The organism is Cobetia sp. MMG027, from assembly GCF_027947415.1.
GTDB classification, from domain to species: domain Bacteria; phylum Pseudomonadota; class Gammaproteobacteria; order Pseudomonadales; family Halomonadaceae; genus Cobetia; species Cobetia marina.
Genome location: NZ_JAQJIO010000001.1, coordinates 403,701 through 461,371, shown reverse-complemented (window position 1 = coordinate 461,371; position 57,671 = coordinate 403,701). Strand labels below are relative to the sequence as shown.

At 56.8% G+C, this 57,671-nt stretch carries 43 protein-coding genes and 1 pseudogene (2 of these 44 cut by a window edge); 19 read left to right on the top strand and 25 right to left on the bottom strand.

Annotated elements, in window-relative coordinates; genetic code table 11:
- From PJK54_RS01935 to PJK54_RS01905, 8 genes and pseudogenes are all read right to left on the bottom strand, one after another.
- Positions 1–433, bottom strand: the 5' portion of a protein-coding gene (locus tag PJK54_RS01935; RefSeq protein WP_271302109.1) for a tetratricopeptide repeat protein. The gene continues 446 nt to the left of window position 1, outside the view; only the first 433 of its 879 coding nucleotides appear in the window; it begins with the start codon at positions 431–433; the stop codon falls past the left edge of the window.
- A gap of 581 nt (positions 434–1,014) precedes the next feature.
- The gene (locus tag PJK54_RS01930; protein WP_271302108.1) at positions 1,015–1,878 is read right to left on the bottom strand and encodes a tetratricopeptide repeat protein; all 864 of its coding nucleotides are present in this window, start codon (positions 1,876–1,878) and stop codon (positions 1,015–1,017) included.
- A gap of 146 nt (positions 1,879–2,024) precedes the next feature.
- Positions 2,025–2,153, bottom strand: a complete 129-nt coding sequence (locus tag PJK54_RS01925) for a hypothetical protein (RefSeq protein ID WP_271302107.1) — start codon at positions 2,151–2,153, stop codon at positions 2,025–2,027.
- A gap of 30 nt (positions 2,154–2,183) precedes the next feature.
- A pseudogene (locus PJK54_RS17845) lies at positions 2,184–2,498 on the bottom strand (tetratricopeptide repeat protein); the annotation flags it as partial.
- A 1,072-nt stretch (positions 2,499–3,570) separates the two neighbouring features.
- A complete protein-coding gene (locus PJK54_RS01920; RefSeq protein ID WP_271302106.1) occupies positions 3,571–4,440 on the bottom strand; it encodes a tetratricopeptide repeat protein in 870 nt (289 codons plus the stop codon).
- Positions 4,441–4,452: 12 nt separating this feature from the next.
- Entirely contained in the window at positions 4,453–7,683 is a 3,231-nt protein-coding gene (locus tag PJK54_RS01915) for a T6SS effector BTH_I2691 family protein (RefSeq protein WP_271302105.1), read from the bottom strand.
- Between the two features lie 4 nt (positions 7,684–7,687).
- A complete protein-coding gene (locus PJK54_RS01910) occupies positions 7,688–8,608 on the bottom strand; it encodes a DUF4123 domain-containing protein (RefSeq protein WP_271302104.1) in 921 nt (306 codons plus the stop codon).
- Positions 8,583–11,189 carry a type VI secretion system Vgr family protein gene (locus PJK54_RS01905; RefSeq protein WP_271302103.1) on the bottom strand — a complete coding sequence of 869 codons (2,607 nt, stop codon included), beginning with the start codon at positions 11,187–11,189 and terminating at the stop codon, positions 8,583–8,585. Before PJK54_RS01905 ends, PJK54_RS01910 begins: the two co-directional genes overlap by 26 nt.
- 381 nt (positions 11,190–11,570) lie before the next feature.
- Here PJK54_RS01905 and PJK54_RS01900 point away from each other — a divergent pair, with 381 nt between their 5' ends.
- The 3 genes from PJK54_RS01900 (at position 11,571) to PJK54_RS01890 (ending at position 14,979) form a co-directional block, all read left to right on the top strand.
- On the top strand, positions 11,571–12,290 hold the full coding sequence (locus PJK54_RS01900; RefSeq protein ID WP_271302134.1) for a BCCT family transporter: 720 nt from the start codon (positions 11,571–11,573) through the stop codon (positions 12,288–12,290).
- Positions 12,291–13,106: 816 nt separating this feature from the next.
- On the top strand, positions 13,107–14,810 hold the full coding sequence (locus PJK54_RS01895; RefSeq protein WP_271302102.1) for a sodium:solute symporter family protein: 1,704 nt from the start codon (positions 13,107–13,109) through the stop codon (positions 14,808–14,810).
- Between the two features lie 40 nt (positions 14,811–14,850).
- Entirely contained in the window at positions 14,851–14,979 is a 129-nt protein-coding gene (locus tag PJK54_RS01890; protein WP_215824257.1) for a putative transporter small subunit, read from the top strand.
- A gap of 98 nt (positions 14,980–15,077) precedes the next feature.
- On the opposite strand, the gene iolB is transcribed toward PJK54_RS01890, so the two are convergent.
- The 3 genes from iolB to PJK54_RS01875 form a co-directional block, all read right to left on the bottom strand.
- The gene (gene iolB, locus PJK54_RS01885) at positions 15,078–15,881 is read right to left on the bottom strand and encodes a 5-deoxy-glucuronate isomerase (RefSeq protein WP_271302101.1); all 804 of its coding nucleotides are present in this window, start codon (positions 15,879–15,881) and stop codon (positions 15,078–15,080) included.
- Positions 15,882–15,916: 35 nt separating this feature from the next.
- Positions 15,917–16,912 (bottom strand): inositol 2-dehydrogenase, encoded by a 996-nt coding sequence (gene iolG / locus PJK54_RS01880; protein ID WP_271302100.1) that lies wholly within the window; start codon positions 16,910–16,912, stop codon positions 15,917–15,919.
- A gap of 107 nt (positions 16,913–17,019) precedes the next feature.
- Positions 17,020–17,940, bottom strand: a complete 921-nt coding sequence (locus PJK54_RS01875) for a MurR/RpiR family transcriptional regulator (protein ID WP_271302099.1) — start codon at positions 17,938–17,940, stop codon at positions 17,020–17,022.
- 285 nt (positions 17,941–18,225) lie between these two features.
- Here PJK54_RS01875 and PJK54_RS01870 point away from each other — a divergent pair, with 285 nt between their 5' ends.
- From PJK54_RS01870 to PJK54_RS01830, 9 genes are all read left to right on the top strand, one after another.
- A complete protein-coding gene (locus PJK54_RS01870; RefSeq protein WP_271302098.1) occupies positions 18,226–19,218 on the top strand; it encodes a sugar ABC transporter substrate-binding protein in 993 nt (330 codons plus the stop codon).
- A gap of 77 nt (positions 19,219–19,295) precedes the next feature.
- Positions 19,296–20,414, top strand: coding sequence for an ABC transporter permease (locus tag PJK54_RS01865; protein ID WP_271302097.1), 1,119 nt, complete (start codon positions 19,296–19,298; stop codon positions 20,412–20,414).
- A gap of 110 nt (positions 20,415–20,524) precedes the next feature.
- Positions 20,525–21,307 (top strand): ATP-binding cassette domain-containing protein, encoded by a 783-nt coding sequence (locus PJK54_RS01860; protein ID WP_271302133.1) that lies wholly within the window; start codon positions 20,525–20,527, stop codon positions 21,305–21,307.
- Positions 21,308–21,422: 115 nt separating this feature from the next.
- Positions 21,423–23,414, top strand: a complete 1,992-nt coding sequence (locus PJK54_RS01855) for a bifunctional 5-dehydro-2-deoxygluconokinase/5-dehydro-2-deoxyphosphogluconate aldolase (RefSeq protein WP_271302096.1) — start codon at positions 21,423–21,425, stop codon at positions 23,412–23,414.
- Positions 23,411–25,288, top strand: coding sequence for a 3D-(3,5/4)-trihydroxycyclohexane-1,2-dione acylhydrolase (decyclizing) (gene iolD, locus PJK54_RS01850; protein ID WP_271302095.1), 1,878 nt, complete (start codon positions 23,411–23,413; stop codon positions 25,286–25,288). Before PJK54_RS01855 ends, iolD (PJK54_RS01850) begins: the two co-directional genes overlap by 4 nt.
- A 120-nt stretch (positions 25,289–25,408) precedes the next feature.
- Positions 25,409–26,314, top strand: a complete 906-nt coding sequence (iolE, locus tag PJK54_RS01845) for a myo-inosose-2 dehydratase (protein ID WP_271302094.1) — start codon at positions 25,409–25,411, stop codon at positions 26,312–26,314.
- A gap of 89 nt (positions 26,315–26,403) precedes the next feature.
- Positions 26,404–27,906: a CoA-acylating methylmalonate-semialdehyde dehydrogenase gene (locus tag PJK54_RS01840; RefSeq protein ID WP_216061561.1), complete on the top strand. Its 1,503-nt coding sequence runs from the start codon at positions 26,404–26,406 to the stop codon at positions 27,904–27,906.
- A gap of 100 nt (positions 27,907–28,006) precedes the next feature.
- A complete protein-coding gene (locus tag PJK54_RS01835; protein WP_271302093.1) occupies positions 28,007–28,849 on the top strand; it encodes a sugar phosphate isomerase/epimerase family protein in 843 nt (280 codons plus the stop codon).
- Positions 28,850–28,997: 148 nt separating this feature from the next.
- Positions 28,998–30,452, top strand: a complete 1,455-nt coding sequence (locus tag PJK54_RS01830) for a sugar porter family MFS transporter (RefSeq protein WP_271302092.1) — start codon at positions 28,998–29,000, stop codon at positions 30,450–30,452.
- Positions 30,453–30,646: 194 nt separating this feature from the next.
- On the opposite strand, the gene PJK54_RS01825 is transcribed toward PJK54_RS01830, so the two are convergent.
- The 13 genes from PJK54_RS01825 to PJK54_RS01765 form a co-directional block, all read right to left on the bottom strand.
- Positions 30,647–31,042: a VOC family protein gene (locus tag PJK54_RS01825; RefSeq protein WP_271302091.1), complete on the bottom strand. Its 396-nt coding sequence runs from the start codon at positions 31,040–31,042 to the stop codon at positions 30,647–30,649.
- Between the two features lie 160 nt (positions 31,043–31,202).
- Positions 31,203–32,702: a sugar porter family MFS transporter gene (locus PJK54_RS01820; RefSeq protein WP_271302090.1), complete on the bottom strand. Its 1,500-nt coding sequence runs from the start codon at positions 32,700–32,702 to the stop codon at positions 31,203–31,205.
- 164 nt (positions 32,703–32,866) lie between these two features.
- Positions 32,867–33,823, bottom strand: coding sequence for a sugar phosphate isomerase/epimerase (locus tag PJK54_RS01815; RefSeq protein ID WP_258038180.1), 957 nt, complete (start codon positions 33,821–33,823; stop codon positions 32,867–32,869).
- Between the two features lie 92 nt (positions 33,824–33,915).
- Positions 33,916–35,118 carry a Gfo/Idh/MocA family protein gene (locus PJK54_RS01810; RefSeq protein ID WP_271302089.1) on the bottom strand — a complete coding sequence of 401 codons (1,203 nt, stop codon included), beginning with the start codon at positions 35,116–35,118 and terminating at the stop codon, positions 33,916–33,918.
- A gap of 124 nt (positions 35,119–35,242) precedes the next feature.
- Complete coding sequence (gene iolD, locus PJK54_RS01805) at positions 35,243–37,093, bottom strand: 3D-(3,5/4)-trihydroxycyclohexane-1,2-dione acylhydrolase (decyclizing) (protein WP_271302088.1); 1,851 nt, start codon at positions 37,091–37,093, stop codon at positions 35,243–35,245.
- 338 nt (positions 37,094–37,431) lie between these two features.
- On the bottom strand, positions 37,432–38,196 hold the full coding sequence (locus tag PJK54_RS01800; RefSeq protein WP_084208925.1) for an SDR family NAD(P)-dependent oxidoreductase: 765 nt from the start codon (positions 38,194–38,196) through the stop codon (positions 37,432–37,434).
- A gap of 55 nt (positions 38,197–38,251) precedes the next feature.
- Positions 38,252–39,034, bottom strand: coding sequence for an HpcH/HpaI aldolase family protein (locus PJK54_RS01795; RefSeq protein ID WP_271302087.1), 783 nt, complete (start codon positions 39,032–39,034; stop codon positions 38,252–38,254).
- A 48-nt stretch (positions 39,035–39,082) separates the two neighbouring features.
- Entirely contained in the window at positions 39,083–40,039 is a 957-nt protein-coding gene (locus tag PJK54_RS01790; protein ID WP_271302086.1) for an SMP-30/gluconolactonase/LRE family protein, read from the bottom strand.
- A 107-nt stretch (positions 40,040–40,146) separates the two neighbouring features.
- Positions 40,147–41,874: an L-arabinonate dehydratase gene (araD, locus tag PJK54_RS01785; protein WP_271302085.1), complete on the bottom strand. Its 1,728-nt coding sequence runs from the start codon at positions 41,872–41,874 to the stop codon at positions 40,147–40,149.
- A 130-nt stretch (positions 41,875–42,004) separates the two neighbouring features.
- Positions 42,005–43,231: a Gfo/Idh/MocA family protein gene (locus PJK54_RS01780; RefSeq protein WP_271302084.1), complete on the bottom strand. Its 1,227-nt coding sequence runs from the start codon at positions 43,229–43,231 to the stop codon at positions 42,005–42,007.
- A gap of 315 nt (positions 43,232–43,546) precedes the next feature.
- Positions 43,547–44,578, bottom strand: coding sequence for a LacI family DNA-binding transcriptional regulator (locus PJK54_RS01775; RefSeq protein ID WP_271302083.1), 1,032 nt, complete (start codon positions 44,576–44,578; stop codon positions 43,547–43,549).
- Positions 44,579–45,252: 674 nt separating this feature from the next.
- The gene (locus tag PJK54_RS01770; RefSeq protein ID WP_043334054.1) at positions 45,253–45,447 is read right to left on the bottom strand and encodes a CsbD family protein; all 195 of its coding nucleotides are present in this window, start codon (positions 45,445–45,447) and stop codon (positions 45,253–45,255) included.
- A 639-nt stretch (positions 45,448–46,086) separates the two neighbouring features.
- Positions 46,087–47,628 (bottom strand): carbohydrate porin, encoded by a 1,542-nt coding sequence (locus PJK54_RS01765; RefSeq protein ID WP_271302082.1) that lies wholly within the window; start codon positions 47,626–47,628, stop codon positions 46,087–46,089.
- Between the two features lie 373 nt (positions 47,629–48,001).
- Here PJK54_RS01765 and PJK54_RS01760 point away from each other — a divergent pair, with 373 nt between their 5' ends.
- The 7 genes from PJK54_RS01760 (at position 48,002) to PJK54_RS01730 (ending at position 56,766) form a co-directional block, all read left to right on the top strand.
- Complete coding sequence (locus PJK54_RS01760; RefSeq protein ID WP_271302081.1) at positions 48,002–49,270, top strand: ABC transporter substrate-binding protein; 1,269 nt, start codon at positions 48,002–48,004, stop codon at positions 49,268–49,270.
- A 15-nt stretch (positions 49,271–49,285) separates the two neighbouring features.
- The gene (locus tag PJK54_RS01755; protein WP_271302080.1) at positions 49,286–50,260 is read left to right on the top strand and encodes a carbohydrate ABC transporter permease; all 975 of its coding nucleotides are present in this window, start codon (positions 49,286–49,288) and stop codon (positions 50,258–50,260) included.
- Positions 50,257–51,114, top strand: coding sequence for a carbohydrate ABC transporter permease (locus PJK54_RS01750; RefSeq protein WP_442870663.1), 858 nt, complete (start codon positions 50,257–50,259; stop codon positions 51,112–51,114). Before PJK54_RS01755 ends, PJK54_RS01750 begins: the two co-directional genes overlap by 4 nt.
- Positions 51,115–51,119: 5 nt before the next feature.
- Complete coding sequence (locus PJK54_RS01745) at positions 51,120–52,781, top strand: alpha-glucosidase family protein (protein ID WP_271302079.1); 1,662 nt, start codon at positions 51,120–51,122, stop codon at positions 52,779–52,781.
- A 45-nt stretch (positions 52,782–52,826) separates the two neighbouring features.
- Positions 52,827–53,933 carry an ABC transporter ATP-binding protein gene (locus tag PJK54_RS01740; protein WP_271302078.1) on the top strand — a complete coding sequence of 369 codons (1,107 nt, stop codon included), beginning with the start codon at positions 52,827–52,829 and terminating at the stop codon, positions 53,931–53,933.
- Between the two features lie 306 nt (positions 53,934–54,239).
- Positions 54,240–55,295 carry a LacI family DNA-binding transcriptional regulator gene (locus tag PJK54_RS01735; protein ID WP_271302077.1) on the top strand — a complete coding sequence of 352 codons (1,056 nt, stop codon included), beginning with the start codon at positions 54,240–54,242 and terminating at the stop codon, positions 55,293–55,295.
- A 763-nt stretch (positions 55,296–56,058) separates the two neighbouring features.
- Positions 56,059–56,766 carry a FadR/GntR family transcriptional regulator gene (locus tag PJK54_RS01730; protein WP_271302076.1) on the top strand — a complete coding sequence of 236 codons (708 nt, stop codon included), beginning with the start codon at positions 56,059–56,061 and terminating at the stop codon, positions 56,764–56,766.
- Between the two features lie 76 nt (positions 56,767–56,842).
- Here the strand turns inward: PJK54_RS01730 and PJK54_RS01725 are convergent, their stop codons facing one another.
- A protein-coding gene (locus PJK54_RS01725) for an IlvD/Edd family dehydratase (protein ID WP_271302075.1) crosses the window boundary here: on the bottom strand, positions 56,843–57,671 show its final stretch. It continues 971 nt past the right edge of the window; only the last 829 of its 1,800 coding nucleotides appear in the window; its start codon lies beyond the right edge, outside the window — the gene reads right to left on this strand; its stop codon occupies positions 56,843–56,845.

Genomic DNA, 57,671 nt, shown 5'->3' with positions numbered 1-57,671 from the left:
GTATTTCTTGACGCCAATAAGACTTTCCAAGCAGTTTTTGTGCGGGAACATATCCATTCTCAGCTGTTTTGAACAAAAGGTCTTCTGATTTTGATAAGTTTACTTCCCCACACACACCTTCATAATACATTCTGGACAAGTTGTAGCCAGCATCGTTCAGCCCTGCTTCCCACATTTTCTTTAATCTATTGACTGAGTCATTACAATTCTCCTTTATATTTAATCTTTCATTACCACCCGAAAGACTCAATACTGCTATTATATATTTCTTCTCATAATTATCTACATTGCAGTCAGGTAAACACAAAATATCTTCTGGTTTGTAAGAACTTATCTTATCATAAAACTCCTCACCAGTAGGATCTTGAAATAATGATTCTGCATTTGCTATTGTTGGTAAAACACATAAGGTCAATAAAACCAAAATAAACATTCAGTTACCTTCGTTGCTATCGGGGCCAGCCTGATTGACTACAGCCTGAATAAATATTTCCAATCACTCGGTATACCATTCTTTCATTACTACTATAGCAGTCTTGTGTTCTAACGTCTTCTAAATAATAAGGTGGGTGTATGGCTAGCAATAACTCACAAAATTCTGAGATCTGCCTAGCTTAAACTATCTATGCTCGAGGCCATGCCATTCACATTCCAATTTAAAATGTCGCGGGTTGATAATTCCTCGGTTATTAGCCCGCGAGGTCCCTTCCTTTCACGAACGCCACTTCCTGACCTCTCAGTCATGCAGGCGACCATTGCGCAACCATGCAGTCTCTTCACGCTCACTCATGACGACCAGCGCCAGCAGAACTGCAGCCAGCCTCTCTCGCCCATGCGCTAGCGAGTCACAGGCCATCCTGATCACATTGCCCTGCTACAGACTCATAACACCCCCTCCCCTTGGTCGAAACTGACTCACGATCATCAGCAAGCATTGAAAGCCCCAAGCACGAAAAAGCCCGAGACCTGGAGAGGCTCGAGCTATCTGCACAACACCAGGGTCAGCTACGTCGACTAACGATAGCTACCATCGGATTGATGCTCAAGCCCATAATAACTCGGCACGAAGGTATTGTGCTCTTCTTGCCAAGCGTGTGACTGCTTGATGGCTTCTTGGATCTCACCTTCAGTCATATCTTTGGATATTCTATTTTTTCCCTCTATACCAGCAGTTCCTGAAAGATCGTAAAATTTATAGGATAATATTAAATCTTTCTCGGTGCCGTAGCCATTCTCGTAAAAATCTGCAAGGTCTAAAGTATAAGCTCCTAAGCCACTACCATATTTAGAATCGAATGCTTTGTTAATCCAGTAAAATGATTTAACTGGATCTTTTTCAAAATAAATACCTTTGCGATAAAAGGCAGATATCATAGCAGCAGACTCAGCGTCTCCCGATGCTGCCGATTTTGAAAGCCAAAAAGCTGCTTTCTCATTATCTTCACTATATAACTTCCCCAAAGTTTCTTCTCTCCAGTACGATTTACCCAACAACTTTTGCGCAGGGACATAACCATTATTGGCAGAAGTGAGGAGCAGCTGTCTTGTTTTTGTTAAATCTACATTTACGCAAACACCATAATAATACATTCTAGCGAGATCGTAACCAGCGTCATTGATACCTTCCCTCCACATTCCTTTAAGATTGCGCACCGATTTATCACAGTCTTTACTTATGCCAAAATTATTTTTTTTATCCGACAAGGCTAGAATCGAAACAATATAGTTTTTCCTATCACCATCTGCGCTACAACCAGGGGTGCATGCTAGATCCTTTTTATCATATGAGTTAAGTAAAGCATTTAAATCTTCTCGGCTTGGATCTTGAAAAAGCGACGTAGCAGAAGCCAATGATGGGATAAACAATAATACAAACATTAACACTCTACACATCTAGATAACCTCTATTTTATTATGCATTGAAAAACAACCATTCTAGTATATTAAGCCTATATTGCCATACGGCCAAGCTTAAGTGCAAACAAATTCAAGACCGCTACTTACGTAATGTCCAGTTTATATAACTAGCGATAACTGGCATCAGCCTGATTCTGAAAATAATAGTAACTAGGCACAAAAGTTTTATTTTTCCCTTGCCATTCACGAGAAGCAATGATTGCATTTTTAATGTCGTCGTCTGTTAACTTTTTCATCAGTCTTGCTTTTCCTTCAGAGCCCGCAGACCCACTGAGGTCATAATATGTGTAAGCTTTTACTAAATTTACTTCTGTGCCATATCCAGATTCATAGTATTCAGCTAATTTGAGAAAACCGATCCCTTTAACTCTAGAATATTTAGCGAATGCAGATCGCTTTTGCCAGAAAAAAGATTTTTGTGGATCAACCTGGACTCCTACACCTTCTCGATAGAAATATGAGACATTACCAGCTGATTCTTCATCGCCATAAGCCCCCGCTTTTTCGAGCCAATATAGAGCTTTTTTATCATTTACTTCGACAAGACCATCTAGGATCTTACCCCAATATGCTTGCCCTAATTTTTTCTGGGCTAATCCATAACCTGACTCTGCACCTCTTTAAAATATCGTAACGCGAGATCCTAGTCTTTCGCCACACAATCACCTCGATAATACTGAACTGCCAAAGCATGAGTGGCATCATAAACGCTATTAAGCGATAAGTTCTTGAGTATACTTATTGATTCTTTACAATTTCTCTCTAACCCTAGATCACTTCTGCCATTCAATAATGCTACAGCATAAACGTACCTATCTTTTTCGTCAGAGCTATTTCTAAATCCAACAACATCTTAATTTGTTAACTCATGATATATGCTATTAAGTTCGTCGCCAGTGGTATCCGGAAAAATGATTTTAGCTACCGCAATATTTGGTAAAAACATCAACAACATAACAAAAACACTACGTTTCATTAATTACACTCTTGAAAAGTTAGCTAAATATTATGATACAGCCAGCTTGTTATCCGGTGCTCCTAATTAACTACAGGCCGATTAAATAAATCCAGCTGCTCAGATTACCATTTCTTCATCGCTACGACTAGCTCCTTTAGCTATAAAACTTTTCGAGGGGACATGGTGATTGTGTAACCAGCAATAGTGCTCAAGCGTCGACCCCAAGTCCTCACCTGAGTCGTAGAACCGAATTGCCAGCACATCATTGTCATTCCCTTAGAATGCTCCCCATTCCATTCGCCTGAGGTCTGCCTAGCTTGATCAATCGAGACTCAATTCCTCTTCTGATCGAAAGGAGGCGGATTGATAATTCCCCTATTATTGACCAGCGATGTCTCCTTTTTTCGTGTGCCGCACTTCCTGACCTCTCAGTCATGCAGGCGACCATTGCGCAGCCATGCAGTCTCTTCACGCTCACTCATGACGACCAGCGCCAGCAGAACCGCTCTCGCCTATACGCTAACGAGTCACAGGCCACCCTGATCGCATTGCCCTGCTACAGACTCATTCCACCCCCTCCCCTTGGTCGGAACTGACTCACGATCATCAGCCAGCATTGAAAGCCCCAAGCACGAAAAAGCCCGAGACCTGGAAGGGCTCGGGCTGTCTGCATACGTCGCGTTCAAGAGAGTCGACTAGCGGTAGCTGCCATCAGATTGGCGTTGAAGGCCGTTATAGCCAGGATTGAAGTGGCGATGCTCTTCTTGCCACTGCCTAGACTGCTGTCTGGCTTCAGCGATCTGTTCATTAGTCATTTTTTTAGAGAGTCGTGAACGTCCTGCACCACCGATACTACCGCTTAAATCATAATACTTATAGGCTTGGATCAAATCGACTTCAGTGCCGTAACCCTTTTCATAATACCTACCAAGCGGTTGAAAATATCCCAAACTGAATTCACCGTAAGGCAAACTACTAGCTTTTAACCTCCACTTGAAAGCTAACTCTGGGTTTTCATCTCCGCCTAAGCCATGCTCATAAAAATAAGCTAAACCTATTGCAGATGGGGCATCGCCATTTTCAGCAGCCTTTTTCAACCACTTCTTTGCCTCAGCAAGATCAGTAACAAATAGATCTCGAGTATTCTCCCCCCAGTACGCTCTTGCTAATAAAGCCTGGGCTTGTACATAACCTTTACTACCGGCTTCGATAAACAACTTACCGGCCTTATCTACATCCCTCTCTACGCAAGCACCATTATAATACATTGTTCCAAGCACAAAGATCGCATCTGCAATATCATTATCGGCTGCAAATTCAAAATTCTCAAATGCTTTGCAATTATTTGTTGCCTCCAAGACATGATCATAGTTTCTGAGGTAAGCAATCCCAAGATAATAACTTTCTACAGGCGTCCTATTTTCTTTCGTAGACAGAGAAATATAATCAAAAGAACTATAGTCTTCATCAAAGCTGTTAGTATCATTATCTTGATGAAGCACTGCCGCCTGCGCAGGAATATTGATTACACTTATCAACCACAAAATCAACAATAATTTTTTCATATATCCCTCCACTTATTTCAAGTAAATAACATCTTCCTTTCGCCCACCACCATCTACCAACTCAATACTCAATGACAAATTTTCTGCGATTTCATCTTCATAAAAGCCCTTATGATGCAATACAACTCTGCCGCTATCTTTTTTAGAATCAAACTTAAAACTTTTAGCCATAGCACCAAGCTGATTTTCATTCCTAGTAATCTCACCGGTAGCAACTTCGTTCTTGGTACTATTATTTACAACTACCAACTCACCTTCTACATACCTGAAGTTAGCCTTTCTATAAGTAGTTGCCTTATCCACAGACATTAACTTTAAGATCAAAACCGCATCGTCCATTACCGGAGACTTGACAGTAATTTCCAAACAGTAATACTCAGTCCCACCAGTGATTTCAGCAATTTGCTTCGAATTTTCGCTACTACTATCCACTCTTGTTATATTCTCTAAAGATAATGTAGTTTCTATGCCACTAAAGACCATCCCTAAACTATTAAACTCGGAAGCAGCATCATTGAATTTTTCTATCCCACCAGAACCATAACCAACAAGGCACCTACTAATCCATGACTCTACAGCAGCTGGAACGTATGTTTTATACCAATTAATACCAATAGCAATCACAACAAATGCTATCAGCGCCCCAGCGAGAATGCTTGCAATGGCTCCAGCGATGAGGTAGCCAGCTATCAAACCAACAGCTGTAGCGCCCGCAGTTACTGACGCCATCATACTATTATTCTCCTCACTTATAGCTCTGCCATTATACTTATCAGAGCTAGCTTGATTATACTTATCAACAATATCATAAAGAGCTATCAGACCAGAGGCTCGTCCTAAAAATTTCCCAAGAACAGTCCACCCTGGACTAACTGAGAAATGGAATAAAGAACTAGGAGAGACATGAGCGGCGATACCCTCTGCCATCTTTATTGAAGCTGCACCAATAGATGCAATACTTGATACTATTGCATGCCATTTTACTTCTTCCCCCTCTATTTTGTTCTTGCTTATAGAAAGTGCTACACCGGCCATGGTGAGGACCGCTGGTATTATTTTCCCATAACTACTTGATGTTATTTTCTCTTCTGAAATATCCTTTAATATAGAAGTCGCAGCTCCTGCAATCTCGACCACATTACCCATATCGTTTGCAATACTGTAAACTTGGTTTATCTTGTCTTTATTCATGAGAGTATGCTTAGGGATTATAACATCTATACACTGCATTGAGCTGGACATACATCCCAAGAGAGTTATATTAGAATCTCCTTCATTTGATGCTGATTTAGCCTTAAATACTTCGGGCTCCTTACTCTGGCTATTCATGATTCTATTTTGATAATTATACAGCCATTCTCCATAGCTGGATAATGTGACAGTTTCACGCTCAAGAAGAATAAACGAAACTTCTTTCGAAGAGGCATTTCCTCCAGCCATACATGACATTTGTACCAATTTCATGAATTTATCAAGTGCTTTTTCTTCTACTAAATGATTAGCATTTGAATTATAGAGGTTAACGTTAACAGAATGTTGCAAAAAATATACAAACGAGTATCCAATAGATTGGATATTTAAAGCTTGAGAATTGATAATAGTCTCGTATAATTCTTCTTTATTTCTTATCTGATATGAACAACTTTCAAAGATAGCATCGAAGACTGCAAGCCATTTCAGGAGCTTGCTTTCATCTAGGTAAGAACCGTCACTCAGCTGCGAAATATCCAAAGAGGCATCAGAGATCAAATCCTTATCGAACATGAAAAGGACAGATATAACAAACGAATCATCTTTCAGTACATCTTCCGTTAGCTCTTTCCAACAGGATGCACTGGCAGGTGACAATACCCCACCCTTGATTAGCCGAGAGACTATATCTGTGTATAACCCTCCAACCTCCAAGTTATTGAAAAAACATCCGGGAACTAAGGATTGTGAATACTTGTACAACCACTGCGCATAATCATCATCATGCACACGCATCAAAAAATCACATTTCCGAGTATGATCTTTATATTTTCCATCAAATTTTATCAGCGCTTTAGAGTCATATATTTTATCAATCTGCTCGTTAAATTTCTCATGGGCACTCTCCTGTCTAGACTTCAGTATGTCATAATCTATTTGTTTTGCTACAGAAGCAGGACCAGTCACCTTAGGACGATTTTCATCCACAAGTTTATATGATGTAGCAAAACTATCCTTGAATTCCTTAATAGCATTGCTACACAACTTCATCCTACGACGCTCTTCATTTCCTTTCTCAGGATCAAAATATTCATCAATTGCAGCAAGCGCCTGGTGACGATAAGCGTTGAGCTCCTGGATAATGCCTATTTCGTCATTGACCGCGAGGATCAAGCCTCTGCCCTCGTAATCCGTCGAGGCATATCTGAGACGCTCGCTCATCGTCTGCTTCATTTCTTCTGGGCTATAGAGGTCACGCTTTGGTCCACTGGACCAGAATTGCTCATCCAGCCCTGCTGCGCCGGGACTATATTCAGCGACCTGATCCAGCTCTTCCAAGCTGAAAGCATGATCTTGTGCCACCCCTGCTTTCCAGTCAGGAACATTGAACTTTTGCAGATACTTGTCACACCAGGGATCACCACTGAGAATCTTGGATTTCACTTCATCCAGAAACCCTTCAGGCCATGCATGTTCCGTATAGGCATAATACACATCACCGCTCTTGTCAGGAGTCGTGATAGTGACCAGAGAGGCTTGTAACGATTCATTCTTGACGCGTGTGACTTTTTCTTCATCACTCTCGCCATCCCTATTGCCTGACTCGAGCGTACACGGCATCGCCATCTTGTCCAGAGACGGGGGCTGCTTGACGGGGAACTGGTAATATTTTCCATCGGCGGTAATCGCAAATGCGGACCAATACATGCCATCGGGGTTGTCTTTATCGAACAAGTAAAGATAGCCGCTGCGCAATTGGCGAAGGATATATTTATTGACCTGACTGGAGGTGCTATGAGCTATCTCTTCCTTGACCTCAGAGGGAACCACACGCGTGGTGCGCTTACCGTTTTCAAGTGTCTGATCAAGCTTTATGTCAGTAAAAGCCTTCACCCTATCTTCTGACAATTCAGGGATTTGCTGATTGGCATCATTACGTTGGCAGACAGCATATCGAACAGGCAGGATCGGAAAGCCAGTACGCTTGCAGAAACGACATTCGCCATTCACGACACTCAAAGCGACATGCTGATTTACTATTTGACCTGACATGAGGTTATACCTTTTCCCTGCTTTCCATGATCTTGTCCCAATCGGCGCTCTCAAGCTTGCTGGTCAAGCTGATATAGCTGTGAGTGCTGCGTGAATCAGGTGTCGCTCTGGCGCTCAGTAACTGGCGCATGATCGGATGCTGATAGAACATCGGGGTTGTGACCAGCCCGTGGAGCACGAAGACCGAGATATCCTGTCGCTCTTCCAGACCACACTCCTTAGCGGCGACCAGTAACGCATCGACGGTTGCGGCATCCGCATAACCGGCCTTGCTCTCTTCCGGCAGCGTGCGATAGAGCTCCAGGCAATGATTCAGCATCCCTATCCGTCTAATGGCAGACCACTGCGGCAATGTCAGGTTCAATCTCCCGAGGTGACGCTGCTCACTGTGTGGTGCGATGCTCTGCAGTGCATGGGCGTTATCCAGGTAGATCCACTGATCGACAGGCCCCAGCAATGCCGATAGCTGCTCACGATCAAGAATGGCCTCGAGGCGCTCCAATACCCGTGGGTCATGAAAGCGCAAGAGCGCCTTCTTGCCTTCCGGGGTCGTCTGCTCAAGTTGGCGCTGGAAATATGACACCACGCTGGAGAGCGGCTGGGCTGTGATGAGCCAGCCACTGAACGCGACCGGAGTCGTTAGGCTTGCAGAACGTTGCTGCCTCTCCTTCTCCAGCTCTTTGCCCAGGTGCGTTTCTGGCGACACCGGTTGTAGATAGAGTTTCTGCGACGGCGTCTGGGCATAGAATCCGTTGCGTACCAGGCCCACGGATTTCTGGTCCTTCGCACTCAATGCGCGCTGCGGCGCATTGCTGGGGTCCACCAGGCGATAGAGGCGCCCCTCCAGAGCAGCCTGACGCGCCTCCGCGAGGAATTCGGCTTCTGTCACAACCGCCATATCAGGACTCCACCACACCGTCGCCATTGGCGGCAGCGCTTTGTCCTTTACTCGGACACAGCAAGTCTTCGCCTTCCGGCAATTCCGTCATCGCGGCATTCAGACTCGTCGGCCCACCGAAGCTGTGCTGCGCACCTTTGACATCTATCTTGCCCGGCGCGTGCAGTTCGATATTGCCGTCCTTGAGGCGGACGTAGGCACCACCACAGGTGAGCAGAATTTCCTTGGCGGCGTTGATGTCGATGTCGTTCTCGGTGGAGGTGATGGTGACGTCCTTTTCCGCTGTCAGGTCCATCGCATCGCTTTGCGCCTGAACTTCGACCTTGCCCTTGCCGGCAAACAGCTTGATGCCGGAGCGCTGCACAAACAGCGAGAACTTCTCGACCACGGCGCCTACCAGACTGCGCCCGGTGGCCAGGTTGATGTCTTCGCCACTGGTGACGCTGAGCGAGCGGCCCTGTGCCAGGTGCGTCGATTCCGGCGTACTGGTGGCGATGCCGGCGGGCGATGTGAGATGCAGCCAGGGCGCATCCAGGCGCGCTGCCTGCCCTCGCCCGCCATTGGTGGCGCTCTGGGCTGAGCTACCGTCGAAGCGGCTACCGCTGTCATCGGCGCCATAGGTGCCTTGGGTATCGTCGCTGGCCTGCTTGATCTGCGTGCGCGCCGCAAGCGCCTCGGCGTTGTGGCTGGTGGCGCTGTCGCTGAGCGTATTGGCAAGCTGATAGGCGCTGGCGAGCTGCTGATGCGCAGGAGAGAGATCCAGCTGTTCGCCACTGGCCGCGATTTGCCCCCAGCTACTGAGCATCAGGCCGCTGTTGGCACGAATCGCCCCATAGGCGTCCGAGCGCAGCTCGAAGCCGGTACCGCGGAAGCTGCCGCGTGTGTTGCCTTGCTGGTGGATCAAGTAGCCGAGGTTGAGCTGGGACTTCTCGTGCTCCGAGTTCAGGCGCACACGCTCCTGATCGGTGGCGTCATCGAACACCAGCTCGTTGTACTTGTTGCCGCGGTAGGTCTTGCTCTTGAGGCCGGAGAGCAGGCCATTGGAGTGCCATTGCGGGGTCTGATCACCGTTGTAGACCCGTCCGGTGATCAGCGGCCGATCGGCATCGCCTTCGAGGAAGTCGACGATGACCTCCTGACCAATGCGCGGCACGAACACACTGCCCCAGCCAGCACCCGCGTTGGGTTGTGCAACACGCAGCCAGCAGCTGGCATCGGCGGCGCCCTTCTCGCTGCGGTCCCAGTGGAACTGCACGCGCACGCGGTTGAGCGAGTCGGTGTGGATCTCTTCATTCGCGGGCCCGACGACAATCGCGGTCTGCGGGCCACCCAGATTCGGCCGCGGGTGATCGAGAGACGGCCGATACGGCTGACTGAGGCGCTGAGATTCGAAGTCGATCAGATATTGACCGGTGCCGACATCGGCATAGTCTTCGTGGGCACTTTCATTGAGACCATGTGCCTTGCGTGCCTCGGCCATACGCGCCTGCAGGCTGCCCGGCAGCGCCTTGAGGTGCGCGGAGACCGGCAGTGCATTCTCGGCACAGACGGTCAGGCCCAGCACGAGGAATTCGCGCTCACTTGAGTCGCCGTCTTCATGGCGGGCGTGCTGACTGAGTTCGAACCAGCGGCCGACCTTCAACTGGCGGGTACCCCCGGCGCCGTAGAAGCGCTTGGCGCGGGATTCATGCGCCTCGAGGCGATTGACGGTCAGGCGTTCGCCGCGCGAGTGGTCATCAAAGTAGTACTCGCCGGGGTAGTCGTAGACTTCCTGCTCGCTGAGGTTGCCCTGATCGCTGCGCGTGTCCTGGCCGGAACGTTTTTCCAGGCCCGGCTGCTTGTAATCAAACGTCCCGAGACTGACACGCGTTGGCTGCTGCTGACGACGGCCGCTCCACTGGGTGATGGAGTCCTCGAGTTCGGTGGCATCCTGGCGATGGAAGCGAATCACCTGCGGCTCGACGGGTGCGCAGGTCGCGACATCATCGGTGATGACGAGGCGGTGGCCATTGAAGTCGCTGTCGTCAGAGGCGTGTTCGAAGTAGTAGAACAGCCCTTCCTGCTCCATCAGGCGATTGACGAACTGGAAGTCGCTTTCGCGATACTGCACGCAGTAGCTGCGCGCCGGATACTCGCGGCGCAGGTCCAGCCGCCAGCCGCCCTGGGCTTCACCCTGCGCGATGGCATGATTCGAGAACACCGACTCGATGACCTCGACGGCGGTGAGGTCCTGGAAGATGCGGCTGTCGCGGCCGAGCTTGAGCATCGCCATCCACGGCACCAGCGTCAGCTGGTAATAGAAGACGCCGCCGTCCTCGCCGAGCAGTGCGGCCGACTCGACCAGCCCCGAGAGCTTGCGGTAATTGCCATCGGCCTGACGCACCGAGAGCGCCGCCGGCTGCGCCATCAGGGTCTTGAGTTCGATATCACCGTTCTGGGAGATGCAGTCGAGGGTATAGGCGAAGGGACGCGACATTCGCTCTTCCCCCACCAGGCGATGCGGGATGAAGTCCGCACCACTCATCTCAAGCGTGAGCAGGCGCTCGTTCTGGCTCAGTGAGACATCAAACGACGACAGCAAGGCGTCGAGTACCCATGAATCTGACATGTTCTGCATCCCTGGCAATTGACGTAGACGATGGCCTGAGGTCACTGGCCCGTCCCTGGCTCTCGATCAGGTGGCACAGCATATAGGAATGCTCTCATTTAGTTAATGACTGAACAGAGTGAACACTTACGCTGAAAGCTCGTTAACGACTACGTGAGGCGCGGCATGACTGGCGAGAAAGGAGGATATGTCATGACGGAGTCGACACCAGAAATCAGTACAAGACTTGCCATCATTTCAGATCAGTCGCGTGGTCTGCTCTCTCTATCTTCCCTCCTCCCTTTGCCCTCTTTCGCCTACCCTCTTCCCTCGCATCGGGGCAGCCTGCGTCATAGCGCCCGGCCCACGGTGTCATCTCGCGAATGACGGGCCTACCAGCCACTGCGGGCCTTCGATGACGCCCCGTGGCCGAAAAGCTGGAGTATCTTCTACTGGGCCAACTTGATGGCATGGGCACCGATTTCCGCCCTGCTCCTGGGCAAGATTTCCCGTGGCTATACCGTGCGCCAGTTCATGCTGATCAACCTGGTCGCACCAGCACTGTTCTCGATCACCTACGTGAGTGTCTTCGCAAGCTCCACCATTCAGTTCGACATGCAAAGTGGTGGTGCGCTTTACCAACTGCTGAATGAGACCGGTGCGGGCTCAGTCATCTATGCCCTGTTTGATGAACTGCCGATGAGCACTCTGGTCAGTGCCGTCTTCCTGATCATCGCGTTCCTTTCCTTCGTGACGGCAGCCGACTCCAACACCGAAGCGATCAGTCAGCTGTGCAGCACCGACAGCCAGGCCGCCATGGCCGGCGACAGTGATGAAAATACCAATGACCGCCTGCTCATGAAGATCATCTGGAGGTGCACCATCAGCGCCGTCGCCTGGATCATGACGGCCTTCGTGGGGATTGATGGCATCAAGATGCTCTCCAACCTCGGCGGTGTTCCGGCGCTGTTCATCGTGATTGCGGCCACGGCTTCCCTGCTTCGCCTGGTGTCGATCGGTACCGCCAAGATCGGTCTCGAGCACACGCCGTCACGTAGCTACTCTCCAGAGGCGCACCTGCGCTGGGAAAGCACTCGCAAGACGGTAGATAGCTCTCGGTAAGCCAAGCCCTGCGCTGAGCATGCCCACTACGTCCTGTCTTCGGACAGGGCGTTTTACTGTGGGTAGGCCGCTTTGAAAACGCGCTCTCCCATGGGTCATCGTCCTCTTCCACGCCGAGTCAGCCGTTGCCTGGGCCATCGAGGGAGTCTTTTCCTCAAGTATTGGACAAGTAATACGCATGACGTAATGACAACGATTTATTCCATTTCCTGGCACCATTCAGAAAACTCAGCAAATAAGTACAAGTCGTGCCGAGTAATATTATTTATATAATAAGTCATGTCTTCCATCCTGCTCTGGCACGTGTCACGCAACTGAACATCGTCGCACCAGCTCGTCCAACCACCGTTGACGTGAATGAGAGGCAAGCTTTCCCCGCCAGGGTGTGGACATTGACATGCGCATAATTTATCGTTGCCAGCGAATTTGATAACAAGAGAAAATAAAAACACCGTTTCGCCAAGCTTGGGGCTGACCAACAACTCGCATCAGCGCCCTTGCAAGGCTTGACCGATAACAAGGACGCGTATGCGATATCATTATTCCGATGAAGGCAGATGCATGCCACGCCGCCCTCCCCCAAGTTCCCGCCTGACCGGGAAGTGCCACTTACTCCGTCTTTATTAAAAAGACCGAGATTGCCGATTATTGATGACGTGGCCATGTGCTGCGCTGGATGCTATTTGCCCAAGCAAATGACGCTGTAATTCGTCCACGGCTGAGAACCTTCCCCTCCTTACTCGTCGCTACCGACAACCGACCGCCCTGTGGCGGCTGCGTTGTGTAGTGCCCTGTTTCCCTACCGAGGGCCAGTTCTTGAACAACGAATCGCTATATCAATTCTCCACCCTGACGGTGGTCTTGTTGCTGGTCGCCTTCTATGGCGGCACCTACCTGTTGACGCTGAGCATACGCAAGAAGAATGAAGACGCCGACGCCTTCATGGTTTCCAACCATCGGGTCGGCTTCGGCATGGGTGCTGCCAGCATGACGGCCACCTGGATCTGGGCGGCCTCCTTCTATGCCGCTGCCACCTCCGGCTATACCTATGGTGTGTCAGGTCCGATCCACTACGGACTGTGGGGCGCCCTGATGATCCTGTTCATCTATCCCTTCGGCCGCCGCTTCCGCAAGCTCGCACCCAATGCGCATACGCTTGGCGAGCTGATCCACGCGCGTCATGGCTCCTCCAGCCAGCTGATTCTGGCTCTCTCGAACCTGCTGGGTAGCGTGATCAGCCTGATGGTCAACTTCACTGCTGCCGGGGCACTCGTCTCAGTGCTCTCGCCGCTCTCCTTCCAGGCGGGCGTGATCATGGCAGGCGTCGGGGTGCTGCTCTATACCCTGTGGTCCGGCTTCCGCGCCTCGGTACTGACTGACTTCGCGCAACTGGTTGCCCTGATGGCAATCGCTATCGTGATCATCCCGGCAGTGTTCTTCGCGATGGGCGGACCGACGGAGCTGGTCGCTGGCCTGGATAATCTCACGCCAGAGCAAGCCAACTTCTTCTCGACGGATGCCATTTTGAACCAGGGCGCACCCTTCTTCGTCGCGGTGCTGGCCTATGCCATCGGTAACCAGACCATTTCCCAGCGCCTGTTCGCCGTCAACGAAGATCACATCAAGCCGACCTTCCTCACCGCGACGCTGGGCTACGGCGCCATCGTCATCGGCCTGGGCATGATTGGCTTGATGGCACTGACACTCGGGGTGGAACCGCTCAACGGCGACATGAACAACCTCATCCCGCAGATGGTGTCCGAGTATCTGCCGCCGTTCTTCATCGCGCTGTTCTTCATTCTGGTGATAGGTTCGCTGTCCTCCACCGCCGATTCTGACCTTTCCGCGCTGTCCGCCATCATCATGGCCGATGTGTATGGCAAGAATATCGCCCGCGGCAAGCCAGACCCGAAGCGCATGCTCTTCATCGGCCGCTTGACCATGATCATCGCCACGGTGCTGGGTATCGTCTTCGCCAGCTTCTCACTGGATATCCTGGTGATGCTGGTCTTCGTCGGGGCTCTGTGGGGCGCGATCGTCTTCCCGGTCATCGCCAGCTGCTTCTGGAACCGAGTGACCAACACCGCCTTCACCACGTCTGTCATCGTCGCGATGGTGATGTTCTGCCTGGCACGCTTTGAACTGGTGCCGCTGACGGGCATGAGCGGTCTGTTCTTCGAGCTGCTCGCCAGCATCGGCGGCGGCGTGATCATCGGCCTGATGGTATTCGGCTTCCTGGGGCGCATTCTCGGCATCCTTGCTGGAATCGCGGCCATGATCGCCATGCTGATCTTCGCGACTGACTTCCTGCGCGACTACACCGTCCTGCTGGCATCGCTGACCGCTTACGGCACCAGCACTCTGGTGTGTGTGGTCATGAGCCTCGCCAGCCGCCAGGAACGCTTCGACTTCGACACCATCACCGCACGTGTCGGCAACTATGACGAAGCACTCGACTCAGGTGGTTGTGATACGACAACACCGATCCAGTCGCAGCCTGCTGCCTCCACCGGCGCATGATTCTGGATAACGTCCGAGACAGAACAAGGAGACAACACACATGACATTGCTATTTGCCACCTACGTACTGGTATGGCCAGTGCTCACCCTGGCGGTATTGATCGTCATCTGCCGCGCGGTCGCACGTGATCGCCGCATCGCACGTGAAGAAAAGCGCGAGCTGGTATAAAACTCTCTGGCGTAATATGACGCCAGGAAACCAAAAGCCCGCCTCTGGAATGTCCAGAGGCGGGCTTTTTCACAATTTATCGACGAATATCTTGTCTATCACGCCTGCTCGACGATCCACTCATGCGCGGGATCATTCTTGAATTTCCAGACCCGCTTGGGGCCAGCCATGACATTGAGATAATAAAGCTCATAGCCGTGTGGAGCGGCGGCGGGATGATACCCCTCCGGTACCATCACACAACAGCCATCTTCCACCGCCATGGTTTCATCCAGGGATCGGTCATCGGTATAGACGCGCTGGAACGCAAAACCTTGTGACGGATTGAGCTTGTGGTAGTACGTCTCCTCCAGGAAAGACTCTTCCGGCAGATTGTCGGCACAGTGCTTGTGTGGCGGGTAGCTGGACCAGTTGCCAGGGGGCGTATAGACCTCCACCACCAACAGACTATCGGCGGGCTCCGTCTGGGGAAGAATGTCCTGCACGTGACGTGTGTTGGTCCCCTCGCCACGTGTCGAACAGGCCACCTGCTCGGGGCGAATCAGGCGAGCGGCATGATTGCCATGCCCCGGAGCACTGCAGACCGCTATCTCCAGCTCCGTCAGTGCTTCCACTGAATAGGCTATCCCGTCCGGTAGATACACCGAGTACGGCGGCAGGTGCTCAAACACGCTCATGCGTTCACCGATGTTCTCGAACGTCTGGTCACCGGTACGTACGGTTGCGCGCCCCGAGAGCAGCACGAGGCACTGTTCGCGACTCTCGGTGTGGCGCTCGAAACGCTCACCTTGTTTCAGGCAATGTACGCGAAAGCCCACGTGTGTCCAGCCTGCAGATTCCGGGGTTACCTCGAGCAAGGTACCATCTTCGCTCGGGGCATGCGGTCTCACGAGAAGTGTCATGTTCTTGTCCTTTTCAGCAGCAGGGAGAAGTGGGCTCAACGAATCTCACTGAGCAGTACCCGGCGCCCTTCGCGATAGGAAATCAACGCCGCTTCGGCCAGTTCAAGCGCGGCGAGTCCGTCCTGCGCGCCGGCCAGCGGGGCACGACCTTCTTGCCAGGCAGTGACGAAATCTCCCACTTCACGCACATAGGCCTGCGCGTAACGCTCGAGGAAGAACCACTGTGGACGCTCTTCCACCACACCTTCCACGCCGGTGAAGCGCAGGCGCGTATCCGTCTCGTTGCGCGCCTCCAACATGCCCTGGCTGCCAAAGACCTCGATCCGCTGGTCATAGCCGTAACAGGCACGACGCGAGTTGCTGATGGAGACCAGCTTGCCGGAAGCACTCTTCAGATTGATGAGTGCACTATCCAGATCTCCCGCTTCACCGATGGCTGGATCCACGAGGCAGCTGCCACTGACCGTCACCTCCGTGACCGGCTCGCCCAGCAGCCAGACCGCCATGTCCAGATCATGAATGCTCATGTCACGGAAGAGTCCTCCCGAGGCTGCCACATATTCTGCGGGCGGCGGCTCCGGATCACGGCTGGTGATGGTGATCATCTCGAGTTCGCCGATTCGTCCCGCTTCCAGCGCCTGCTTGAGCGCCGAGAACTGAGGGTCATGGCGACGATTGAACCCCAGAGCACAGGTCACGGGGTGCTCCGCCAGCACCCCAAGACAGTGACGCGTTCGCGCAAGATCCAGATCGATCGGCTTCTCGCAAAGTGCCGCCTTGCCCGCACGGGCCGCACGCTCAAGGAAGTCACAGTGTGTCGGAGTGGAGGAGGCGATCAGAACGCCATCAATCTCCGCTGACGCGAAGATGTCCTCCGCCGTCATCACCGGCACACCATATTCCGCAGCGAGCGAATTGGCAGCCTCCGGGAAGGCATCACTGACACATGCCAGTTGCGCCAGGGGGTGATCAGAGATGGCGCGAGCGTGAACACGGCCGATGCGACCGGCGCCCAGCAGAGCGATTTTCATGTGAAGCGTCCTCCATATCTATGGCGTTTGTTGTTGTGGCGTCTCGAACGAATTGAGAGAGATTGTCGGCGGGCACTACCTCCTGTAGTGCTCGCCTTTGCCGTACTTCAGCCTCGAAGGTTGGCAGCGCCCTCTTCCTGCAATGAGATGTCGTGCGGTGTGGTGCCCTGCACTTCCCCGCTGCCCTGCTGGCGAACGCCCAGTCCAATGGCAAGTGCCTGGGCCAGGCATAGCGTGGACGTCAGGCCTCGGAAGCCTTGCACTTCCGCTTCGTTCACCACCAACACGACATCTGCATGGTGAGTCAGCGGGCTCAGGGAAGAGTCGGTAATGAGTATCGTGGGGGTACCGCGCTCACGCGCCACATGGACGGCAGATTGCACCTCTTCTGCGTAGGGCGCGAAGCTGGTGACCAGCAGACAGTCCTGGCGGGAGATCGCTTCTGCCTGCTCGCGATACATCGCTCCCATGCCATCCATCAGGAAGGCGCGTTTGGCGATATGCCGTAATGAGTAGGCCAGGTAGCTTGAGACGACGAAACTTCGCCGTGCTCCCAGAAGATGAACAGCCTCTGCGACTTCCAGTAGGTCGAGAGCTCGCTCGATATCCTTGGGCGCGATACGTCCAGGCAGTTCGCCAAGCGCTTGCTGATTGGCAGCCGAGAAACTTCTCAACAGCTCGTGTGCGCCAGGACTCTCACCCGTCACTTCTCGGGCGACCCTGATGCGCTCGCTGTAGCTGGGCTCAGCTTCTACTAGGCGTGCACGAAAAAGTTTCTGCATCTCCGAAAAGCCCGAAAACCCCACAGCATTGGCGAAGCGGATGAGCGTGGAGGGCGTGACATCGGCTTTCTCGGCGAGACCTGCCACGGTACCAAAAGCCACTTCTTGAGGATGATCCAACAGGAAGCGGGCACTTTGTTGCAGGCGACGCGACAGCGATGGGTATTGCTGGCTGATATGTGCCTCGAGGGATTCGAAAGATTCAATCTGCCGAGCTGTCATTTGTAGAGGGGTGATATCTGCCATGGTAACTCCTGTCACTTGTCACCTGCCGGTGCGGCGTAGATGTCGCCGTAACGCGGGAGTGAACGATGTCTGGCAGTCTAGGCAAATAGAATGAAAATTCCAACATAAAAATAAATTGAATGTTCCGGTTGCATTCCAAGCTGGTGGAATCTACATTCCATCTACCGGTCACAATGGAATACGCCATATTCCAGATCACCGGGAACTCGAATACTGGAAGAGAGCAACGCCAGTCGCTCTTCCTCACTGACAAAGACAATAACCAAAGAACGTCAGGAGCCAACCATGTACACAGTCGAGCCTCTCGCCACCTCTGCGAATTCTCGCAGAAAGATGCCACGCCTGCGCCGTGTGATAGCCAGTCTCACGACAGCCATGCTAGCAGTCTCTGTAGCCAATGCCGCCTGGGCAGACGACACCGAACGCTACGTCATGATCACGCACGGACAGAACTCGGACCCCTTCTGGTCTGTCGTCAAGCGCGGCGCTGACGACGCGGCTGAAGAGCTTGGTGTCAAAGTCGAGTACCGCGCACCTTCTACCTTTGATATGGCAAAGATGGCGCAGCTGCTGGATGCTGCGGTGGCTTCACAGCCAGACGGCCTTATCATTTCTCTGACCGACGCCGATGCATTGGGGAAAGGTATCAAGAACGCTGTGGATCAGCAGATCCCGGTCATCACCATCAATTCTGGTGGCGATAAGTCCAAGGAAATTGGCGCACGCCTTCACATTGGCCAAAGTGAATATGAAGCAGGGCGTGGGGCAGCAGAACGCATGGTCGAGAGTGGCGCCAAGCACGGACTCTGCATCAATCAAGAACAAGGAAACGTAGGCCTGGATGCACGGTGTGCGGGCTTTATCAAGGGATTTGACGGTAGCGCCAGCGAGCTAGCCACCAGCACCGATCCTACCGAAATCAAGAACTCGCTCGTGGCCTATCTCAATCAGCACAGCGAAGTAGACGCCATCCTTGCATTGGGGCCTCTCGGGTCTGAGCCAATGCTCAAGGCCATGCAAGAAGCCGGCGCTACGCAAAAATTCCAGCTCGGCACCTTCGACCTCTCCCCCGATATTCTTGCCGCGATTCAGTCGGGTGAAATGAATTTTGCCATTGATCAACAACAGTACCTGCAGGGCTATCTGCCGGTGGTCTTCATGCATCAGTACCACATACACGGTCTGATGCCGGCTGGCGATGTCGCCACAGGCCCCGGATTTGTCACCGCCGAGAATGCAGGTCAGGTCATCGAGCTTTCAGAGCAAGGCATTCGCTGAGCCAAAAGCTCCATCTGGCAATACTTTCATTTCCATGACATGGCGTCCTACCTGTGAGGGCGCCTGGAGAGAGCATCATGACTGAGCACACTGTCAGTGCTGTTCCGGCCGCTGATGACGAACGGCTGCGCCGCGTCCACCCCCTCAAGGCTGCACTGAAACGTCCTGAATTCGGCGCTATTGCCGGCACCATCCTGGTATTTGCCTTCTTCTCGGTGGCCGCTTCAGGGACAGGCATGTTCAGCCTGGCGGGCATTCTCAACTTCCTGGAAGTCTCTGCACAGCTAGGCATCCTCGCCATCGCGGCATCGCTGTTGATGATTGGCGGTGAATTCGATCTTTCTCTCGGCTCCATGATCGGCTTTGCCGGCATCTTGATTGCCATCCCTGCCGTGCAATACGGCTGGCCGCTATGGTTGGCTATCACTTTCGCCTTTGCCAGTGCCGTCCTGATTGGCTGGATCAACGGCTATCTGGTAATGCGCACAGGCCTGCCCTCCTTCATCGTCACACTGGGCTTTCTGTTCATCCTGCGCGGCCTGGCCATCGGCCTGACTCGCTTGACGACTGGGCGCACCCAGGTCAGCGGCCTGCAAGAGCTCGCCGATCATGACTGGCTGGCACCATTTTTTTCCGGCGAGGTATTTACTGGCCTCTTCAGCTGGATGGCGGCACAGGGATGGATTGCGACCAACTTCGCAGGAAATCCGAGCGTCACTGGGGTGCCAGTCTCCATCGTTTGGTGGGTGGTACTGGCCGCTGCCGCGACCTGGTTGCTGCTCTACACCCGCTTCGGTAACTGGATCTTCGCCTGCGGCGGTGATGTGAATGCTGCACGCAACGTCGGCGTTCCTGTAATGAAGGTCAAGATCCTTCTGTTCATCTTCACCGCTGTCGCCGCCACCATCTTTGCCTGCCTGCAGGTCATGGATACCGGTTCAGCTGACACAACACGCGGTCTGCTCAAGGAACTGGAAGCCATCATCGCCGTCGTCATCGGCGGAGCCCTGCTGACAGGCGGCTATGGATCTGCCGTGGGTGCTGTGTTCGGTGCGCTTATCTTCGGCACTGTTCAGATGGGTATTTTCTACACCGGCGTTAACACTGACTGGTTCAAGGTATTCCTCGGCGCCATGCTCCTGATCGCAGTACTGTTCAACAATTACGTGCGCAAGAAAGCTCTGGAGGCTAAGTAATGACTACTAACGCCAACCTGCAACAGGCGCCGGAACAGACTACGACCGCCGCCGATCGCGCCAGAGGTGATACTCCGAAAGCCGCTGACACCCGCACTCCTCTTATCGAGATGCAGGCTGTCGACAAGCACTTCGGCAACGTAGTCGCCCTTTCCAATATTTCATTGAAAGTCTACGCAGGCGAGGTCATGTGCCTGCTCGGCGATAACGGCGCCGGCAAGTCGACCCTCATCAAGACGTTATCAGGAGTGCATGCCCCGACTCACGGTGAACTGCTGCTGGAGGGGAATCCTACCAATTTCACGTCCCCCGGCCAGGCACTCGATGCCGGCATCGCAACGGTCTTCCAGGACCTCGCAATGATTCCCTTGATGTCGATCACCCGTAATTTCTTCATGGGCCGTGAGCCCACCAAGGGATTCGGTCCTTTCAAATATGTGGACTGGGAGTTTGCAGATCGGGTGGCACGTGAAGAGATGGCCAAGATCGGGATCGATGTGCGTGACCCGTCTCAACCAGTCGGCACGCTGTCGGGCGGCGAACGCCAGTGTGTCGCAATCGCACGCGCCGTCTACTTCGGTGCCAAAGTGCTCATTCTGGATGAGCCGACGTCAGCACTGGGGGTCAAGCAAGCCTCGAAGGTACTGCGCTATATCGCACAAGCGCGCAACCGGGGGCTCGGCGTCATCTTCATCACGCATAACGTCCATCACGCCTACCCCATCGGTGATGCTTTTACTCTACTCAAACGTGGCACTTCGTTAGGCAGCTGGCGCAAGGAAGACATCACCCGTGAGGAAGTACTCAACATGATGGCCGGCGGCGAAGAAATGGCCAGCCTGGATGCAGAATTGGCGGAGTTCCAACGGACGGATTCCGCCTCAGTTGCCTGACCGCGAGCAGGCCTACACGTAGATCATTACCTAGTGTCCCGGGACTGCCCGTCATCTAGATCTACACCGATAATTGTCAATGCCGGGTAACACCGGCCCATTAAGGGATATGCTCATGACGCGCCACTCATCTCACACACCGGATCTGGATGTCATTTGCCTCGGCCGCGTCGCCGTTGACCTCTATGCGGAACAGATCGGCGCGCGTCTCGAAGACGCCACCAGTTTCAAGAAATACCTGGGCGGGAGCTCCGGTAACATGGCATATGGCACGGCACGCCTTGGGCTAAATTCCTCAATGCTGGGTCGTGTTGGCAACGAGCAGATGGGGGAGTTCCTGCGCGAAGAGCTCGCTTCCGTCGGCTGTGATGTCAGCCACCTCAAACACGATCCCGAACGTCTGACCGGGCTGGTGCTTCTGGGCATCAAGGACAAGGATCAGTTCCCGCTGCTCTTCGTGCGCAACGACTGTGCCGACATGGCCATTGATGAAGATGATGTGGACCCGGCGTTCATCGCTCGAGCCCGTGCCCTGGCGATCACTGGTACGCACCTTTCCACTCCCCGCACCCAACGTGCCGCCCGCAAGGCGCTGGATGCCGCACGCGAGGCTGGCGTGAAGCGCGTGTTGGATATCGACTATCGCCCCGTACTCTGGGGGCTGACCAGCATCGGGGATGGCGAGACGCGCTTTGTCGCGGACGAGAGTGTCAGTCAGCACATGGCCCGTTGGCTGGGAGACTTCGACCTGATCGTCGGCACGGAAGAAGAGTTTCATATCGCGGGCAACAGCACTGACACGCTGGACGCGCTGCGCGAGGTTCGCCGTCACAGCGATGCCGTGCTCGTGTGCAAGATAGGGGCGCGCGGCTGCGTCATCTTCGAGGGCGACATTCCACGACATCTGGAAGACGGCATCCTGGTCGAGGGCGTCAAGGTCGAGGTCATGAACGTACTCGGTGCCGGTGATGCCTTCATGAGCGGTTTCCTGCGCGGCTACCTGCGCGATGAAAGCTGGGAAACGTGTGGCCATTACGCCAACGCCTGCGGCGCGTTGGTCGTATCTCGGCACGGATGTGCACCTGCCATGCCCACGGAAGCGGAACTGTTCGATTACCTCAGCCGCCGCGAGTCCGTGCCACGCCCGGATCTTGATGACCACCTGACTCATCTGCATCGCGTCACCACTCGTCGTGTAGCGCACTGGGACAGCGTGCTGGGGCTGGCATTCGATCACCGTCGTCAATTCCTGGACATGGCACGCGATGTCGAAGGCGACCCCGAGCGCCTGCCACGCCTCAAGCAATTACTGGTTGAGGCTACCCGCAGCGCAGCACAACAGGCCGGTATCCAGCGCCCTGCCATTCTCTGTGATGATGTCCTGGGGCAGGATGCGCTCAATGACACGGCAGAGCTGGACTGGTGGGTCGGCCGTCCGGTCGAGCTCCCCAGCTCACGGCCTTTGCGCTTCCAGCATGGTGATGACATCGGTAGCCAGTTGCGACGCTGGCCGCGCCACCACATCGTGAAGTGCCTCGTGTTCTATCACCCGGATGATGAGGCCACACTGCGCCTCGATCAGGAAGCCCGCCTGCGCCAGCTGTATGACGCCTGCTGCATTTCGGGGCATGAGTTGCTCATCGAAGTCATTCCGCCACGTCAGGCAGATGCACCCGCCTGTGATGAGACCACCGTTCCACGTAGCCTGGAGCGTCTCTACAACCTCGGCATTCGCCCGGACTGGTGGAAACTGCCCGCTCTGACGACGCAAGGTTGGGAACGCGTCAGCCAAATCATCAGCACTCGCGACGCCTGGTGTCATGGTGTCGTACTGCTGGGGCTTGATGCGCCGATCGACGAGGTCAAACGCGGTTTCGAGCAGGCAGCACGCTTCCCGATCTGCAAGGGATTCACCGTCGGACGCACCTTGTTCACCGCTCCCAGCCAGGCCTGGCTGTCAGGCAGCATTGACGATGCGACCCTGATTCGTCAGGCCGCTGACAACTATCTCGACTTGATTACCCATTGGCAGTCACTGCGTGATGCCTATTGCAACGCAGAGGATGCCCATTCTGCTCCCACGCTCGCAGAAGGAGTCCTGCAATGAGCTCTGTTTCTCACTCGGCGGCAGCGTCGGGTACCGTGCGCCTGACCGTCGCTCAGGCACTGGTGCGCTACCTGAGCCAGCAATATATCGAACAGCGTGGACAGGAAGTCCCTTTGTTCGGTGGCTGCTTTGCCATCTTCGGCCACGGCAACGTGGCGGGTCTCGGCGAGGCCTTGCACGCCGCGGGCGATGATTTCCCCACCTATCGCGCCCACAACGAACAAGGCATGGCCAATGCGGCCATTGCCTACGCCAAGGCCAACAATCGCCGTCGCATCATGGCGTGTACCTCGTCCATCGGGCCTGGTGCCACCAACATGGTGACGTCGGCAGGGCTTGCTCATGTCAATCGGTTACCGGTGCTGTTCCTGCCCGGCGATACCTTCGCCAGCCGCGCACCGGATCCGGTGCTCCAACAGGTCGAGCACTTCAATGACCCGGGCCTGAGCGTCAATGACTGCTTCCGCCCCGTGTCACGCTTTTTCGACCGCATCACGCGACCGGAACAATTGCTGACCAGTCTGCCTCAAGCGCTGGCCACGCTGCTGGACCCCGTGGACTGCGGCCCTGCCACCCTGTGTCTGCCACAGGATGTCCAGACGCTTGCCTTCGAATGGCCGGAAGACTTCTTCACCCGTCGGGTGCATCACATCCGTCGCGCTCCCGTCGCTCAGGAAGAGCTGGTGGCAGCCCTGGACACACTGCGCACAGCCAAGCGGCCACTGCTGATTGCCGGGGGCGGCGTGCATTACAGCGAGGCGTGTGAGGCCCTCGCCACCTTTGCCCAGCAACACGGCATTCCAGTGGTCGAGACACAGGCTGGCAAGGGCGCCCTGCCCTGGGGCCATGCTCGCAACATGGGCGCCATCGGTGTCACCGGCGCGGCCAGCGCCAACCAGCTGGCACGTGAAGCCGACGTCATCATGGCCATCGGATCACGACTTCAGGATTTCACCAGCGGCTCTCGGACGCTCTTTGAAGCCGCCGGCCAGACACTCATCAGCCTCAATGTCGGTCGCTTCGATGCCGCCAAGCATGGCGCACAGCAACTGCAGTGCGATGCCCTGCGGGGACTTGAGGCCTTGACGGCAGGGCTGGGTGACTGGGCCGCACCAGACAGCTGGGTGCAACGCCAATCCGGGCTCAAGCAGGAATGGGAAGCGGTCCGCGAGAGCGTGATGGCTGATCAGGGGCTCGCGCTGCCAACCGATGCCCAGGTGCTCGGGGCCGTGAATCGTCAAGCGACAGATGACACCACGGTGGTCTGTGCTGCCGGCGGCTTGCCAGGTGAACTTCATAAGCTATGGGCGGCCAGTGTCCCCGGCAGTTATCACGTCGAGTACGGATTCTCATGCATGGGCTATGAACTGGCCGGCGGGATGGGCGTCAAGATGGCACGCCCGGAGCGGGACATCGTGGTCGTAGTCGGCGATGGCAGCTACCTGATGCTCAACTCTGAGCTTGCCACCTCCGTGATGCTCGGCCACAAGCTGACCGTGGTGGTCCTCGACAACCGTGGCTTCGGTTGCATCAACCGCCTGCAACACGCGACTGGCGGCGCCGGCTTCAACAACCTGCTCAAGGACTGTCGCACCGTTGCGGAAGGCGCCCCCAAGGTGGACTTTGCGGCGCACGCTCGTGCACTGGGCTGCCAGGCCGAACAGATCTCGGGGATTGGCGAACTGGAGGCCGCGCTCGAGCGTGCTCGGACCTCATCGACAACCTACGTCATCGCGCTAGACACGGATCCATTGCCTTCTACCCAGGAAGGTGGGCACTGGTGGGAAGTCGCCATTCCCGAAGTCAGCGAACGTACTGAAGTCCGTGACGCCTATCAGGGCTATCTGTCGCACAAACGCCAGCAAGCTCGCTGACGCATTTCAGGGCCGGCCAACCGCCCTTACGACATCAGTTGGCCGGCCTGGACGATACGCCATCTCTCGGAGGCCAAAGTGCCTCCCTGCACTCTCAATATCTCGAAGAAGGATACCGCCATGAGCATTCGCCTAGGCATCAACCCGCTGACCTGGACCAACGATGACCTTCCAAGCCTCGGTGCCGACACACCGCTGGAAGTCTGTCTCAGCGAAGGCCGCCAGGCAGGTTTTGCCGGTTTCGAGCTAGGAAACAAATTTCCGCGCACGCCCGATGCTCTGTCTCAGGTGCTCGATGCTCACGATCTGGCGTTGGTGTCTGGCTGGTACTCAAGCCGCCTGCTGGAACGTAGCGTCGAGGAAGAGCTGGAAGCCTTGAACAACCACCTCCAGCTGCTCAAGGCGTGTGGCGCTACCGTCATGGTGTATTGCGAAGTCAGCCGTTGTGTACATGGCGACCAAGCCACTCCCGTCTCACGCCGCCCCGTCATGAATGATGCTGATTGGGCGCGATTAACAACCGGCCTGGATGCTGTCGCGAAAGAGATGGCGTCTCAAGGCGTGGAAATGGCTTATCACCATCACATGGGTACCGTCATCGAGAGTGAAGCTGATGTGGACCGCCTAATGGCCTCAACACAGCACGTAAAGCTATTGCTGGATGCCGGTCACCTGACCTATGCCGGTGGTGATCCCGTCGCCGTGGCACGCAAGCATGGCAACCGTATTACCCACGTCCATTGCAAGGACATCCGCATGGCACTGATGGACAACGCGATCAACCGTGACAAGTCCTTCCTGGATGCCGTACTGGATGGCGTTTTCACCGTGCCGGGAGACGGCGGTGTCGACTTTACCTCCCTTTTCACCGAGCTGAAGCGTCAAGGATATGGTCAGCACGATGATCGCTGGCTGGTTGTGGAAGCCGAGCAAGATCCTGCTGTCGCCAACCCGCTGACCTACGCAACGCTCGGTCATGACAATTTGGCCCGCCTGGCACGCGAGGCCGGCTTGATTCGCATCTGATTCCAAGCCACCAGGCTGCACAGACAGCCCGCACGACGCTGATTATCTCTTGAGTCTGCGTATACACCACTCTCCACGAGGACACGTTCATGCAACAGTTACATCACTTCATCAATGGCCAATCACAACCCGGCGATAGCGGTCGTAACGCACCAGTCTACAACCCGGCCACCGGCGAGCAGTCCGCCAGTGTGTCACTGGCCAGTGCCGAGGAAACTCGTTCCGCCATTGCTGCCGCCAGCACCGCCTTTCCTGGCTGGTCCAACACCTCGGCACTCAAGCGCTCGCGCATCCTGTTCCGCTTCAAGGCGCTGCTGGAAAAGCACAGCGACGAACTCGCCACGCTGATCTCCCGCGAGCACGGCAAGGTGCATTCGGATGCGCTTGGCGAGGTGACTCGCGGCATGGAAGTCGTCGAATTCGCCTGCGGCATGCCCCACCTGCAGAAAGGCGAGCACTCGCTGAACGTGGGCACCGGGGTGGACAGCCACTCTCTAATGCAACCGCTGGGTGTGTGTGCGGGCATCGCTCCCTTCAATTTCCCGGCCATGGTGCCGATGTGGATGTTCCCCATCGCCCTGGCCACCGGGAATACCTTCATCATGAAGCCGTCCGAGAAAGATCCCTCTGCCCCGCTGCGCATGGCGGAACTGCTGGCGGAAGCCGGCCTGCCGCCGGGCGTGTTCAACGTCGTCAATGGTGACAAGGAAGCCGTCGATGTCCTGCTGACCGATGAGCGTGTCGAAGCGGTTTCCTTTGTCGGCTCCACTCCGATCGCCGAGTACATCTATTCCACTGCCTCGGCACACGGTAAGCGAGTCCAGGCCCTGGGGGGGGCGAAGAATCACATGGTCGTGATGCCGGATGCCGATCTGGATCAGGCAGCGGATGCCCTGATGGGGGCGGCGTACGGCAGTGCTGGTGAGCGCTGCATGGCCATCTCGGTGGCAGTCCCGATCGGTGAGCAGACCGCAGAGCGACTGCGCGACAAGATCCTCGAGCGCATGGCCACTCTGCGGGTGGGGCCGGGTGAGGTCGAAGGCCAGGAAAATGACATGGGGCCACTGATCTCACGCGTGCATGCCGACAAGGTCATCGAGTTCATCGACAGCGGTGTCGAGCAAGGTGCGGAGCTGGTCGTGGATGGCCGTGACATCACGGTGCCTGGGCACGAGAACGGTTATTTCGTGGGCGCGACCCTGTTTGATCATGTGCGCCCAGACATGCGCATTTATGCCGAAGAAATCTTCGGGCCGGTCCTCTGTCTGGTCCGCCAGGAGTCACTCGACGAGGCGATTGCCCTCATCAATGCCCACGAATATGGCAATGGCACGGCCATCTTCACTCGCGATGGTGATGCTGCCCGTCAATACACCACTCGCATTCAGGTCGGCATGGTCGGCGTGAACGTACCGATCCCTGTACCGATGGCATTCCACAGCTTTGGCGGCTGGAAGCGCTCTCTCTTTGGCCCGCTTCACATGCATGGCCCGGATGGCGTGCGCTTCTATACCCGCATGAAAGCCGTCACCACCCGCTGGCCTGATGGTCTGCGCAGTGAAGCTAGCCACTTCACCATGCCGACACTCTGATCCACCACTCGCAGGGTCGGGCATGACAGCGTCATGCCCGACCGCTTTTCATTGCGCCTTGCCTGTCCGGCAAGGCACATGACCGCCATGGAGGCATGTCATGACGCACAACATGAAAGTGGGTGTCTGTACCTGGACCTTCGGCCCACTGCCGATCGAGGATATCTTCGCGCGGACCGCACGCCTGGGATTTGACGGGGTGGAACTGCATGGCGATCTCGACGCCTTCACACCAGATATGATCCGCTCCCTTTGCCAGACGCATGGGCTGGAAGTGTTCTCACTCACGCCGGGAGATTGCGATCCCGCCTCCCCCGACGCGTCGGATCGCGAGGCTGCCGAGACCTACTATCGACAGCTGATCGACTTTGCCCAGGCGATCGGCGGCGCGCGAGTCTCACTGCACGGACTCGTGGGGCGAATCCGTCCCGCAGATGGCAGTGATCAAGACAGCGAATACCGCCACCTCGTCGAAGTGCTCACTCCACTGTGTGACCATGCAGCAAGTCGCGAGGTGCCGCTCGTCTTCGAAGTTCTCAATCGCTACGAATCCCACCTCATCAACACTGCAGCCCAGTGTCGCAGGCTTATCCAGGACATCGGTTCTCCCCAGCTCAAGGTATTGCTGGATGCCTACCACATGAATATCGAAGAGCCTGACCCCGTGCGGGCGCTGGCCGAGACTGGCGATCACCTGGGGCTTTATCACGTCGCCGACTCCAATCGCGGCGGTATCGGTCAGGGGCATAGTCAGCTGGCGGATCAATTCACCCAGCTACGTGCCATGCACTATGACGGCCCAATCATCGTCGAGGCACCGGCCATGGGTCCTGACCCCTTCACGCCAGTCAAGACAGGCGATTATCTGACAACACTGGAAGATCAGTTGTCACGCAGTGTCTCGGCGCTTCGCCAGCATTTCGCGCTTGACGTACCGGCCTGAGCTTTCAGGCGCCTTACCTCCCATGGAGTGATACCTCATCACCTGCATGGGCATAACAACATCGCGGGCAGCGAGTCACGCCAACCCACTCGTCTGTCTGTTGCCATCTGCGCGGGACGCCTTCACGTCCCAACGCTGGAGATTTCACATGACTGCCAAGCTCTCGCCCGACAGGGCCGGACATTCCCTGTCACGTCAGCAACTCGGCTATCTGATACGCATCACGCTGATCGCCACTCTAGGCGGGTTGCTCTTCGGTTATGACACCGGCGTCATCTCCGGAGCCATCGGCCCCATCGCTGAATATTTCCAACTGACACCCGCGGAAAAAGGCTGGGCGGTGTCCTCCGTCGTCATCGGCTGTATCGCAGGGGCCATCAGCGCCGGCTGGATCTCCATCCGATTCGGCCGACGCAAGGCCTTCCTGATTGCCGCCATCTTGTTCCTGCTCTCCGCCATCGGCTCTGCCACGGCGACTGATTTCCACTATTACACCCTGTGGCGCATCATCGGCGGGATGGCGGTGGGACTGGCCAGTGTGGTCGCGCCGATGTACATCTCTGAAATGTCCCCCGGGCATCTGCGAGGTCGTACCGTCAGCCTGTTCCAGCAGTCAATCGTCTTCGGACAGATGGTGGTGTTCTTCGTGAACTACTTCATTGCCAAGGGCATGGCTGAACACTGGATGATCGACCATGGCTGGCGCTGGATGCTCGGGTCCGAAGCCCTGCCCGCCTTGCTGTTCGGCGCATTGCTGTTCTTCATTCCAGAATCGCCACGCTGGCTGGTGCTGAGAGGTCGTCCCGAGCAAGCCCGCAACATACTGAGCCGCTTCACTCCTGCCGAAGACCTGGACCAGACACTCAACAGCATCATCACTTCCTATCGTGACTCCTCGCGTGACAATCTCATCAGTCTACGTGAGCGCGGCCTGCTGGGGCTGGTGATACTCGGTGTCTTCATCGCCAGTGCCCAGCAACTGACCGGCATCAATGTCGTTATGTACTACGCGCCGGACGTATTGTCCTCGGTGACCGCCAGCAGTGAGGATGCCCTGCTGCAGACCTCGATCATGGGTGTCACCTTCGTAGGCGGCAACCTGCTGGGGATGTTGTTGATCGACAAGGTCGGACGTCGCCCACTGCTGATTGCCGGCAGTATCGGCAGCATGATCGGCATGTGTGCATTGGGCATCATCATCGGGCGAGATGCAGTAGGCTATGGAGCACTGTTTGCGCTGATCGTCTACGTGGTGTCCTTCGCCATTTCCTGGGGCTGTGTCTGCTGGACACTGTTGTCAGAAATCTTCCCCAACGCGATTCGTGGACGCGCCATGGCGCTGGCCGTGGCTGGCCAATGGTTCGCGGGTTTCATGGTCACACAGACCTTCCCGATGCTGCGCGAGAGTGACTGGCTCAACCACCTGTTTGGCAGCGGTTTCAGCTTCTGGCTCTATGCCGTGCTGACGCTGATGAGCCTGCTGGTGGTATTGCGCTATGTGCCGGAAACCAAGGGCAAGACCCTGGAAGAGCTTGAGAACATCACAGGCACTCGCCTCAGCAAACGTCGGCGGGCGCTTGCCAGCACGAGCTTGAGCAGCTGACGGCCATTGGTGACGCCCAGCGCCGTCTGGGCGTCATGCCCCATGAGCCCAATGACACATAAGTTGCATGCCCCATGAGCTCCTTGCCGACCACCTGATCACGTGGCCTTGGCAAGGAGCTTTCCTGTAGGGATCCCGGGTGAGGAAAATTCAGCAGCACAGCACAGGGCACCCTCCTGGCATTGCACATGCGCTCAATACGCCATCTGCCCCACGAATCCGGCCTCATCTCGAATCCCTACGCGATTACCATCCGGGTCATGCAGATGGATCGTCCTCCCCCAGGGCGTCTCTTCGATCTCGGCATCGATCCCCCATGCCCTGACCTCCGCCAAGGCCTTTTCGATGTCGCTGACATTGAAGCGCAGCTTGGCGCTACCTTGCTCGGGACTCTTGCCTCCCTCAATCGCCCTTCCGCCCTGCTCGATCATCAAATATCCGTCTCCATAGGCCAGGCAGGTCAGCCTGAAACCGCCATCTTCCTTGCTGAAAAGAGGCGGCAGTTCAAAAAGGCCCTGGTAGAACGCGACACACTCATCGAACCGCTCTGTATTCAATATCAGGCCATGCCGTGCGACGTTATGCTTCATCCCTGTGTCCTCTGGAAGCAGCTCGGGGTCTCTTGAGCATGCCACCGATGACAAGGCAGGACGATGTCGCTTTCACAAGAATACGCTCCCGCCGGCACATGAAGATTGCCAGCGGGAGCGTCGCGCGACAGAGTGATGGAAAGCCTTGAGCGCTGCTGAGTTACTCCGTTGTCAGCGGCAAACCTTGACGCGCCAACCGGCGACGACGCTTGCTGAGACGAGTCCCGGTGATGTCTTCCAGCTCTTCCAGGGTCTTGCCCTTGGTTTCCGGTACGTAACGCAGCACGATCAGCAGACTGAGGAAGGTCAGCACCGCATAGAGCCAGAAGCTAAAACCGCCACCGACCAGCTCATTGAGGAAGTCGCTCTGGCGCATCATCGGGAAGGTCTGGGTGACGATGAAGCCGAGCAACCACTGTGCGGCGACAGCCAGTGACATCGCGCGTGCGCGAATCGCATTGGGAAATATCTCGGAGACCAGTGTCCAGCAGACACACCCCCAGGAGATGGCAAACGAGACGACATAGACGATCAGGGCGATCAAGGCGCTGATGCCCGGTTCGCCATTGCCGATCACGACGCCGAGGAAGGTCATGCCGACGATGCTGCCCAGACTCCCCGCAATCAACAGCGGACGACGGCCAACCTTGTCGATCAGCAGCATGCCCAGCAGATTACCGGCGACGAAGGTCACCCCCATGATGGAGGTCTGGAACAGAGCATCTTCATTGCTGGAAGTGACAGCGGACAACACATCCGGAGCGTAGTACATCACCACATTGATGCCGGTCAGTTGCTGAGCAGCCGCGATGAAGACTCCGATGGCCACCAGCCCTAGCATCCCCTTGGTACGCAGAGATGCATGGCGCTTGTTCTCGTTGTGCTGGAAGGATTTCTGGATCTCGCCCAGCGTGCGTTCAATGGCATCACCATGATAGAAACGCGCCAAGACGCGGCGGGCATCGTCCAGGCGCCCTTTCAGCACCAACCAACGCGGAGATTCGGGAACGAAGGGAATCAGCACGGCGAACAGGAGGGAAATGATTGCTTCAGATCCCAACATCCAGCGCCAACCGTGATTCAGAATCCAGGTTTCCGCCATGCCCTTGGCGATGAAGTAGTTCACGAAGAACACCACCATCTGACCAAAGACCACGGACTGCTGAAACAGGCTGACGGTGCGACCGCGCATATAGCCCGGAGACATCTCAGAGATGTACATCGGTGCCATGACGCTGGCCATCCCGACCGCCAGTCCACCCAGAATGCGCCACCAGATGTAGGCATCAAAGGTGCTCGCCAGACCAGAGCCCAGTGCTGATGCAGTAAACATCAATGCTGACAGCATGAAGACGGCCTTGCGCCCATAGGCAATGGACAACCGTCCGGCGATAAGTGCGCCACCAATACAGCCGATGACGACGGAGGAGACTGCCCAGCCCTTCTCGGCGGCAGACAGGTCGAAATATTGCGCGATGGGACCGATGGCCCCAGAGATGACGCCGGTGTCATAACCGAACAGCAGGCCACCGAGGGCGGCCACCAGAATGATCTTGATCAAGAAGACAAGCTGCGCCGGCGTCAGCTTTTCTTGATGACTGGATGAGGCGGGATTGGCTGATTCTGTAGGAGTATCGCTATCGGGGTGCGAAGTGGGCATGACGACCTCTCGTGATCGATTGTTATAGTATTACGAGAACTGCTGAGGCAGATGTGGCTCGAGTGCTCGTGGCATCTGACGCACCACGCTATCGAGACAAGTCATTGCTGTACCTTCCGTGCCCTGCCGTCTTCTGGCGTGATGACGACAGGGCTTCATGCGGATCAGGCTTCCGCCAGGCCCTTTTCAAGAATGCTGCGTTCAATGAATTCACGACTTTCGCGGGCATTTTCCAGCGCGCTGTTGTCCTTGGTCGGGTCCACGTCCTGCTCGACGGTGATCCAGCCTTGATAGCCGATGGATTCCAGGCTCTCGCGGACCGCGTCAAAGTCGACACAGCCCTGGCCCAGCGGGCAGAACACGCCCTGGCCGATGGCGGTATAGAAGTCGATGCCGTCCTTCACCACGCTTTCGAGTACTGGCGCCTGAATATCCTTGAAGTGGATATAGGCGACGCGCTCGCCATAGGTGCGAATCAGCTCGGCCGGATTGATGCCCGCATAGGTGCAGTGCCCGGTATCGATGCACAACTTGACCAGATCAGCATCCAGTTCAGCCATCGCACGGTCCACTTCATCGCGATACTCGATGTAGGTGCCGGCATGCGGATGAAGCACCGGTGTGACCGCATATTCCTGACAGATTTCCGCCACCTGCCGGATAGTGACCATCATCTCGTTCCACTGCGCATCATCGAGCCGGGTCGCGGTTTCCTGCTGACCGGCTTCATCGGTACGTGGCGAGCTGACATGGTCGATGATGACCATGTAGTTGCCCTGCTGAGGCTTGAGTACCTCACAGGTCGCACGGGTGTAATCCAGGATTTCCTGACGACGTGACGCGTCATGCAGATGCTTGAAGATGGTACCGGCGATCAGTTCGAGCCCTCGGCTGTCCAACGCGGACGCCAGTGCTGCCTGCTCGGTCGGCAGGTAATTGAGTGGGCCAAGCTCCGTCGCCTTGAAACCAGCACCGGCGATTTCGTCGAGCACGGTCTGCCAGCTGGGATTGGCGGGGTTGTCGGCAAACTCGATACCCCAGGAACACGGTGCGTTGGAAAGCTTGATGTGCATGATGATGTCCTTCTTCTTGGCGTTGTCGTTGTCTTTCGGGATGACCATCGTCAGTGACGTGGAAACGAGGCCTCACATCGGGTGCCGACCGAGTGGCAGCGGTGGAACCGACATGAGGCGCTCCTGATGTCGCAGTCAGATCAGAACGCGACCCAGCGATTCTCGTTGTCAGAGGATTCCACACAGCACTCCAGCAACCGCACGCCTTCGATGCCTGCATCGATATTGGGGAACCAGAGAGACTCCAGCTCCTGCTCCGACAGGCCAAGGTGTTGAGTGCCTGTGCCGTTACGTCGTGCTTCAGCGCCCTGCATAGCGAGTGCATAACGGTGATAGACATTGGCCCAGGATTCGAAGAAGCCTTCCGCGTGGCCGCCGCCGATGCGATTGCTGTTCACGGCGTTGTCGCCCTCGGCCAGATAGCCCATGCCACGTTCCAGAATCCGTACCGGTTCGCCCTGGACCTCGTAGCGCAGCTGGTTGGGATATTCATCCCACCATTCGATACTGGCCTTCTCTCCCACCACACGAATCTTCTGTTGATGCATGGAGCCCGCATTCACCGCACTAGCCCACAGTGACCCCACCGCGCCGTTCTGGTACTGGAGCAACACCTGGGCGTTGTCTTCCAGCGGCGCCCGCGAGGCCACGAAGCTCTGGCGGTGGCACATCAGGCGTTCGACCTTGAGTCCGGTGATGAACTGGCCGGCATAGAAGATGTGCGTCCCGAGATCCCCCAGCACATAGGTCGGCCCGGAAACGGCAGGACTGGTGCGCCACTTGGCGCCACTGCTGACCTGTTCGACCGGCTGGCTATGGAAGCCATGGGCAAATTGCATGTTGACCATGCGCACCTGCCCCAGCTCACCCGACTGCACCATGGCGCGGGCCTGGTGAAGCATCTGATAGCCGCTGTAGCCATACATGACACCGAAGACCAGACCGCGCGCCTGTGCTTCAGCCTTGAGCTCCTCTGCCTCGGTAACCGTGAAGGTCACCGGCTTTTCACAGATCACATGCAGGCCAGCCTTGAGCGCTGCCAGGCTGATGGCATGGTGGGTACTGTTAGGTGTGGCGATGCTGACGGCTTGAATGCCATCGTCGCGGGCAGCTTCGGCCTCGAAGAGGCTGGCGTAATCCGGGTAGCAACGCTCCGGGTCCAGTCCCAGGTTGGTACCGAATTCACGCCCGCGTTCCGCGTCGAGATCGAAGGCACCGGCGACCAGTCGAAAGAGTCCATCGCGATGCGCGGCGGCGCGGTGGGCATGACCGATTTCACTGCCACGGCCACCACCGACCATGGCCCAGCGCAGCGGCGCGAGATTGTGTTCTTCATTGAACATCAGGGATTCTCCTGGCAAATGCATGGGTGCTGATAATTGGCGTTGTCATTGCAAAGGTGTTCATGAAGCCCGTTGCTGCGTGCGCCGGGCCTCACGACTCACGCAGAATCAAAACCCCGCAGAATCAGAGACCGCGGCGCTGATGGACACGACCGGCATTCATGGCGGCCACCTGCGCTTGATCCACGTCCTCGCGGACGACTTCCGGTAGCCCCACATCCCACCAGCAGTCACAGGAAGACCACTTGGTGGAATCGATATCCACCACGATGACGTAGGTGCGTGGGCTTTCCTTGGCGCGCTGGTAAGCGGCCCGAAAATCACTGATGTCACTCAGATGCTCACCATAGGCACCTTGCGACTGGGCATGCTGGAGGAAGTCGACGCGTACCAGCTCGTCGGCCTGGCTACGACAATCGGCCAGCATGTTGTTGAAGGAAGGATTGCCGCTGTTGTTCTGCAGCTTGTTGATGACCGCGAAACCAGCGTTATCACAGACGACAACGATCATCTTGTGGCCAGTCAGTACCGAGCTATAGATATCGGAATTCATCATCATGTAGGAGCCGTCGCCGACCAGGACCACGACTTCGTTGTCGGGGTTGGCGATCTTGGCACCCCAGCCGCCGGCCACTTCGTAACCCATGCAGGAGAAGCCGAACTCGATGTCGAACTTGCCAAGCTGCTTGCTCTGCCAGTTCATGTTCAGCTCTGCCGGCAGGCCACCCGCCGCGGTCAGCACGGTATCACCGGGCTCCTGCACCGCATTGACGCTGGCAATGACCTGAGCGTAGGACGCCATCTGCCCCGCCACGATCTCCCCGCGGTTGGCGCACAGGGATTTCCACTCGGCGACTTCGGCCTGACCTTTTTCCAGCCAGCGCTGATCCGCCTGCCATTCACCCAACCCTGAATCAAGGCGCGCCAGCGTGTGTCGAGCATCGCCGATGACCGCCAGGGCGCGATGCTTGATGGCATCCATATGCGCCACATTGACGGACACGATCTTCAGCGCCGGATTGCGAAATACCGACCAGGACCCAGTGGTGAAGTCCTGCAGACGTGTGCCGATGGCTACCAGCACATCACATTCCGCTGCCATGGCATTGGCGGAATTCGAGCCGGTCACGCCGATGGGGCCTATATTGCAGGGGTGAGATTGCAGAAGGGAAGAACGCCCTGCGATGGTCTCAACCACCGGGATATTGCGACGCTGAGCAAACTCCGCCAGCAACTGATTGGCTTCGGAATAATGAACGCCACCGCCAGCGATAATCAGCGGATTCTCCGCCTTTTCCAGCAGGGAAATGGCATCCTGTACAGCACGCGTATCGGCTTCCGGACGACGAATATGATGGATACATTCTTCGAAGAGTTCCTCTGGATATTCATAGGCAACGCCCTGAATATCCTGTGGCAATGAAATCATGACCGGGCCGCAATTGGCGGGATCCGTCAGCGTCGCGATCGCTGTCGGCAAGGACTGCATGATCTGTGCGGGATGAGTGATGCGATCCCAATAGCGAGTGACGGGCTTGAAGGCATCATTGACGCTCAGGCTGGGCTGATGGGCATGCTCGACCTGCTGCAGCACCGGGTCTGGCAGGCGTGAGACATGGGCATCGCCGGCGAACATCAGCAACGGAAGGCGGTTGGTGTGCGCAATACCCGCCGCCGTGATCATGTTGGTGGCACCCGGCCCGATGGAGGTGCTGGCGACCCCGATTCGCTGGCGCTTGTTGGCCTTGGCGTAGGCAACGGCGGCAACCGCCATGGACTGCTCATTCTGGCCGCGCCAGATCGGGATCGTGTCCTGGATGTTGTGCAGCTGCTGCCCCAGACAGGTCACGTTACCGTGGCCAAAGATGGCGAACCCGCAACCGAACAAGGTCTCGACCTTACCGTCGATGTCGATCTTCTGCGCCGCCAGATATCTGGCGATGGCTTCGGAGACGGTCAATTTTATCGTTTTCATTCCTCTCTCCCGACGAGCATATGGCGTTGTTTTATTGTGTGCATTCAGGTCGAAAAATCGGCACCTGAAGCTCAGTGATCATGACGCAGCAAAATGATGGTCAGCGCTGAATTCTTCACCGTTTGAAAAGACACTAGCAGTGCTTGAAAACGTTTTCACCCAAATTTCAAAAAAAAGGCCCCGCCTTGGATCAAAGTTCAATAAGGTCATTCATGCATGATTGAAGTGGCCTATCCGACAGGCAGAAAAGACATGTTTCACCTATCGAGAGGCGTATCAGCAACGTCACCTTTTCCCGGCCCTCTTCCCCACGACATAGCCCATTTAGACCAGCCCATTTAGACCAGTCCACCATCCACGATATAGGTTTGCGCGGTGATCATCCGGCTATCGTCCGCGGCCAGAAACAGCACCATCCGTGCGACGTCTTCCGGCTGCACACGTTGATGCAGACTCTGATTTTCCAGCACCTGGCGCTCAAGCTCCGGGTCCCACCACAAGGCTTTCTGGCGCTCGGTGATGACCCATCCCGGCAAGACCGTATTTACGCGAATTCCGGCGTCTCCCATGTCACGCGACAGTGTCCGCGTCAGGCCGATGGTAGCGGCCTTGGCGCTCGAGTAGCCCGTGATATCACGCGAACGCCGCAAGAAACTGGGAGAGCTGAAGTTGATGATCGATCCGCCGCCCGCTGCCTGCATGCCAGCAAACACCGCCTGGCTTGCGAAGACTACATGTCGCAGGTTGGTAGCCTGCAGGTTGTCCCATGTCTCGACATCCAACTCCGACAAAGGCACACGCGTATCCCGAGCCGCATTGTTGATCAGTACTTCAATCGTCCCGAACTCATCAGCGGCAGTACAGATCACAGCACGAAGCTGTGTAATATCGGTCACGTCACAATGCTGATAGCGTACCTTCCCACCTGTGCCTGAGAGCTGCTCCGCCAGCGCTTCGCCTGCCGCATCATCGATATCGACAAAGCTCACACAGGCCTGTTGCTTGCAGAAATGCTCGACCAGCGTGGCGCCAATGCCACTCGCGCCTCCACTGATGAAGACATGTCGCCCCTCAAGACTCGGATAACGTGCAAATTGACTCATGTTGGCTCTCCTCTCCTATCGCGGGTTCGTGACTTGCAGGTAACGCACGCCTCGATCAATACCCTTCGCGGTGATCCGTCTCGCGCTCCATGGCACTCAACAACTCGCGGGCCCCTGCCATCAGCAGACGAGTATCTGACCCGACGGTGACGAGGTCACAGCCACGTGCCAGCATTCGCTTCGCATGCGCAGCCCCCCCATTGTGGATACCGACGATCTTGTCATGCAGACGAGCCCGCTCGATGAGCTGACCGATCAAGGCATCCATCGGGCCATCCCCGTGATCGAACCCCGGAGCATGGCCATGAGAGAGCGCCAGATCCGCGGGACCGATATAGAGGCCATCCAGCCCCTCGACAGCGAGAATTTCCTCGAGGTTCGCCACGCCTTCGCGGGTCTCGATCATGCCCAGCACCAGCATCTCGTCGTTGGCATGACGGGCATAATCCGCACCGCCATACAGCATGGCGCGATGAGGGCCGAAGCTGCGCATTCCCAGCGGGGGATAACGACAGGCAGCCACCAGTGCCCGGGCGTCTTCCGCGTTGTTGATCAAGGGAGCAATCACTCCATAGGCACCGGCATCCAGCACCTTCATGATCAAACCGGGTTCCAGGCTCGGCACCCGCACCAGCGGAACGGTGTCAGTGGTGGAGATGGCCGTCAGCATCGGCAGCAGATCGCTGTAATCGATCACTCCGTGCTGCAGGTCGATGGTCAGGCTGTCCCAGCCCTGATGGGCCATGATCTCTGCCGAGAAGGCACACGGCATGGAGAGCCAGCCATTCACCACGCCCTCCTTTTGGGCAATGCGTTGCTTAAGACGATTGAGGCGCATGGGATCTCCCTCTGAAGTTCATCAATGGTGGCAGTCACAAGGGACAGGTCACTCATGAGGCTCACGAATCGTGACCCGAGAGGGGGAGCGTCCCCCACTCGGCATGTCGGGTGATGCTGGAGAGCGAGAGGCAAAGGCGGCGACGGGGACGCCCGGTACCTCGACCTCCAGCGCGAAGACGCTGCCGGACAAGGGGGCCGCGGCCAGCGCCTCAGGGCTCATGCCCTTGCGCAAGGTGGTCACGTAAAGCGTTGTCATATCGGCCCCGCCGAAGCACGGCATGGTCGGGCCGGGACATGGCAGGGGGACCTGGCGCGCCAGACGTCCCTCGGCATCCCAGTAATTGAGTACTCCGCCAAAGACGCCTGCACTCCAGTAGCCTCCCGCCATATCCATCGCTCCGCCATCGGGGCGGCCGTGCAGTGCAGGCTGGGTCTCGGCGAATACACGCGGTGTGCCCATGACACCACTTTCCGGGCAGTAGTCCGCGACATGGATGGTGTCGCGTCGCGTATCCGCAAAAAGCATGCGCTGTCCATCAGCGCTCCAGGCCAGGCCATTGGCGACGATGAGGCCTGACTGCAGCCGTTGGGTTTGTCCAGTGGGAGCGACATCATAAAAATGCCCCAGCGGCCGTGAACGACTCGCCTCATCCATGGTGCCGATCACGAAGTGTCCATTCGGCGCGACCTTGCCGTCATTGAAGCGCGTGCCAGCCAACGGCTCTTCGGGTGGGCAGGCCAGGAACTCCAATGCACCAGACGCGAAATCGAGCAGATGGATTCCCGAGCGCATGGCAACGATCAGACGCCCATCGACACAGCGCCCGAAAGCCCCCAGCGTCTCAGGCAGCACGCGACGCTCTCGCTTGCCATCACTCAGGCAGTAGCGCTCGATCGCCGGGGCATAAAGGTCTGCCCAGAACAGGCTGTTGCGACTGGCATCCCAGACCGGGGATTCCCCCAACTCCGCCCGGGTTTCTATCAGCAGTTCGATTTCCGCCATTTTCTGGACTCCCGTCGACGATGGCCATGGCACCTGCGTGGGCGCACACCTTCCCGACCTTAGCTCCGATACCCTCAACCTCATCTCCCTGCTTCACGCAGCGACGCTCAATAGATATCGGGTTCAGGGGTACTGCCAGGCGCACCATTGGCAAAGTCGAAGTCACAGCCCTCGTCCGCCTGGGTGACATGTGCCTTGTAGAGAGAGGCATAGCCATGAGGGTGCCGATCCCTGGGCGGCTGCCAATCCGCCAGTCGACGCTGGATCTCCTCTTCGTCGACCATCAGATCCAGCCGACGATTGGGGACATCGACCGCGATGATGTCACCGGTCTGAACGATGGCCAGCGGCCCACCGACGGCGGCTTCCGGCGCCACATGCAGAATGCAGCTCCCGTAGCTGGTGCCGCTCATGCGCGAGTCGGAGATCCGCAGCATGTCGCGCACGCCTTGTTTCAGGAGCTTGGCCGGAATCGGCATCATGCCCCATTCCGGCATGCCGGGGCCGCCCACCGGCCCGCCATTCTTGAGCACGATGATGCTGTCGGCCGTGACCGGGAGGTCCTCATCATCGATACGTGCCTTGAGGTCGGCGATGTTCTCGAACACATAGGCAGGCCCTTGATGGACATGCAGGCGAGGGTCCGCCGCGGTCGGCTTGATGATGGCGCCCTTCGGCGCCAGGCTGCCGGTCAGCACGGCAGTCCCGCCCGAGACATTGACCGGACTGTCCAGCGGGAGAATGACTTCTGAGCGCCAGACCTTGGCACCCTCGATGTTGTCGCCCAGGGTACGGCCGGTCACGGTCATGGCGGAGAGCTTCAGCTCACTGCCGATGTTCGTCATCAAGGCCGGAAGCCCTCCGGCATAGAAGAAATCTTCCATCAGATATTCGCCGGAAGGCTTGAGGTTCAGCACCAGCGGTACACGACGCGATATCTCGTTGAAGCGCTCCATCGGCAGCGTGATTCCGAGACGCCGCGCCATGGCCACGATGTGGATGATGGCGTTGGTCGAGCCACCGATCGCCATGTCGACGGCAATCGCGTTATCAAAGGATGCCTCGCTCATGACATCGGTCGGCTTGAGATCTTCCCAGACCATTTCCACCGCTCGCTTACCGCTGGCGTAGCACATCCGGTTGTGATTGGCGTCTACCGCGGGAATGCTCGAGGCCCCCGGCAGGCTCATGCCCAGCGATTCCCCGATCGACATCAGTGTCGCGGCCGTGCCCATGGTCATGCAGGTGCCCGGAGAGCGGGCAATACCGTTCTCGATCTCGTTCCAATCACTCTGACTGACGTTGCCGATACGCCGTTCATCCCAGTACTTCCAGACATCCGTACCGCTTCCCAATACCTGACCACGGTAATTGCCACGCAGCATGGCGCCGGCCGGCACATAGATGGTCGGTAGATTCATGGAAATAGCGCCCATAAGTACGCCCGGCGTGGTCTTGTCACACCCGCCCATGACCACAGCACCATCCACGGGGTAGCTGCGCAGCAGTTCCTCGACTTCCATGGCCAACATGTTGCGATACATCATGGCGCTGGGCTTCATCAATTGCTCACCCAGTGACATGGCAGGCAATTCGACAGCAAAGCCCCCCGCCGCCGTGATGCCACGCTTGATATCCTTGACCCGCTCAGGGAAGTGGGAATGGCAGGTATTCAGGTCATTCCAGGTATTGATGATCGCGATCACCGGCTTGCCGACGAACTCCTCTCCCCAATACCCCATCTGCTTGACGCGAGAGCGATGCCCGAAAGAGCGCAGATCATCCTGCTTGAACCAGCGATTACTGCGCAGATCGTCGACCCCTTTCCTGTTCATCCCGTACTCCTTGCAACATGATTGACCGAACAATGGCGTAGCAGAACCCGCACCGGCTGCCGCGAGGGCAACCCGTCATTGCGTCATTCCTGAATGAAGTGGCGTTGGCTATCTCAATGGAACAATCGAATCAGCGCGCCAATTGACTGTCCCGCCGTGAGGGCAGAGACACCCAGTCACCATTGCGCCGACTGGAATTGAGCGCGGTAGCGGCGAATTCGACACCGCGGACCCCGCTACGGATGTCGGGATACCAGAGAGAAAGCGGATCGACAGGTATGCCCTGCTGGCTGGCCGTGATGTCTTCATGAAGATCGCTGTACAGCGAGGAAAAGGCTTCGCGATAACCCTCGGGATGTCCAAAGGCCACTCGCGAGATACGCGTGGAGGCATCATGCAGGCCGGCCGCTCCCTTGGAGAGCAGCACAGGGGCGCCATCGAGCCGTCGGAACAGGAGTTGATTGGGGGTTTCCTGGTGCCACTCAAGGCCGCCGAGACTGCCAAAGATCCGGAAGCCAAGGCCATGTTCTGCGCCGGCCGCCGCCTGGGTAATCCACATCAATCCACGGGCGCCATTGTCATAGCGCAACAATACGTTGGCGTTATCGTGAGCGTCACGTCCGGCCACGCTGGCCGTGACATCGGCACTCAATTCACTTGTCTCAAGTCCGGAAACATACTCGAGCATATGGAAGGCATGGGTCGCGATGTCATTGAGAATCATCGATTCTCCCGCGATGGCCGGATCCATGTGCCAGTCATGCCCCGCCTTCTCGGCATCCGTCAGGCTCGCCAAATGCCCCTGGACGTAGTCACATTGCAGCTGACGAATCTCGCCCAACTCCCCGTTCTCGATCATGGCGCGTGCCTGACGCACCATCGGATAGCCGGTATAGCCATAGGCCATGCAGAAGCGCAGTCCTGCCCGCTCGGCGATCACTTCAAGCTCTCGTGCCTGAGCCGGATCATTGACCAGCGGCTTTTCACAGACGACATGAAACCCCAGCTCCAGAGCCAATTTGGCCAGGGCGAAGTGACTGTCGTTGGGCGTGAGAATGGCGATGACCTCAGCCCCATCTTCGCGAGCGGCTTCCTCGCGCAGCAATGACTCACCATCGCCGTAACCACGTGCGATGTTGAGTTGCTCCGCCTGCTGGCGTGCGCGCTCAGGATTTGAGGACAGTGCCCCTGCCACGATGCGGTACCGCCCATCCATCTGCGCCGCCGCACGATGGACCTGTCCGATGAAGGACTGGACACCGCCTCCTATCATCCCCAGACGCAATATCTGTGGAGTCTCGTCATGAGACTGGGTCTGGAGGCGTTCGGCGCAAGCGATTGTGGTCGGTTGAGTCATGGTGCATCCCGGCTTCAGGCATGAATGGCATTGTTGTTTTCTCGCGCACTACTGTCGTGAACCTCTTGGCATCGGTGCGCGGTATACAGAGCAGCCTAGCGCAGCCAAACTGGCTTTGAAAATGTTTTCAAAGCCATTTAGACCAAGGGACGAGATGGGAGAAAACCAGGTAATCCGATGGGGTTCAGCGCATAGCACCTGGAAGATGTAGCCGCTGTGCAAGCGCTGGAAGACAGACGCGACGTCCAGAGAGAATCTTCTGAAGCTTCATCCAGAGTGAGACGTATCCAGAACAGGTTTCGTCAAGAGTGGGTCTCAGCCGACATGCTGGGTCGACCCGCGTTGCGTGATCTGACACGGCATGATGACCCGACTGGGCGCCATACCACCCTGCTTGATGCGCGCGAATAACAACGACACCGTCTTGTTGACCATTTCCGTGAATGGCTGGCAGATCGTCGTCAGATCATAGGATTTGCTTGAGGCAAAGCGAATGTCATCCACCCCGACGATACCGATATCCTGTGGTATGCGGTGCGAGAACTCATGACGTATGGCGTCCATACCGCCACATGCCATGATGTCATCAAAGTAGAAGATGCTATCAGGAATGACCTCCGCCTCTGCGAACAATTCACAGGTGGCTTCATAGCCCGCATCGTAGCTGTGGCGATGCCCTTCTCCCACGCCATGCAAGGTCAGACCGCGCTGCTCCAGACGCTCGATGAATCCACGCTTTCTATCCAGCGTGGCCTGCTCCTTGGTCGACGCCCCCACATAGGCCAGCCGTCGATAACCGAGATCAATGAGATGATCTGCTGCCATGCGCCCCATTTCGATATCGTCACAGGTCACCACGCAGGCGCCGGAGTCTTCTCCATCACGCCCGAATATGGCCACAGGCGTATTCTGCTTCGCACAGGCCTCGACCAACTCCGGCGGCACTGAAGCAGAAGTAACGATCAAAGCATCGACATGATATTCCATCACCAACGAGACAGCCTCCGAGATACTTTTCTCGGTATTCACGTTAATCAACAAGGTGTGGCAGTTATGCCGCTGAATCGCAGCAGAAAATTCGCTGAGAATCGCCAGGTAGACAGGGTTCTCGAAATTGGTCACGAGAATCCCGATCAGGCTGGATTGCGACTTTATGCCTCGTGCCAGACGATTCGGCTTGTACCCCATTCTCTCGGCTACCGCCAGGATCCGGCTACGCATCTCGGGGGAGCTGCTGCCTTCAGGATTCATTGCCCGAGAGACCGCCGCAATCGAGACGTTGGCCTCCTTGGCAACTTCAGTGATGGTGACGCGCTTGGATGAGGATATGTCCTCAGACTTCTTCATGCTCACTCCCTAACGGGGCTCAATGCCCAATATCTCATCAAGGCATTCCACCCCACACTGGATAATCATTGGCCGACCATACCGCGGATCACGCAAGCATGCAGCAGGCACATGATGAAGAATACAGCCATATCACGTTGGCTTTGACGTGTGCCACCAGAGAGTCAATAGCCTCCTTTCGATAACACACCCTGGCGACTATCTCTGGCAGCACGAAGGCGCAGTACCACAGTAGAACTGACGCAACAGACGATGCATCGGTTGCTGGAGCCTCCTCGTGGTACCCCCAGACGATGACCTTGGATACGACTCGGAGGTCGCCGATCACGAAGATGTCGCAAAGGGCTTTGGCAGTAGATGTATTGCTATGCCCCCATATCCCCACCTGACAATGGATCAAGGAGAACATCAATGGCTTGGCGCGGCAGTACTTCTCCAGAGGGGCAGTCTCCAAGAATGTCTGTACTGCTGAGCTACGCAAGATGCGTCGAGAAACCGAATGACCATTCCCGACACTGCCTCTGCTATCGAATATCCAGCCCAAGCACTCTCGAGAGAATCTTCTAAAATCCTATATACCATGCGTGCTGCTTTGATTGCTTGAGCTCAGACACAAAAAACCGATGCCTGCAAAGTGCAAGCATCGGTAACATAAAACATATATTAAAAAAGCTTCACGAATCGGACAGTTTATTCCATTCCTTTTCAGCGTCTTCTTTGTTCATGCCATAACGCTCTTGAACCTTCCCGACAAAGTGCTCCTTACGACCCGCAATTTCGTCGACATCTTCATCGGTAAGCTCTCCCCAACCTTCGCGGACCTTACCTTTGAGTTGCTTCCACTTACCTTCGGCGATATCACTATTCATGGCAGTCTCCTAAATCAAATAGATAATGCGACAAATAAAAATCAACCAATGACCAGTCACATGCTGTGATTGAGCCTCATGGCAGGCTACGAATATAAGCTAGCACAGATATTAGTGGTCAACAACAGCCCTACCGCTTCAACTCATTGGTGGCGCTGCCATTGACTTGAAATGAAATATAGCGCGAGCCAGCAAATCCGATACAACATCATCGACAAAAAGTTCCCTTCATCTTTCCGTGGCATATCGTCATTTACCGACTCCCAACAATCAATATAAAAACCGTCATTAAATGTATAGGAAAAAACGTTCAGCATAACTCATCGACAACTCACTGTAGGGTGCCGGATGATCTATTTCCACAACGAATTTATCCTTTATTAGCCTCTCGTAAACGCATCAAGTAATTCATACAGGAAAATCATCATGGTTATCAAGCTGTATAAGCAAGCGATAACGACACCGAAAATTCATGCCGACTTCCCAAGCAGCTCCTTCCAGCATTACGGAGTAAAGATCTCGCTGGTCAGTTTGGGATCAGCGTCTCAACCATCCAGCGCTGGCGTTACAAAAAACCCGCGGCTAACCGCGGGCAAGATCGAAACACTGGCAGGCGATGACTGGCTTGGCGTCCTGTTCCTAGAACCATACCTCGCTCTGGACACCGAAGGCCCATTCACCTCCCGTGAAACCTGCACTCCCGAGCGCATCTTCATCCGAGAAGTCATTGAGCTCCTCATCCCAGTCACTCCAGGACGCGAACAGGCGGATTTCCGGACGTTTCCAGAAGCCACCGACTTCAGGCTTGAAGGTCGGCGCGATGGTGAATTTTCGATAGCTCCCTTCCACGGCAGTGCCTGAGGCACCGGGGTCAAGATCCATCCATTGATAGCTGAGTTCGTATTGCATCTCGAAATTCGCCGTCAGCTCATTGGCCAGACGCGCATTGAACGTCGCCCAGGAGTATTCGTCGCCTTCGGCATAACGGTCTTCACTGACTTCCGCCAGCACGGCCGGTGCCAGACGCCACTTGGGCGCGAGATAGGTCGTGCCATACAGACCGAGTCGAGTCGAGGTCGCATCATCTGTCAGATTCCCGTCACCCCCGATGACCTTCGTCTCCGCGCCAAGCCCTCGGCCATGCAGCACGGCGGCCTTGAAGCTGCCGTCGGCGAGACCAAAGAAGCTGTCGCCATGATAGGCCAGCATGGTATGGAACCCGGAATCCGCGGCTGTGGCGCCCGTGTCCATGGCGCGCTCTTCGTTGTCTGCGGCAGACAATGCACTGACCATCCACTGCCAGTTGCCGACGTAGTTGTTCATCGTGAAGGTCAGGTTGTCGGTATCGCCGCCAGTGTCGGAATCCTCGGTCGGATATTCACTGTAACTGCGTCCGTAGACCGAGAAGTTGGCTTTCCAGTCATCGGTGAGCTGGACGTCGTAGATACCCGCGCCGGTGCCGGCAAGGAAGATGAAGTCACTGTCGAGCCAGTGGATGTCGAAGTTGTCCCGATCGAAGCGCTTGCCGGCCCAGATGGCGGAATTCTCGAAGGCGCCAGTGAAGCTCGGCAGATCGCTCAATTCCACGTAGACCTGTCGTACGTTCAGGCTGGACTCGTCCGAGGTCCAGTCGTTGCTGGTCTCCACCCCGTCGGCAATCATGGTGCGGTAGTGCGCCTTTGCCCCGTTGTCGTAGCGCGTCTTGTAGTTGAGCACCGTCTCGACATAGGTATCGGGCTCGTTCCCCAGCCGCCCGACAGCGCCCCCCACCGACCCCGCCGGGGTGAGATAGGGGCCGCCGTCAATGCTCTTGCCCCCCTCCCCGATCAGGAGACCTGAGCGGGCATAGGCATTGAAGGAGAAACCTTCCTCGCCACTGGCCTGACGCTCCACGGCGGCCAGACGCTCTTCGAGGTCCTCGGTCTGCGCGGACACGCGCGCGGGTTGATCAGTCTCATTCGTTCGGCGCTGAACGGCCATCGCCTGCTCTGCCTCGGCGGCGCGGCGCTCAGCCGCTCTGGCCCGCTGTTCGGCGTCATTGATGCGCTGCTCCAGCTCTGCGAGTCGCGCCTCGATGTCGCCCGTGCTGTCGGCAGTGGCGAGACCACTGGTACTCATGATGGCAATGGCAACAGCCATGGCCAGAGGGGCCTTGAGCGGGCGCTGGGGGGAAGTAGTCATGTTGGAGAGAGCCTTTGTTGTTGTTGACGAATCACTCGCTTGGCGATGATCAGCGAAGTGGCGCCTTCGTCATTGGCGTTGTCGTAGGCGCCATATTCACTTAATCGTTTAAGACCCTAGTGGCAATCTGGCCTCTCAGACACACGACCTATGTCGAAATTCGACCAAAGGGGAGCGATCACCGCGTAAAACTCCCATTTCTGGCGACATATCAGCGACAGCAAGACCAAAGTTCAGGTTGCGGATATCGACGCCAATCGCTTGACTGTGATCACGCCTTAATCGTTTAAGAAGCGCCATCGGACATCCTCAGGATTCTCCCCCGCCAGATGGCCGATGAATGCCCAACAACAACAAGTGACGAGGATTTGCCATGCAACGCACGACACTGATCGCCTCAAGCGTCGCCCTGCTGGGAGTGGCCACCACCGCCCCCGCCATGGCCGCGGACCTGACCATCTCCTGCGGCGCGGTCGGGGCCGAGCTGGAACTCTGTGAACAGGGCGTCGCGGCCTGGGAGGAAAAGACCGGCCATGACGTCGACATCGTTTCCACGCCCAATTCCTCGACGGAACGCCTCTCGCTCTACCAGCAGATTCTGTCGGCCCAGTCCGGGGATATCGACGTCCTGCAGATCGATGTGGTCTGGCCGGGGCTGCTCGCCAATCACCTGCTTGATCTGCACCAGACGCTCGGCGAAAAGGCGGCACAAGGCCACTTCGCGACCATCGTCGACAACAACACGGTGGATGGCCGCCTGGTGGCCATGCCCTGGTTCACGGATGCCGGGGTGCTCTACTACCGCAAGGACCTGCTGGAGAAGTACGGGTTCGCACCTCCCGAGACATGGCAGGAATTGACAGAGACCGCCACGCAGATCCAGGCGAAGGAGCGTGAGGCCGGCAGCGAGAAGATGTGGGGGTACGTCTTCCAGGGACGTGCCTATGAGGGCCTGACCTGCAACGCCCTGGAATGGGTCGCCAGCAATGACGGCGGCGCCATTGTCGATGCCGATGGCGAGATCACCATCGACAACCCCAACACGGCCTCGGCACTCGACCTGGCCGCCAGCTGGATCGGCGAGATCACCCCGCAGGGCGCACTCAATTATTCCGAGGAAGAAGCCCGCGGCATCTTCCAGTCCGGCAACGCCGTCTTCATGCGCAACTGGCCCTACGCCTGGTCGCTGACCCAGAGCGATGACAGCAAGGTGGCCGGCAAGGTCGGGGTGGTCAAGCTGCCCCATGGCGCCGAGGGCGAGAGTGCCGCGGCGCTGGGCGGCTGGAACCTGGCGGTCTCGAAGTACAGCGAGAATCCCGAGCTCGCCTCTCAGCTGGTGGCCTTCCTCACCGGTGAACCCGAGCAGAAACGCCGAGCCATCCAGGCCGCCTACAACCCGACCCTCACGGCGCTGTATCAGGACGAGGAGGTGCTCACCGCCGTGCCCTTCTTCGGCACGCTCTACGACACCTTCACCAATGCCGTGGCCCGTCCGTCAGCCGTCACCGGAGACAACTACGGCCAGGTGAGCAATGCCTTCTTCAACGCGACCCATAGCGTGCTGAGCGGCGAGCAGAGCGGTGCCCAGGCGGTTGCCCAGCTCAAGAGCGAACTGTCACGCATCAAACGTCGTCGCTGGTAACCCGGGAGGTTTCGCATGACAACCACGCTCAATGAGTCAGTGTCGACGGGCTCGCCCTCGGCCAGGACTCGCAAACGCGGCACCAAGGTCAGACGCCAGCGGGTACGCGCGGCCTGGACCTATCTCGCCCCGATGCTGGTCGCACTGGCGCTGGTGGCCGGCTGGCCCCTGCTGAGAACCTTCTATCTCAGCCTGACCGATGCCTCGCTCTCGGACACGACCGGTGCCGCCTTCATCGGCTTCGAGAACTATCTCGTGAAGGACGACGGCGTCTGGTACGGCCTGCTGGCTGACCCGGTGTGGTGGAACTCCGTCTGGAACACCGTCTACTTCAGCGTCATCTCGGTGTCGCTGGAAGTCGTCTTCGGCATCATCGTGGCGCTGCTCCTGAATGCCGAATTCAAGGGGCGCATGCTGGTCCGGGCCGCGGTGCTGATTCCCTGGGCCATCCCGACCATCGTCTCCGCCAAGATGTGGGCCTGGATGCTCAATGACCAGTTCGGGATCATCAACCACCTGCTGATGGGGCTGGGGCTGATCGATGCGCCCTTGGCCTGGACGGCGGATGCCGATCTGTCGATGTGGGCCGTGATCATGGTCGATGTCTGGAAGACCATCCCCTTCGTGGCACTACTGGTACTCGCCGCGCTGCAGATGCTGCCCAAGGACTGCTATGAGGCCGCCGAGGTCGATGGCATCCACCCGGTGAAGGTGTTCTTCCGTGTCACCCTGCCATTGATCACCCCGGCCCTGCTGGTCGCCGTGATCTTCCGCCTTCTCGATGCACTGCGCGTCTTCGATGTCATCTATGTGCTGACCTCCAACTCGTCGAGCACCATGACCATGTCCATCTACGCCCGCCAGCAACTGGTGGAGTTCCAGGACGTGGGCTACGGCAGTGCCGCCTCCACGATGCTGTTCCTGATCATCGCGCTGGCCGTCGTGGTCTACCTCTACCTTGGCCGCCGCCAACTGGGAGTGGATAAATGAATCAGCCTCCGATGAATCGCTACCAGATGACCCGACTCGCCAAGCTGGTCGGCAAATGGGCCTTGATCGCCATCATCATCGTCTACGCCGTGTTCCCCTTCTATTACGCGGTGATCACCTCACTGAAACCGTCCAGTGAGCTGTTCGAGGTCAACTACTGGCTGACCTCGCTGGACTTCAGCAACTATGCCCAGATCTTTGCGCAGAAGAGTTTCCTGCAGGCGATCGGCAACTCGATCTTGATCGCCTTGAGCGTCGTGTTTATCGCGCTGCTGCTGGGCATCACCGCCTCCTATGCGCTGGGACGCGTGCGCTTTCGCGGTCGCTCCACCGTGATGCTGATCATCCTCGGGGTCTCGATGTTCCCTCAGGTCGCAGTGCTCTCCGGGCTGTTCGAGGTGATTCGCAGCCTGAATCTCTACAACAACCCCGGTGGCCTGATTCTCAGTTACACCATCTTCACGCTGCCCTTCACCGTCTGGGTACTGACGACCTTCATGCGTCAACTGCCCATGGAACTGGAAGAGGCCGCGATCATGGACGGCGCCACGCCGTGGGAGACCATCACCAAGGTCTTCCTGCCCCTGATGTGGCCGGCCATGGCCACCACCGGGTTGCTCGCCTTCATCGCGGCCTGGAACGAGTTCCTATTCGCCTTGACCTTCACGCTGACCGACAGCGAACGCACCGTGCCGGTCGCCATCGCCCTGATCTCCGGCGGCAGTCAGCATGAGCTCCCCTGGGGCCCCATCATGGCCGCCTCCGTTACCGTCACCATACCGCTGGTCATCCTGGTGATGATCTTCCAGCGCCGCATCGTATCCGGCCTGACCGCCGGCGCCGTCAAAGGATAATCTTCATGTCATTGCTCGAAACCCAAATACAGACCTCCTCCAGCTGGTGGCGCGGTGGCGTCATCTACCAGATCTACCCGCGCAGCTTCCTGGACAGCAACGGCGATGGCATCGGCGATCTGCCGGGCATCACCGCTAAACTCGATTACGTAGCATCGCTGGGCGTGGATGGCATCTGGCTATCCCCTTTCTTTACTTCCCCGATGCTCGATTTCGGGTATGACATCAGCGATTACCGTGATGTCGACCCGATGTTCGGCACCCTGGAGGACTTCAAGGTGCTGCTGGAGCGCGCTCACTCGCTCAATCTCAAGGTCATGATCGACCAGGTGATCAGCCACACCTCCGACCAGCACCCCTGGTTCCAGCAAAGCCGTCAGGATCGCACGAATGACAAAGCCGACTGGTTCGTGTGGGCAGACCCCAAGCCCGATGGCACGCCGCCCAACAACTGGCTGTCGATTTTCGGCGGCTCGGCCTGGACCTTCGATTCGCGCCGCCAGCAGTATTACCTGCATAACTTCCTGACCAGCCAGCCCGACGTGAACTTCCATCACCCGGAGGCCCGTCAGGCTCAGCTCGACAACATGCGCTTCTGGCTGGAACTCGGCGTCGATGGCTTCCGCCTGGATACCGTCAACTTCTACTTCCACGACCAGGCCCTGCGCGACAATCCGCCAGTGCCAGCAGGCGAAGCCAAGACACTGGGCGCCCCGGATTCCAACCCCTATACCTGGCAGCGACACGTCTATGACTTGAGCCGCCCGGAAAATCTCGACTTCCTGAAAGACCTGCGTGCCCTAATGGATGAATACCCCGGCACCACCACGGTCGGGGAAATCGGCGATGACAAGCCGCTGGAGCGCATGGCGGAATACACCGCTGGGGGCGACAAGCTGCACATGGCCTACGGGTTCGATCTGCTCAATGCCCCGCATTCCGCAGGCTATATCCGAGAAGTCATCGAGCGCTTTCAGCGCCTGGCCGGTGATGCCTGGCCATGCTGGGCCCTGTCAAACCACGACGTGGTGCGCAGCGCCACCCGTTGGGGTGCCCACCAAGATCCGGTGGCCTACCCCAAGGTCGCCCTGGCCATGGTGTTGTCACTGCGCGGCAGCGTCTGCCTCTACCAGGGTGAGGAGCTGGGCCTGCCAGAAGCCGAGGTGCCCTTCGAGCGTATTCAGGACCCTTACGGCAAGGTGCTGTGGCCGGAGTTCAAGGGCCGCGACGGTTGCCGGACTCCCATGCCCTGGCGTCAGACGGCCCGGGGGGACTTCTCGAATGTCGAGCCCTGGCTGCCGGTCGATGAACGCCACCTGCCGCTGGCCGTGGCCAATCAGGAGGACGACGCCAACTCTGTATTGCATGCCACACGCACCCTGCTGAACTTCCGCCGTCAGCATCCGGTTTTGCGTGAGGGGGACATTCAACTGGTCGACGTGGGGGACGAGCTTCTGGGCTTCCTGCGTGAGCATGACGGTCAGCGCATGCTGTGTCTCTTCAACCTGACCGGCAGCGAACGGACCACCGCACTGCCGCAAGCCTACGCAGGCGGCGCGCAGCTTCTCGAGGGCACGGGCTTTACTGCCGAGCTGGAACAGGCCCAGACCCAGGCGGCGCGACTGGTGCTGCCCGCCTACCAGGCTGCTTTCCTGGCACTCGACTAATCTTCTTTTGAAAGCCGGTGCCTTGCACCGGCTGGGAGTCGCAAGATGACAAGCGTAACCCTCTCCAAGATCAACAAGACCTTCGGCAGCGCGCACATCATCAAGGATCTGGACCTGAAGATCGGCAGCGGAGAATTCGTGGTCTTCGTCGGGCCGTCAGGCTGTGGCAAGTCGACCTTGCTGCGCCTGATCGCCGGACTGGAATCGATCACCGAAGGTGAGATGCATATCGCCGGCGATCTGGTCAATGACCTCCCCCCGCGTGAGCGTGGCGTGGGCATGGTCTTCCAGTCCTATGCGCTCTACCCGCACATGACGGTGTACGAGAACATGGCCTTCGGTCTGAAGCTTGCCAAGACCGACAAGGAAAGCGTCGAGCAACGTGTGATGGAAACGGCGCGCATCCTACAGCTCGAGGAGTTGCTGCACCGCAAGCCCAAGGCGCTTTCCGGTGGCCAACGCCAGCGCGTCGCCATGGGGCGCGCCATGGCGCGTGAGCCGAAGATCCTGTTATTTGATGAGCCGCTCTCCAACCTGGATGCCTCACTGCGGGTGCAGATGCGCAACGAGATCGCCCGCTTACACCACCGCCTGGGCTCCACCATGGTCTACGTCACCCACGACCAGGTCGAAGCCATGACGCTGGCCGACAAGATCGTGGTACTGCGTGATGGGCGTATCGAGCAGGTCGGCAGCCCCCAGACGCTCTATCAGGCCCCGGCGACCCGCTTCGTGGCCGGCTTCATCGGCTCCCCGACCATGAACTTCCTGCCGGCAGAGCTGCTGCGGAGCGAGGGCAATGGCTGTCGCATCGCGACGCCCGGGATCGGTGAACTGGAGCTGCCTCGCGATGCCGGCGACGAACGCACCGGCAGCCGCCAGACGCTGGGGATTCGTCCCGAACACCTCTGCCTGGAAGAGGCCCGTGGCGACAACGCCTTCGAGATCGTCAACGTCGAGTACCTGGGCAACGAAGTCTATGTCTATCTGGATCCGAAAGACGGCGACAGCCTGCTGATCCACCGCAGTGAAGCCCCCAGCCAGTGGAAGATCGGCCAACGCGTCGCGCTGGTGCCGGACCTGGAGCACGTGCATCTGTTCGACAGCCAGGATCGCGCGCTGAGCCTGACCCAGCAACGCCAGGCAGCCTGAACATCCCCAATCCAGAGGGCATGCCAATCTTCAAAATTAGCTCTGCGTGATGACAATTGGCTCACGCAGAGCTGAGTGCCCTCTCTCGAAGATGTGCCTCAAACCAAACCCTATAGTGAAATAGACAACGGGACTGGCCAACTCACCTCCCGCGTCACTCATCCAAGCTCCCGCCCCGATGGTCACCGGCAGGTCAATCCCTGCTGTGGTCCTAATCTCATACGCTGGACTAGGCATTCATTAGACTGATCGATATCCTGAATTACTCTTGACCGTATCAGCCTCCACTCCAGGAACCCGACGCCTGTGTCATCGCCTCGCCGTATCACTCTCAAGGAGCTAGCCGCACAACTCGGCGTCTCCACTGCTAGCGTCTCCAACGCATTCAACCGCCCCGACCAGCTCTCGCCAGCATTGCGTGAGCGGGTTCTCGAGGAGGCCAAACGCCTTGGTTACCGTGGCCCGGACGCCAAGGCGCGTAGTCTACGCACGGGGCGCTCACGGATCATCGCCGTAGTACTCGCGGAGACACTGACCTACAGCCTCAAGGATGCGGTCGCCAGCGAGCTGTTGTCGGGCATCGCAGAAGTGCTCGACGCCCATGGCCATACCCTACTGCTGCTCTCGGGTCGCCAAGATGCCTCACAGGTACCAGGATCTTCCAGCATTGCCGATGGTTTCATTGTCTACGGGCTGATGGCCAGCATGGCACTGGAGGAGGAACTCCAGAGTGCGGGTCACAAGCCCATCGTGGCAGTCGACTTCGATCTGGGCGATCAACCCGCCATCCACGTGGATAATGAGCCAGCTAGCTACGCCATCGCGCAACATGCCCTGAAGACACCCACCAGTCGCATCGGCATCGTCAACCTGCGCCTGACCGAAACACCCTGCAATGGACGCATCACCAGTGTCCACGCACTGCTTCCGACGGATCAGACAATCACCCGCTCGCGTCTGGCAGGTTTTCATCGTGCGCTGGCTGAGCAGGATATCTCCCCCGATTCTGTGGCGATGTGGAACATCGAGGAAAACACCTACGAGGTCTGCGCGCCGGTGCTGGCAGAGATTCTGGATCTCCCGGCCAGTGAACGGCCAGACCTCCTGCTATGCATGTCCGACCGTATCGCGTTGACCGCCGTGACCCTGGCGGAACAACGCGGCATCCGGATTCCCGAAGACCTGCGTATCACCGGCTTTGATGGTATTGAGGAAGGACAATATCGGTCACCGCGCCTGACTACCGTCCAGCAGGATAGTACCGAGAAAGGCCGCCTTGCCGCGCGAATGATTCTAGGGCTGGAGCCCACTTCATCACACCGGCTCTCGACTCAGCTGATCCAAGGCGAGACCTGTCCATAAACTTTAATATAATATCTAGTGGAAATTTTATCACTAGATATACGCATATATCAAAGTTAAAACTAATACGGGTGAAATCGATTGTGTATAATTGAAGTGTGGACTATCAAAAGTAGATAGTTTAGTAATACCTACCTACGGTTTTCTACATGCTTTACAGCATCGTTAAAATCCAATAGATCAATAAATATTTTAAATTATTTAGACGTAGATCGCTTGGCTCCATGCGCGCATTGAGGCATAAGCTCACTGAAGAGAACCAAAATGCCACGACTAGTGTTCATCAAGGCCAGGAACGACCTGGCTATCATCGTCGAGGCTCACAACGGCTCCCCATCAACGTGCTCTAGCCGTTCATATCCACCAGCAAATTTTCTTAGACCTCAAGGCGGCCACATCTTACACCGTTGACAGAGAGCAAAGTGCCGACCAAGAGAGTTCACGATACCTTGTAGGTGTTGCGCAAAGGGGAAAGCAGAGACCCCACCTCTTAGGCGCTTCTATCTCAACAGTAATGTGCGCCCACCACCATGCACCGAGGGCGGCTTAAGAGGCGCATGACCAGAGACACTGTTGCCTTCGGCGCTACAAAGACCGAAGACCACATCGCTTTTGGACATTCTGCGGTCTAGTAACGGGCTACGACTTGGTAGCCCAAAAATCGCATTGACGAAATGTGCAACATAAAACATCATATGTTTAGTTTTTACTAGCCGAGGGACCTGTGATAGATAAAAAGCGCAAAACAGCTACTCGCCCTAGTGTGGCCGACTTCTTGGCTGAGGCCATTTTCTCTGGCCGCTATCACCCTGGTGACTTCGTGCCCAAGGAGGTAGACCTCTGCGAGCAGTTTGTAATCAACCGCTCAGCTGTGCGCAGCGACCTGCGACAACTGGTGGATGCAGGCGTCATCGAACGCATCTCGGGCCATGGTTCTAAGGTACGCGAATACGCCGAATGGAATATCCTCGATACCCAAGTCACCGATTGGATGACCCGGTACGCTGCTCCCAACCCGGGCATCCAGCGCGAAATTCTATCGTTTCGTCTCGACGTCGAGCCCTATGTGGCACTAACCGCAGCCAAGCGCGCCACAGCCCGAGACCTGGTCGCTATGGAGGAGGCTTTCGAGGGCATGGGACAAAACCTGCACGGCCAGGGTGGCAGGCTGCATAGTGACTTCGACGTCGCCTTCCATGTAGCCATCTTCAAAGCAACCCACAACATCGTTTGGGCACAGCTCTCGCACATCCTCAGGCCCTCGATCTACATGTTGGTGACAGAATCCAACACCAGCGCCAGCGATCCCGAAGCAAGTCTAGAACGACACCGTCAGCTAATGGAGAGCATTCGTGCCCGCCAGCCCCGCGAAGCTTTCCTCGCTGCTCAAGCTGTGCTTGCTGGAACCGCCGAAGCACTGGGCATTGAGCCTGGAGACAGCGCCCTAGGTCGTCGGCTCGACCTAGTCTGAGCCCTAGCTTGTCCTTAACATAAGTACGCGGCCGGCGCCTTTGTGCCGGCCGCGTGCTTTTGCCGTTAGTGTTTACTCAGTGATTGTCCCGCGGGGGACTGGTCCGGGCAACATCTCGATACTTGGTTGCAGGTGCTAAAGTCATACCCTGGTCCAGTGGCTCAACCATCCCGCGCTGAATCTCCTGCCAAGGTGTCTGATGGTCGGGGTAACGATAGCCACCCTCAGCCTCCAGACACTCGCGGCGCGCTGCCAGCTCGGTATCATCGACTTTCAACTTTACCTCGCTACGACCAAGATCGACCCTTACCCAGTCACCGCTCTTGAGCAGCGCAAGCGCCCCACCGGTAGCAGCCTCTGGCGAACCATTGAGGATGGACGGCGAGCCGGATGTGCCCGACTGACGCCCATCCCCCAAGCATGGCAACGAGTCAATACCAGCGCGAATGAGCGCCTCAGGTGGCTGCATATTGACCACCTCGGCACCACCGGGATGCCCGATAGGGCCAGCGCCCCGCATCACTAGGATAGTGCGTCCGTCAATACCAAGCGACGGGTCATCAATGCGTGCGTGATAGTCCTCAGAACCGTCAAACACGACCACCTTACCTTCGAAGGCGTTTGGGTCATCCGGGTCGCTGAGGAAGCGCTGGCGGAAGTCAGCGGCAATTACGCTGGTTTTCATCAACGCCGAGTCGAAAAGATTGCCTTTCAGGTTGAGGAACCCCGCGTGTTCTACCAGCGGATTTCCATAGCGACGAATCACATCTTCATCAGCAGTCTCACAACCGACAATATTGTCTGCTAGAGATAAGCCATTAGCAGTTATCACCTCGCCGTGAAGTCGTCCCGCCGATAGCAGTTCATTCATCACCGCCGGGACACCGCCGGCACGATAAAACTCC

Coding starts and splice junctions, on each gene's coding strand:
- PJK54_RS01930 (WP_271302108.1), bottom strand. CDS start 1,878: ATGTTTGTATTATTGTTTATCCCATCATTGGCTTCTGCTACGTCGCTT.
- PJK54_RS01925 (WP_271302107.1), bottom strand. CDS start 2,153: ATGAAAAAGTTAACAGACGACGACATTAAAAATGCAATCATTGCTTCT.
- PJK54_RS01920 (WP_271302106.1), bottom strand. CDS start 4,440: ATGAAAAAATTATTGTTGATTTTGTGGTTGATAAGTGTAATCAATATT.
- PJK54_RS01915 (WP_271302105.1), bottom strand. CDS start 7,683: ATGTCAGGTCAAATAGTAAATCAGCATGTCGCTTTGAGTGTCGTGAAT.
- PJK54_RS01910 (WP_271302104.1), bottom strand. CDS start 8,608: ATGGCGACGGTGTGGTGGAGTCCTGATATGGCGGTTGTGACAGAAGCC.
- PJK54_RS01905 (WP_271302103.1), bottom strand. CDS start 11,189: ATGTCAGATTCATGGGTACTCGACGCCTTGCTGTCGTCGTTTGATGTC.
- PJK54_RS01890 (WP_215824257.1), top strand. CDS start 14,851: ATGACATTGCTATTTGCCACCTACGTACTGGTATGGCCAGTGCTCACC.
- iolB (WP_271302101.1), bottom strand. CDS start 15,881: ATGACACTTCTCGTGAGACCGCATGCCCCGAGCGAAGATGGTACCTTG.
- iolG (WP_271302100.1), bottom strand. CDS start 16,912: ATGAAAATCGCTCTGCTGGGCGCCGGTCGCATCGGCCGTGTTCACGCT.
- PJK54_RS01875 (WP_271302099.1), bottom strand. CDS start 17,940: ATGGCAGATATCACCCCTCTACAAATGACAGCTCGGCAGATTGAATCT.
- PJK54_RS01870 (WP_271302098.1), top strand. CDS start 18,226: ATGTACACAGTCGAGCCTCTCGCCACCTCTGCGAATTCTCGCAGAAAG.
- PJK54_RS01865 (WP_271302097.1), top strand. CDS start 19,296: ATGACTGAGCACACTGTCAGTGCTGTTCCGGCCGCTGATGACGAACGG.
- PJK54_RS01860 (WP_271302133.1), top strand. CDS start 20,525: ATGCAGGCTGTCGACAAGCACTTCGGCAACGTAGTCGCCCTTTCCAAT.
- PJK54_RS01855 (WP_271302096.1), top strand. CDS start 21,423: ATGACGCGCCACTCATCTCACACACCGGATCTGGATGTCATTTGCCTC.
- iolD (WP_271302095.1), top strand. CDS start 23,411: ATGAGCTCTGTTTCTCACTCGGCGGCAGCGTCGGGTACCGTGCGCCTG.
- iolE (WP_271302094.1), top strand. CDS start 25,409: ATGAGCATTCGCCTAGGCATCAACCCGCTGACCTGGACCAACGATGAC.
- PJK54_RS01840 (WP_216061561.1), top strand. CDS start 26,404: ATGCAACAGTTACATCACTTCATCAATGGCCAATCACAACCCGGCGAT.
- PJK54_RS01835 (WP_271302093.1), top strand. CDS start 28,007: ATGACGCACAACATGAAAGTGGGTGTCTGTACCTGGACCTTCGGCCCA.
- PJK54_RS01830 (WP_271302092.1), top strand. CDS start 28,998: ATGACTGCCAAGCTCTCGCCCGACAGGGCCGGACATTCCCTGTCACGT.
- PJK54_RS01825 (WP_271302091.1), bottom strand. CDS start 31,042: ATGAAGCATAACGTCGCACGGCATGGCCTGATATTGAATACAGAGCGG.
- PJK54_RS01820 (WP_271302090.1), bottom strand. CDS start 32,702: ATGCCCACTTCGCACCCCGATAGCGATACTCCTACAGAATCAGCCAAT.
- PJK54_RS01815 (WP_258038180.1), bottom strand. CDS start 33,823: ATGGTCATCCCGAAAGACAACGACAACGCCAAGAAGAAGGACATCATC.
- PJK54_RS01810 (WP_271302089.1), bottom strand. CDS start 35,118: ATGTTCAATGAAGAACACAATCTCGCGCCGCTGCGCTGGGCCATGGTC.
- iolD (WP_271302088.1), bottom strand. CDS start 37,093: ATGAAAACGATAAAATTGACCGTCTCCGAAGCCATCGCCAGATATCTG.
- PJK54_RS01800 (WP_084208925.1), bottom strand. CDS start 38,196: ATGAGTCAATTTGCACGTTATCCGAGTCTTGAGGGGCGACATGTCTTC.
- PJK54_RS01795 (WP_271302087.1), bottom strand. CDS start 39,034: ATGCGCCTCAATCGTCTTAAGCAACGCATTGCCCAAAAGGAGGGCGTG.
- PJK54_RS01790 (WP_271302086.1), bottom strand. CDS start 40,039: ATGGCGGAAATCGAACTGCTGATAGAAACCCGGGCGGAGTTGGGGGAA.
- araD (WP_271302085.1), bottom strand. CDS start 41,874: ATGAACAGGAAAGGGGTCGACGATCTGCGCAGTAATCGCTGGTTCAAG.
- PJK54_RS01780 (WP_271302084.1), bottom strand. CDS start 43,231: ATGACTCAACCGACCACAATCGCTTGCGCCGAACGCCTCCAGACCCAG.
- PJK54_RS01775 (WP_271302083.1), bottom strand. CDS start 44,578: ATGAAGAAGTCTGAGGACATATCCTCATCCAAGCGCGTCACCATCACT.
- PJK54_RS01770 (WP_043334054.1), bottom strand. CDS start 45,447: ATGAATAGTGATATCGCCGAAGGTAAGTGGAAGCAACTCAAAGGTAAG.
- PJK54_RS01765 (WP_271302082.1), bottom strand. CDS start 47,628: ATGACTACTTCCCCCCAGCGCCCGCTCAAGGCCCCTCTGGCCATGGCT.
- PJK54_RS01760 (WP_271302081.1), top strand. CDS start 48,002: ATGCAACGCACGACACTGATCGCCTCAAGCGTCGCCCTGCTGGGAGTG.
- PJK54_RS01755 (WP_271302080.1), top strand. CDS start 49,286: ATGACAACCACGCTCAATGAGTCAGTGTCGACGGGCTCGCCCTCGGCC.
- PJK54_RS01750 (WP_442870663.1), top strand. CDS start 50,257: ATGAATCAGCCTCCGATGAATCGCTACCAGATGACCCGACTCGCCAAG.
- PJK54_RS01745 (WP_271302079.1), top strand. CDS start 51,120: ATGTCATTGCTCGAAACCCAAATACAGACCTCCTCCAGCTGGTGGCGC.
- PJK54_RS01740 (WP_271302078.1), top strand. CDS start 52,827: ATGACAAGCGTAACCCTCTCCAAGATCAACAAGACCTTCGGCAGCGCG.